59 protein-coding genes and 1 tRNA gene (1 of these 60 cut by a window edge) are annotated in these 53879 nt (G+C 71.2%); 28 read left to right on the forward strand and 32 right to left on the reverse strand.

What is annotated here, in order from left to right; all coding sequences use genetic code 11:
• A partial coding sequence (locus ACQ1X7_RS07925; protein ID WP_432477626.1) for an NAD-dependent epimerase/dehydratase family protein occupies positions 1 to 520 on the reverse strand: 520 nt, incomplete at its 3' end.
• Between the two features lie 399 nt (positions 521 to 919).
• Between ACQ1X7_RS07925 and ACQ1X7_RS07930 the strand changes: the two genes are divergently transcribed.
• A complete protein-coding gene (locus ACQ1X7_RS07930) occupies positions 920 to 1819 on the forward strand; it encodes a hypothetical protein (RefSeq protein WP_432477627.1) in 900 nt (299 codons plus the stop codon).
• A gap of 76 nt (positions 1820 to 1895) precedes the next feature.
• On the opposite strand, the gene rfbA is transcribed toward ACQ1X7_RS07930, so the two are convergent.
• A complete protein-coding gene (gene rfbA, locus ACQ1X7_RS07935) occupies positions 1896 to 2765 on the reverse strand; it encodes a glucose-1-phosphate thymidylyltransferase RfbA (RefSeq protein ID WP_432477628.1) in 870 nt (289 codons plus the stop codon).
• Positions 2766 to 3176: 411 nt separating this feature from the next.
• Here rfbA and rfbB point away from each other — a divergent pair, with 411 nt between their 5' ends.
• Positions 3177 to 4175, forward strand: coding sequence for a dTDP-glucose 4,6-dehydratase (rfbB, locus tag ACQ1X7_RS07940; RefSeq protein ID WP_432477629.1), 999 nt, complete (start codon positions 3177 to 3179; stop codon positions 4173 to 4175).
• A gap of 16 nt (positions 4176 to 4191) precedes the next feature.
• On the opposite strand, the gene ACQ1X7_RS07945 is transcribed toward rfbB, so the two are convergent.
• The 4 genes from ACQ1X7_RS07945 to ACQ1X7_RS07960 all read right to left on the reverse strand — a co-directional run bounded on the left by ACQ1X7_RS07945 (position 4192) and on the right by ACQ1X7_RS07960 (position 6747).
• Positions 4192 to 4482 (reverse strand): DUF2516 family protein, encoded by a 291-nt coding sequence (locus tag ACQ1X7_RS07945; protein ID WP_432477630.1) that lies wholly within the window; start codon positions 4480 to 4482, stop codon positions 4192 to 4194.
• A gap of 92 nt (positions 4483 to 4574) precedes the next feature.
• Positions 4575 to 5192 carry a hypothetical protein gene (locus ACQ1X7_RS07950; protein ID WP_432477631.1) on the reverse strand — a complete coding sequence of 206 codons (618 nt, stop codon included), beginning with the start codon at positions 5190 to 5192 and terminating at the stop codon, positions 4575 to 4577.
• An 8-nt stretch (positions 5193 to 5200) separates the two neighbouring features.
• Positions 5201 to 5581: a helix-turn-helix domain-containing protein gene (locus tag ACQ1X7_RS07955; RefSeq protein ID WP_432477632.1), complete on the reverse strand. Its 381-nt coding sequence runs from the start codon at positions 5579 to 5581 to the stop codon at positions 5201 to 5203.
• A gap of 170 nt (positions 5582 to 5751) precedes the next feature.
• Positions 5752 to 6747: an asparaginase gene (locus tag ACQ1X7_RS07960; RefSeq protein WP_432477633.1), complete on the reverse strand. Its 996-nt coding sequence runs from the start codon at positions 6745 to 6747 to the stop codon at positions 5752 to 5754.
• A gap of 51 nt (positions 6748 to 6798) precedes the next feature.
• On the opposite strand from ACQ1X7_RS07960, the gene cysC reads away from it, so the two are divergent.
• The 6 genes from cysC (at position 6799) to ACQ1X7_RS07990 (ending at position 13143) form a co-directional block, all read left to right on the forward strand.
• On the forward strand, positions 6799 to 8010 hold the full coding sequence (cysC, locus tag ACQ1X7_RS07965) for an adenylyl-sulfate kinase (protein WP_432477634.1): 1212 nt from the start codon (positions 6799 to 6801) through the stop codon (positions 8008 to 8010).
• Positions 8007 to 8555 (forward strand): hypothetical protein, encoded by a 549-nt coding sequence (locus ACQ1X7_RS07970; RefSeq protein ID WP_432477635.1) that lies wholly within the window; start codon positions 8007 to 8009, stop codon positions 8553 to 8555. The genes cysC and ACQ1X7_RS07970 overlap by 4 nt, the downstream gene beginning before the upstream one ends.
• Positions 8552 to 9565, forward strand: a complete 1014-nt coding sequence (locus ACQ1X7_RS07975) for a sulfite exporter TauE/SafE family protein (RefSeq protein ID WP_432477636.1) — start codon at positions 8552 to 8554, stop codon at positions 9563 to 9565. Before ACQ1X7_RS07970 ends, ACQ1X7_RS07975 begins: the two co-directional genes overlap by 4 nt.
• 521 nt (positions 9566 to 10086) lie before the next feature.
• Positions 10087 to 11007, forward strand: coding sequence for a sulfate adenylyltransferase subunit CysD (gene cysD, locus ACQ1X7_RS07980; protein WP_432477637.1), 921 nt, complete (start codon positions 10087 to 10089; stop codon positions 11005 to 11007).
• Positions 11007 to 12320, forward strand: a complete 1314-nt coding sequence (gene cysN, locus ACQ1X7_RS07985) for a sulfate adenylyltransferase subunit CysN (protein ID WP_432477638.1) — start codon at positions 11007 to 11009, stop codon at positions 12318 to 12320. Before cysD ends, cysN begins: the two co-directional genes overlap by 1 nt.
• 133 nt (positions 12321 to 12453) lie before the next feature.
• Positions 12454 to 13143, forward strand: coding sequence for an NADPH-dependent F420 reductase (locus ACQ1X7_RS07990; protein ID WP_432477639.1), 690 nt, complete (start codon positions 12454 to 12456; stop codon positions 13141 to 13143).
• Here ACQ1X7_RS07990 and ACQ1X7_RS07995 read toward each other — a convergent pair.
• From ACQ1X7_RS07995 to ACQ1X7_RS08005, 3 genes are all read right to left on the reverse strand, one after another.
• Positions 13128 to 13424, reverse strand: a complete 297-nt coding sequence (locus ACQ1X7_RS07995; protein ID WP_432477640.1) for a hypothetical protein — start codon at positions 13422 to 13424, stop codon at positions 13128 to 13130. The genes ACQ1X7_RS07990 and ACQ1X7_RS07995 overlap by 16 nt on opposite strands.
• Before the next feature lie 155 nt (positions 13425 to 13579).
• A complete protein-coding gene (locus tag ACQ1X7_RS08000) occupies positions 13580 to 13939 on the reverse strand; it encodes a phosphomannose isomerase type II C-terminal cupin domain (protein WP_432477641.1) in 360 nt (119 codons plus the stop codon).
• Positions 13940 to 14039: 100 nt separating this feature from the next.
• Positions 14040 to 14318: a PqqD family protein gene (locus ACQ1X7_RS08005; RefSeq protein ID WP_432477642.1), complete on the reverse strand. Its 279-nt coding sequence runs from the start codon at positions 14316 to 14318 to the stop codon at positions 14040 to 14042.
• 100 nt (positions 14319 to 14418) lie between these two features.
• Here ACQ1X7_RS08005 and ACQ1X7_RS08010 point away from each other — a divergent pair, with 100 nt between their 5' ends.
• The 4 genes from ACQ1X7_RS08010 to ACQ1X7_RS08025 are packed head-to-tail and all read left to right on the forward strand — an operon-like array spanning position 14419 to position 20880.
• Positions 14419 to 17550, forward strand: a complete 3132-nt coding sequence (locus tag ACQ1X7_RS08010) for a glycosyltransferase family 4 protein (protein WP_432477643.1) — start codon at positions 14419 to 14421, stop codon at positions 17548 to 17550.
• Positions 17547 to 18560: a hypothetical protein gene (locus ACQ1X7_RS08015; RefSeq protein ID WP_432477644.1), complete on the forward strand. Its 1014-nt coding sequence runs from the start codon at positions 17547 to 17549 to the stop codon at positions 18558 to 18560. Before ACQ1X7_RS08010 ends, ACQ1X7_RS08015 begins: the two co-directional genes overlap by 4 nt.
• 14 nt (positions 18561 to 18574) lie before the next feature.
• Positions 18575 to 19933 carry a methyltransferase gene (locus tag ACQ1X7_RS08020; RefSeq protein WP_432477645.1) on the forward strand — a complete coding sequence of 453 codons (1359 nt, stop codon included), beginning with the start codon at positions 18575 to 18577 and terminating at the stop codon, positions 19931 to 19933.
• Positions 19930 to 20880: an LCP family protein gene (locus ACQ1X7_RS08025; protein WP_432477646.1), complete on the forward strand. Its 951-nt coding sequence runs from the start codon at positions 19930 to 19932 to the stop codon at positions 20878 to 20880. Before ACQ1X7_RS08020 ends, ACQ1X7_RS08025 begins: the two co-directional genes overlap by 4 nt.
• 7 nt (positions 20881 to 20887) lie before the next feature.
• Here ACQ1X7_RS08025 and ACQ1X7_RS08030 read toward each other — a convergent pair whose 3' ends face one another.
• From ACQ1X7_RS08030 to ACQ1X7_RS08065, 8 genes are all read right to left on the reverse strand, one after another.
• The gene (locus tag ACQ1X7_RS08030) at positions 20888 to 21973 is read right to left on the reverse strand and encodes a hypothetical protein (protein WP_432477647.1); all 1086 of its coding nucleotides are present in this window, start codon (positions 21971 to 21973) and stop codon (positions 20888 to 20890) included.
• A gap of 176 nt (positions 21974 to 22149) precedes the next feature.
• The gene (locus ACQ1X7_RS08035) at positions 22150 to 22446 is read right to left on the reverse strand and encodes a DUF1416 domain-containing protein (RefSeq protein WP_432477648.1); all 297 of its coding nucleotides are present in this window, start codon (positions 22444 to 22446) and stop codon (positions 22150 to 22152) included.
• Positions 22446 to 23294 carry a sulfurtransferase gene (locus tag ACQ1X7_RS08040; RefSeq protein ID WP_432477649.1) on the reverse strand — a complete coding sequence of 283 codons (849 nt, stop codon included), beginning with the start codon at positions 23292 to 23294 and terminating at the stop codon, positions 22446 to 22448. Before ACQ1X7_RS08040 ends, ACQ1X7_RS08035 begins: the two co-directional genes overlap by 1 nt.
• A gap of 93 nt (positions 23295 to 23387) precedes the next feature.
• A complete protein-coding gene (locus tag ACQ1X7_RS08045; protein ID WP_432477650.1) occupies positions 23388 to 23861 on the reverse strand; it encodes a DUF4395 domain-containing protein in 474 nt (157 codons plus the stop codon).
• A gap of 263 nt (positions 23862 to 24124) precedes the next feature.
• Entirely contained in the window at positions 24125 to 25150 is a 1026-nt protein-coding gene (locus ACQ1X7_RS08050; protein WP_432477651.1) for a DivIVA domain-containing protein, read from the reverse strand.
• Positions 25150 to 26586 carry a hypothetical protein gene (locus ACQ1X7_RS08055; protein WP_432477652.1) on the reverse strand — a complete coding sequence of 479 codons (1437 nt, stop codon included), beginning with the start codon at positions 26584 to 26586 and terminating at the stop codon, positions 25150 to 25152. Before ACQ1X7_RS08055 ends, ACQ1X7_RS08050 begins: the two co-directional genes overlap by 1 nt.
• Before the next feature lie 83 nt (positions 26587 to 26669).
• Positions 26670 to 27125 carry a TlpA family protein disulfide reductase gene (locus ACQ1X7_RS08060; protein WP_432477653.1) on the reverse strand — a complete coding sequence of 152 codons (456 nt, stop codon included), beginning with the start codon at positions 27123 to 27125 and terminating at the stop codon, positions 26670 to 26672.
• 6 nt (positions 27126 to 27131) lie between these two features.
• Positions 27132 to 27410 (reverse strand): MerR family transcriptional regulator, encoded by a 279-nt coding sequence (locus ACQ1X7_RS08065; RefSeq protein WP_432477654.1) that lies wholly within the window; start codon positions 27408 to 27410, stop codon positions 27132 to 27134.
• Between the two features lie 102 nt (positions 27411 to 27512).
• Here ACQ1X7_RS08065 and ACQ1X7_RS08070 point away from each other — a divergent pair, with 102 nt between their 5' ends.
• Positions 27513 to 27932, forward strand: coding sequence for an Hsp20/alpha crystallin family protein (locus tag ACQ1X7_RS08070; RefSeq protein ID WP_432477655.1), 420 nt, complete (start codon positions 27513 to 27515; stop codon positions 27930 to 27932).
• A gap of 106 nt (positions 27933 to 28038) precedes the next feature.
• Here ACQ1X7_RS08070 and ACQ1X7_RS08075 read toward each other — a convergent pair whose 3' ends face one another.
• Positions 28039 to 28311, reverse strand: a complete 273-nt coding sequence (locus ACQ1X7_RS08075; RefSeq protein WP_432477656.1) for a MoaD/ThiS family protein — start codon at positions 28309 to 28311, stop codon at positions 28039 to 28041.
• A gap of 47 nt (positions 28312 to 28358) precedes the next feature.
• Between ACQ1X7_RS08075 and ACQ1X7_RS08080 the strand changes: the two genes are divergently transcribed.
• The 3 genes from ACQ1X7_RS08080 to ACQ1X7_RS08090 are packed head-to-tail and all read left to right on the forward strand — an operon-like array spanning position 28359 to position 31153.
• Positions 28359 to 29093, forward strand: a complete 735-nt coding sequence (locus ACQ1X7_RS08080) for a response regulator transcription factor (protein ID WP_432477657.1) — start codon at positions 28359 to 28361, stop codon at positions 29091 to 29093.
• Positions 29094 to 29142: 49 nt separating this feature from the next.
• A complete protein-coding gene (mshD, locus tag ACQ1X7_RS08085) occupies positions 29143 to 29976 on the forward strand; it encodes a mycothiol synthase (protein WP_432477658.1) in 834 nt (277 codons plus the stop codon).
• A 10-nt stretch (positions 29977 to 29986) separates the two neighbouring features.
• Positions 29987 to 31153: a nucleotide sugar dehydrogenase gene (locus ACQ1X7_RS08090; RefSeq protein WP_432477659.1), complete on the forward strand. Its 1167-nt coding sequence runs from the start codon at positions 29987 to 29989 to the stop codon at positions 31151 to 31153.
• A gap of 79 nt (positions 31154 to 31232) precedes the next feature.
• On the opposite strand, the gene ACQ1X7_RS08095 is transcribed toward ACQ1X7_RS08090, so the two are convergent.
• The 3 genes from ACQ1X7_RS08095 to ACQ1X7_RS08105 are packed head-to-tail and all read right to left on the reverse strand — an operon-like array spanning position 31233 to position 33140.
• A complete protein-coding gene (locus ACQ1X7_RS08095) occupies positions 31233 to 32174 on the reverse strand; it encodes a YgfZ/GcvT domain-containing protein (RefSeq protein WP_432477660.1) in 942 nt (313 codons plus the stop codon).
• Complete coding sequence (locus ACQ1X7_RS08100) at positions 32171 to 32632, reverse strand: Fur family transcriptional regulator (protein ID WP_432477661.1); 462 nt, start codon at positions 32630 to 32632, stop codon at positions 32171 to 32173. Before ACQ1X7_RS08100 ends, ACQ1X7_RS08095 begins: the two co-directional genes overlap by 4 nt.
• Position 32633: 1 nt before the next feature.
• Entirely contained in the window at positions 32634 to 33140 is a 507-nt protein-coding gene (locus tag ACQ1X7_RS08105) for an FABP family protein (protein ID WP_432477662.1), read from the reverse strand.
• 23 nt (positions 33141 to 33163) lie between these two features.
• Here ACQ1X7_RS08105 and ACQ1X7_RS08110 point away from each other — a divergent pair, with 23 nt between their 5' ends.
• Positions 33164 to 33526, forward strand: a complete 363-nt coding sequence (locus tag ACQ1X7_RS08110; RefSeq protein ID WP_432477663.1) for a DsrE family protein — start codon at positions 33164 to 33166, stop codon at positions 33524 to 33526.
• Positions 33527 to 33534: 8 nt separating this feature from the next.
• On the opposite strand, the gene ACQ1X7_RS08115 is transcribed toward ACQ1X7_RS08110, so the two are convergent.
• Both ACQ1X7_RS08115 and ACQ1X7_RS08120 read right to left on the reverse strand, forming a co-directional pair.
• Positions 33535 to 34374, reverse strand: a complete 840-nt coding sequence (locus ACQ1X7_RS08115; protein WP_432477664.1) for a 3-keto-5-aminohexanoate cleavage protein — start codon at positions 34372 to 34374, stop codon at positions 33535 to 33537.
• A complete protein-coding gene (locus ACQ1X7_RS08120; RefSeq protein WP_432477665.1) occupies positions 34371 to 34805 on the reverse strand; it encodes a VanZ family protein in 435 nt (144 codons plus the stop codon). Before ACQ1X7_RS08120 ends, ACQ1X7_RS08115 begins: the two co-directional genes overlap by 4 nt.
• An 18-nt stretch (positions 34806 to 34823) precedes the next feature.
• Here ACQ1X7_RS08120 and dtd point away from each other — a divergent pair, with 18 nt between their 5' ends.
• Entirely contained in the window at positions 34824 to 35252 is a 429-nt protein-coding gene (gene dtd / locus ACQ1X7_RS08125; protein ID WP_432477666.1) for a D-aminoacyl-tRNA deacylase, read from the forward strand.
• Between the two features lie 187 nt (positions 35253 to 35439).
• On the opposite strand, the gene ACQ1X7_RS08130 is transcribed toward dtd, so the two are convergent.
• Positions 35440 to 36462: an alpha/beta hydrolase fold domain-containing protein gene (locus ACQ1X7_RS08130; protein WP_432477667.1), complete on the reverse strand. Its 1023-nt coding sequence runs from the start codon at positions 36460 to 36462 to the stop codon at positions 35440 to 35442.
• 70 nt (positions 36463 to 36532) lie between these two features.
• Between ACQ1X7_RS08130 and ACQ1X7_RS08135 the strand changes: the two genes are divergently transcribed.
• The 3 genes from ACQ1X7_RS08135 to ACQ1X7_RS08145 all read left to right on the forward strand — a co-directional run bounded on the left by ACQ1X7_RS08135 (position 36533) and on the right by ACQ1X7_RS08145 (position 40386).
• The gene (locus ACQ1X7_RS08135; protein WP_432477668.1) at positions 36533 to 38668 is read left to right on the forward strand and encodes an RNA degradosome polyphosphate kinase; all 2136 of its coding nucleotides are present in this window, start codon (positions 36533 to 36535) and stop codon (positions 38666 to 38668) included.
• A 91-nt stretch (positions 38669 to 38759) separates the two neighbouring features.
• Positions 38760 to 39371, forward strand: a complete 612-nt coding sequence (locus ACQ1X7_RS08140) for a DUF47 domain-containing protein (RefSeq protein ID WP_432477669.1) — start codon at positions 38760 to 38762, stop codon at positions 39369 to 39371.
• Between the two features lie 10 nt (positions 39372 to 39381).
• On the forward strand, positions 39382 to 40386 hold the full coding sequence (locus ACQ1X7_RS08145; RefSeq protein ID WP_432477670.1) for an inorganic phosphate transporter: 1005 nt from the start codon (positions 39382 to 39384) through the stop codon (positions 40384 to 40386).
• Positions 40387 to 40424: 38 nt separating this feature from the next.
• Here the strand turns inward: ACQ1X7_RS08145 and ACQ1X7_RS08150 are convergent, their stop codons facing one another.
• The 6 genes from ACQ1X7_RS08150 to ACQ1X7_RS08175 form a co-directional block, all read right to left on the reverse strand.
• Positions 40425 to 41363, reverse strand: coding sequence for a hypothetical protein (locus tag ACQ1X7_RS08150; protein WP_432477671.1), 939 nt, complete (start codon positions 41361 to 41363; stop codon positions 40425 to 40427).
• 115 nt (positions 41364 to 41478) lie between these two features.
• A complete protein-coding gene (gene pstB, locus ACQ1X7_RS08155) occupies positions 41479 to 42249 on the reverse strand; it encodes a phosphate ABC transporter ATP-binding protein PstB (protein ID WP_432477754.1) in 771 nt (256 codons plus the stop codon).
• 149 nt (positions 42250 to 42398) lie between these two features.
• Positions 42399 to 43301, reverse strand: coding sequence for a phosphate ABC transporter permease PstA (gene pstA, locus ACQ1X7_RS08160; protein ID WP_432477672.1), 903 nt, complete (start codon positions 43299 to 43301; stop codon positions 42399 to 42401).
• A complete protein-coding gene (pstC, locus tag ACQ1X7_RS08165; RefSeq protein WP_432477673.1) occupies positions 43301 to 44233 on the reverse strand; it encodes a phosphate ABC transporter permease subunit PstC in 933 nt (310 codons plus the stop codon). The genes pstA and pstC overlap by 1 nt, the downstream gene beginning before the upstream one ends.
• Positions 44234 to 44247: 14 nt before the next feature.
• Complete coding sequence (locus ACQ1X7_RS08170; protein ID WP_432477755.1) at positions 44248 to 45204, reverse strand: PstS family phosphate ABC transporter substrate-binding protein; 957 nt, start codon at positions 45202 to 45204, stop codon at positions 44248 to 44250.
• A gap of 162 nt (positions 45205 to 45366) precedes the next feature.
• Positions 45367 to 46230 (reverse strand): NUDIX hydrolase, encoded by an 864-nt coding sequence (locus ACQ1X7_RS08175; protein WP_432477674.1) that lies wholly within the window; start codon positions 46228 to 46230, stop codon positions 45367 to 45369.
• A 59-nt stretch (positions 46231 to 46289) separates the two neighbouring features.
• Between ACQ1X7_RS08175 and ACQ1X7_RS08180 the strand changes: the two genes are divergently transcribed.
• Positions 46290 to 47339, forward strand: a complete 1050-nt coding sequence (locus ACQ1X7_RS08180; protein WP_432477675.1) for a hypothetical protein — start codon at positions 46290 to 46292, stop codon at positions 47337 to 47339.
• A 7-nt stretch (positions 47340 to 47346) separates the two neighbouring features.
• On the opposite strand, the gene ACQ1X7_RS08185 is transcribed toward ACQ1X7_RS08180, so the two are convergent.
• Both ACQ1X7_RS08185 and ACQ1X7_RS08190 read right to left on the reverse strand, forming a co-directional pair.
• The gene (locus ACQ1X7_RS08185) at positions 47347 to 47508 is read right to left on the reverse strand and encodes a hypothetical protein (RefSeq protein ID WP_432477676.1); all 162 of its coding nucleotides are present in this window, start codon (positions 47506 to 47508) and stop codon (positions 47347 to 47349) included.
• 185 nt (positions 47509 to 47693) lie between these two features.
• Positions 47694 to 47897, reverse strand: coding sequence for a cold-shock protein (locus ACQ1X7_RS08190; RefSeq protein ID WP_134720686.1), 204 nt, complete (start codon positions 47895 to 47897; stop codon positions 47694 to 47696).
• Between the two features lie 361 nt (positions 47898 to 48258).
• Here ACQ1X7_RS08190 and ACQ1X7_RS08195 point away from each other — a divergent pair, with 361 nt between their 5' ends.
• From ACQ1X7_RS08195 to nhaA, 6 genes are all read left to right on the forward strand, one after another.
• Positions 48259 to 49500, forward strand: coding sequence for a S8 family peptidase (locus ACQ1X7_RS08195; protein ID WP_432477677.1), 1242 nt, complete (start codon positions 48259 to 48261; stop codon positions 49498 to 49500).
• Positions 49501 to 49762: 262 nt separating this feature from the next.
• On the forward strand, positions 49763 to 50044 hold the full coding sequence (locus ACQ1X7_RS08200) for a pyrophosphorylase (protein WP_432477678.1): 282 nt from the start codon (positions 49763 to 49765) through the stop codon (positions 50042 to 50044).
• Between the two features lie 207 nt (positions 50045 to 50251).
• The gene (locus tag ACQ1X7_RS08205; protein WP_432477679.1) at positions 50252 to 50728 is read left to right on the forward strand and encodes a lecithin retinol acyltransferase family protein; all 477 of its coding nucleotides are present in this window, start codon (positions 50252 to 50254) and stop codon (positions 50726 to 50728) included.
• On the forward strand, positions 50715 to 51230 hold the full coding sequence (locus tag ACQ1X7_RS08210; protein ID WP_432477680.1) for a GtrA family protein: 516 nt from the start codon (positions 50715 to 50717) through the stop codon (positions 51228 to 51230). The genes ACQ1X7_RS08205 and ACQ1X7_RS08210 overlap by 14 nt, the downstream gene beginning before the upstream one ends.
• A 6-nt stretch (positions 51231 to 51236) precedes the next feature.
• Positions 51237 to 51309: transfer RNA gene (locus ACQ1X7_RS08215), tRNA-Lys, on the forward strand.
• Between the two features lie 360 nt (positions 51310 to 51669).
• Positions 51670 to 53879 carry the 5' portion of a Na+/H+ antiporter NhaA gene (gene nhaA / locus ACQ1X7_RS08220; protein WP_432477681.1) on the forward strand. The gene runs 391 nt beyond the window's last position, so only the first 2210 of its 2601 coding nucleotides appear in the window; the start codon lies at positions 51670 to 51672; its stop codon lies off the right edge, out of view.

Genomic DNA, 53879 nt, shown 5'->3' on the forward strand with positions numbered 1-53879 from the left:
GGATGCCGACCCGCCAGTCCGTCTCGGCTGCGGCGAGGTCGACCAGGATCCGCTCCAGCATCACCTTGGTGCGGCCGTAGGGGTTGGTGGCGTCGAGCGGCTCGAAGTCCTCGACGTACGGGACCGGGGCGCGGTCGCCGTAGACCGTCGCGGACGACGAGAACACGATCGTGCGGCATCCCGTCGCGCGCATCGCCCGGAGCAGGGTGAGCGTGCCCTCGATGTTGTTGCCGTAGTAGTCCATCGGGATCTCGACGCTCTCGCCGACGGCCTTGAGGCCCGCGAAGTGGATCACCGCATCGAAGCCGTGGGCCATCACCTTCTCGACGCCCTCGCGGTCGCGGAGGTCGATCTCGTGGAAGGGCACGGTGCCGTCGCCGAGACGCTCGACGCGGGTCAGCGACTCCGCGGAGGCGTTGCACAGGTTGTCGATGACGTGCACCTCGTCGCCGCGCTGCAGGAGGGCCAGGGTCGCGTGGGAACCGATGTAGCCGGCGCCGCCGGTGACGAGGACCTTCATGGCGCGCAGCGTATCGGCGGCCGTCGTCCGGCACGTCGTCCGGTGCTGGCCGGCGTGCGTCGCGCACATTTCAACAGCCGACCCACAAGGCGGTAACAGTGCGGCGGTTCGTCTGACGACCGGTGCTCGGTGCGATCAGGTAGAGCCTCCGGGGTCGGTCATGGGGACGGTCGGCCCACGACCGTTGCGTGGGGAAATGACGATCTCGATCTCGGCACCTGCCGTCGTGGCGCGGACGCCCGACCGCCACCTGCTGCGTGCCGCCACGCCACCGCCACCACGGACGGCGCTCCCGCCCGTCCAGGTCCCCGCCTGAGCGGTCCACACCCCGGTTCGAGTCCGGGGCAGGCACGAGTCTCGGTCCGTGGGGGATCGAGGCCACCCCCAACAGGAGGAAGAATGAAGAAGACCTACCTCGGGACGGCGATCGCGGTCGCCCTGCTGGCCCCGATTGCTCCGGCAGCTGCGGCCGACACGGTGACCGTCCGGGAGGGAGACCTGATCGAGGTCCTCTCGGGCACGCGCGCCAACGGGTCCGTCGAGTTCCTCGAGGACGGCCTGCGGGTCGTCACCACCGACACCTCGTCGGACGCCAAGGCGGCGGAGTACTGGGCGCCGACCAGCACGGAGCTGCCCGACGCGGTGTCGCTGGACTGGACCGGCACCGAGCCGCAGCCGGGCAGCCAGATCGTGTTCGACCTGGACGCCGACCGCGCGAACGACAACACCTACAACATCCTGGTCGGCGAGCCGGTGTACGGCGACGACTACTGGTACACCGGTGGCCAGGCGCGCGCCGCCCAGCGCGGCTTCACCTGCCCGCAGACCGGCGGCGGGTTCGGCTCGGACTGCCACGGCACGCTCGAGGAGTGGCAGGCCACCCTGCCCGACGCCGAGGTCTACGCCTACGGCTTCTCCCTCGGCTCCGGCATCAAGGGACAGGGCCTGATCCGCAGCCTCACCGCGGACGACACCACCTACACCTTCACCGGCAAGGCCGAGGCCCTGTCGGTCAGCCCGACCACCTACAGCGCCAAGAACAAGGTCAACCGCAAGGCCATCCTGCGGTTCGGGACCGAGGCCCGCGGCGACAACGAGGTGCTGGCTGGCAAGGTCCGGTGGCTCGTCAAGGTGGACGGCAAGCGCGCGTTCGCGGCGCGACACGGCTTCGACGCCAACTCCCGCTTCGTGGAGAAGTTCGCCAAGCACACCGGCAAGCACGTCGTGGAGCTCCTGGTCGCGCAGAACGGCGAGGAGCAGGAGCGCGCCGAGACCGTCGTGGTGCGCACCGGACGCTGAAGCACGGCAGCCTGAGCGGCACACACCCCGGTTCGAGTCCGGGGCAGGCGCACGATGCGGGACCTGACGGGTCGGGCTACCGCGGATGCTCGAGCAGGTCGAGCAGGTAGTCGCCGTACCCGCTCTTGGTCAGCTCGCCCGCGGTCTCGCGGAGCTGGTCGTCGTCGATGAACCCCATCCGCCAGGCCACCTCCTCCGGGCAGGCGATCTTCATCCCCTGACGGGACTCGACGGTCCGGACGAAGTCGCTCGCGTCGTTGAGGTCGTCGAAGGTCCCGGTGTCGAGCCAGGCCGCGCCGCGCGGCAGCACCTCGACCAACAGCCGTCCCTCGGCGAGGTAGAGCCGGTTGAGGTCGGTGATCTCGAGCTCGCCGCGCGCCGACGGCGCGAGGGTCCGGGCGCGCTCGACCACGTCGGTTCCGTAGAAGTACAGACCCGGGACGGCGTACTGGGAGCGGGGCTGCTCGGGCTTCTCCTCCAGGGAGATCGCCCGCATGTCGTCGTCGAACTCGACGACGCCGTACGCCGACGGGTCCGACACCCGATAGCCGAAGACCGCCGCGCCGTCGATGTGGTGGAAGCGGCGCAGGTGCTTGCCGAGGCCGGCGCCGTAGAAGATGTTGTCCCCCAGCACCAGGGCGACCCGCTCGCCCGCGATGTGGTCGGCGCCGATGAGGAACGCCTGCGCCAGGCCGTCGGGGCTGGGCTGGACGGCGTAGATGATCGAGAGCCCCAGGGCGGAGCCGTCGCCCAGCAGCCTCTGGAACTGCTCGGACTCGTGGGGCGTGGTGATCACGAGGATGTCGCGGATGCCGGCCAGCATCAGGGTCGAGAGCGGGTAGTAGACCATCGGCTTGTCGTAGACCGGGACCAGCTGCTTGCTGACCGCCCGGGTGATCGGGTGCAGCCGGGTTCCGGTGCCGCCCGCCAGGATGATGCCGCGCATGCGCCGACCCTAGCCGGGCTCGCCGGAGGCGTGCCCGGCGTGGGGAGGCGGGTTGAGCAAGCCCGCGACCGAGCTCGCGAGGTCGCGTCGGCGCGTCGAAACCAGACCCTGGCCGGGCTCGCCGGAGGCGTGCCCGGCGTGGGGAGGCGGGTCGAGCAAGCCCGCGACCGAGCTCGCGAGGTCGCGTCGGCGCGTCGAAACCAGACCCTGGCCGGGCTCGCCGGAGGCGTGCCCGGCGTGGGGAGGCGGGTCGAGCAAGCCCGCGACCGAGCTCGCGAGGTCGCGTCGGCGCGTCGAAACCAGACCCTGGCCGGGCTCGCCGGAGGCGTGCCCGGCGTGGGGAGGCGGGTCGAGCAAGCCCGCGACCGAGCTCGCGACGGCCCGTCGAAACCGGACCCTAGACTGCCGGGCGTGCGACGCATCCTCGTGACCGGCGGCGCCGGCTTCATCGGCGCCAACTTCGTCCACCACCTCCTCGACCACACCGACGCGGTGGTGACGGTGCTCGACAAGCTGACCTACGCCGCCAGCGAGGAGGCCCTGGCCGAGCTGCCGGACCAGCGGTGCGCGCTGGTGGTCGGTGACGTCGTCGACGCCGACCTGGTCGACCGGCTCGTCGGCGAGGCGGACGCGGTCGTCCACTTCGCCGCCGAGTCGCACAACGACAACTCCCTGACCGACCCCTCCCCCTTCGTCCAGACCAACCTGGTCGGCACCTTCACCCTGCTCGAGGCGGTCCGGCGGGCCGGCGTCCGGTTCCACCACGTGTCGACCGACGAGGTGTACGGGGACCTCGAGCTCGACGACCCGAAGCGGTTCACCGAGGACACGCCGTACCGACCGAGCAGCCCGTACTCCGCGTCCAAGGCGGGCTCGGACCACCTGGTGCGGGCGTGGGTGCGCAGCTTCGGGGTGCAGGCGACGATCTCCAACTGCTCGAACAACTACGGCCCGTGGCAGCACGTCGAGAAGTTCATCCCCCGCCAGGTCACCAACCTGCTGATGGGCGGTCGGGTCAAGCTCTACGGCACCGGCGCCAACGTCCGCGACTGGATCCACGTCGACGACCACAGCGCCGCCGTGCTGGCGATCCTGGAGCGCGGCCGGGTCGGCGAGACCTACCTGATCGGCGCCGACGGCGAGCGCAGCAACCTCGAGGTGGTGCGGACGATCCTCCGGCTGATGGGCCACGACGAGGATGACTTCGACCACGTCACCGACCGCGCCGGCCACGACCTGCGCTACGCCATCGAGTCGGGCAAGCTGCGCGCGGAGCTGGGCTGGGAGCCCCGGTTCCGCGACTTCGACGACGGGCTCTCGCGGACCATCGAGTGGTACCGCGACCACGAGGCGTGGTGGCGGCCCCACAAGGAGGCCACCGAGGCGGCGTACGCCGCCCAGGGGCAGTAGCCCTCGGCGGGAGGCGTCAGCGGCGCTGGCGGAGTCCGCTGAGCGCGGGGCGCACGTCGGCGAGGTAGACGAACACCGCGATGGTGAACGCGAGGTTGATCAGGCTGCGGACGTCGGGCATCAGGATCTGGGCGGCGACGCCGATGCCGAGGATGGCGACCCAGGCCGGCTTGGTCAGCTTGTCGGCCGCGCGGTAGTGGTCGGGGCTGAACATCAGCGCGGTCACCAGCGCGAAGATCTTCAGCGCCAGCAGGGCCAGGCTGACCACGAGGAGCAGCCCGCCCTCGATCTGGAACACGTTCGGCACCCCGCCAGCGTACCGCGGCGCGTGACCGCCCCTGGTCCGAGAAGCACGGACCCCCGGGAGCTCCTGCTCCCGGGGGTCCGTCCGTCGTCAGGTCAGTCGCCGACCTTCTCGGCGGCGTCGCCGGCGGCCTTCGCCGCGTCCGACGTGGTCTGCTTGGCCGCGGTGGCGGTCGCCTTGGCGCTGCTCTTGGCGGGCGCGCTCTTCTTGGTGGCCGTCTTCTTCGCGGTGGTGCCCGTCGACTTCGTGGCCTTGGTGGCCTGCGTCTTGGTCGTCTTGGCCTTCGCGGCGGTGGTCTTCGCCGACGCACCGGTCGCCTGGGTCGACTCCTGGCGACGGATCCGGGTCACCAGGCCCTCGCCGCGGGAGGCGAGCTCGTCGTAGTTGTCGTCGACCAGGGCCTGCACGCGGGCCGGGAACGCCAGCGCGTCGGCCTGCAGCTCGCTGAACCGCTTCTCGATGGCGGTACGACGCGCCTTGGCGTCCTTGGCCAGCGCGTCGACGCGGGTGACGGCCTGGTCGCGCAGCGCCTTCGGCTCGAGGTCGAGGCCGGTGACGGTCTTCTGGGCATCGGCGAAGCGCTTCTGGCCGCGCTTCTGCGCCTCGGCGACGAGGGTGCGAACCCGCTCGACGGCGAGGTCGGTGGCGCCGACGCCGGCGTACAGCGGCTTGGTGGCGCCCTTGAGGTCGGTCTTGAGGTTGAACGTGGCCATCAGCCAGGTCACTCCTTCTCGGTTGGGGTGTTCAGCGCCAGGAAGGACGCGTAGACGTCGAGCAGCGACTGCTTCTGGCGCTCGTTGAGGTGGGGGTCGTTCAGGATCGCCAGCTCCACGGATCGCACAGGCGCACCCGGGACGGTTTCCGGGCTGACGATGCCCGCACGGACGTAGAGCTGCTCGGCGCTGATCCGCAGCGCCTTGGCGATCTGCTGGAGCACCTCCGCGGAGGGCTTGCGCAGACCGCGCTCGATCTGGCTCAGGTAGGGATTGGACACGCCTGCCTGCTCGGCCAGCTGCCGCAGCGAGAGCCGCGACGCCAGCCGCTGCTCCCGGAGGTAGTCCCCGAGAGACCCGACGGTCTTCCCGACCTTTCCCTTGGCCATGCCTCCATCGTGCTAGCCACTGCTAGCAAAATGCAAACACAGCTAGCGTGAGTCTGTTCACACTCCGGCGCGCACACAGGTTCGTGCGCGAGTCTGGAGGTTGGTGACCGGTCCTTCGGTCACGAACCTCCGGTTTCCCCGGCCGGCCGGGGAAACCGGCAGCGCGCACGTCAGAAGCACGCGCGCAGCTCACCGACCGGCTGGCCGCCACCGAGCAGCGCCACGTGGCCGGTACGGCGTACCGCCTCGGCGTCCACACCGCTCTCGTCGAGGACGCCCGTGCGCTCCAGCGCGGCGGCCATCAGCACCGGACGCACCCGGGCCGCCCCGTCGTCGCACTTGAGCGCGACGGCACGCCCGTCGGGGAGCGCGACGGCGTAGCAGGACTCGGCGCCGGCCTTGCCGATCGCCCCGGGGATCGCGGTGAGCAGCTCCCGCTCGTCGCGTCCACTCCCCGAGACGTACGCCGGGTGCTGCCGGATCGCGTCGGCGACCCGGACCGCGAGCGGGTCGGGGCGGTCGTCGCCGTCGAGCCCGAGCGCCAGCCGCCGGAACGCCCGGGCCAGCCCGGTGAGCGACGCCGACAGCAGCGGCGCCCCGCAGCCGTCGACGGCGACCGTGGTGACCGGCTCGCCCGTCATGTCCGCGAAGGTGTCGGCGATGGCGACCTGCAGCGGATGGTCGGGCTGGCGATAGGTGGCGACGTCCCAGCCGTTGGCGACACAGGTGGCGAGCATCGCGGCGTGCTTGCCGGAGCAGTTCATCAGCACCGGCTCCCGGGACCCTCCGTCCCGGATCACCGCGTCGCGCGCGGTCTCGTCGAGCGGGTAGTCGGGCGGGGTCTGCAGCGCCGACTCGTCGAGACCGGCACCGGCGAGGACCTCCCGCACGCCGGCGACGTGGAAGTCCTCCCCGGAGTGGGACGCGCACGCCAGCGCGAGCAGCTGGGGAGGCAGGTCGAGCCCGGCGCGGAGCATGCCCAGGGCCTGGACCGGCTTGTTGCACGACCGCGGCAGGACCGGCACGTCCACCGCGCCCACCGACCAGTCGACGCCCCCCGCGGAGTCGACCACCACGATCGACCCGTAGTGGTGACCCTCCACGAAGCCCGAGCGGACGATCTCGGCGACGGTCACGGGCACGGCGAGGGTGGCGGGGACGGACACGGAAGCACCCTAACGAGCGTCCTCGGAGCCGCCCGGTGGCAGGATGCACCCGTGCCCGACCAGCCTGTCCCGCAGTTCTGTCCCACCGCTCGCGAGCTCGATGACCTCGAGCTCCTCACCACCGGCGCACTCCTCCCGATCACCCGGTTCAGCGAGCCCGGGAGCCCGGTCACGCTGACGCTGCCGGACGGGACGTCCGACGCCACCCTGGTGGAGCTGGTCGACCCCGAGGGCCTCCCGCTCGCCCGCGTCGACACCGCCACCGGCGAGGTCACCGCCCTCACCCACCACCAGCACGGACCGTTCCGGCGGCTCTACGTCGCCCCGGCCGAGGTCCGGCAGCGCCACGCGGGCGCCACCTTCGTCCCGGTCACCGACGCCCTGACCGAGGGCCAGCTCGCCGAGCTGGAGACCGTCGACGGGCCGGTGGCGCTGCTCGCCCTGGTCGGGACCGGCACTCCGGCGCTCTCCCCCGTCGCCACGCTGCGCGCGACGCTGCTCGCGGCCACCCGCCTCGGCGCGGACGTGGTGGCCGTCCCTCTCGCCTCCCACGGCGACCCCGAGACCGACCACCAGCTCGGCGTCCAGGTCGTCGCGACGTACGCCGGCGACGACCCGGTGCACGCGCTCACCGAGCCGGGCGACGACGACCCCTGGCCCGACGACGTGGCCGCCGTGGTCGCGGCGGACCAGCCGGCGCCGGAGGACCAGGGCCTGGTGCTGTTCTTCACCGGGCTCTCCGGCAGCGGCAAGTCCACGCTGGCCCGGGCACTGATGGACCTGGTGCTCGAGCGGGGCGAGCGCACCGTCACCACCCTCGACGGCGACGTCGTCCGCCGCCACCTGTCCGCCGGCCTGACGTTCTCCCGCGAGGACCGCGAGACCAACATCCGCCGGATCGGCTGGGTCGCCGCCGAGATCTCCCGCCACGGCGGCCTCGCCGTCTGCAGCCCGATCGCGCCCTTCGCCGAGACCCGGGCCCAGGTCCGGGAGATGGTGGAGGCCGCGGGAGGCGCCTTCTTCCTGGTCCACGTCGCCACGCCGCTGGAGGAGTGCGAGCGCCGCGACCGGAAGGGCCTGTACGCCCGCGCCCGGCGGGGCGAGATCCCCGACTTCACCGGCATCTCCTCCCCCTACGAGGAGCCGGACGACGCCGCGGTCCGGGTGGACACCACCGGCCGCACCATCGAGGACGCCCTCGACGACGTCCTCGTCGCCCTGCGCGAGTCCGGCCACCTCGACCTGACCGACGCACGACCATGAACGGTCCGCTGCGGGTGCTGTTCGTCTGCACGGCCAACATCTGCCGCTCCCCCTTCATGGAGATGCTGGCCGAGCACCTCGGCGACGACGGGCTCCAGACCTCCAGCGCGGGCACCCACGGTCTCGACGGCCGCCCGATGAACGCCGAGATGACCGGGCCGCTCCTCGCCCGCGGCGTACCCGCGGACCGGGTGGAGCGGTTCCGGAGCAGGCCCCTCGTCGCAGACCTGGTCAGCGACGCCGACGTGGTGCTGACGGCCGAGACGGCGCACCGCCGGCTCGTCCTCGAGCAGCAGCCGGCGGCGGCTCACAAGGTCTTCACGCTCGGCCAGTTCGCGACCGCCGTGCACGACGCCGACGGCGCCACGGGATCCGACCTGGTCCGCGCCGTCGGGGCCCGACGGCCGCCCGCCGATGCTGCGCTCGACGTCCCGGACCCCTACCGTCGGGGCAAGGAAGCAGCCGCGACGTGCGCGCGGCAGGTCGAATCTCTGCTGCGGGTCACTGTTCCTGCGCTCACCGGATCGGGGAGGATCAGCCCATGATCGAAGTCGTCACCGGCACCTTCGTGGCGATCCTCGTTGCCGGCTTCGTCGTCGGCATCGTGGTGGGCCTGACCGGCATGGGCGGCGGCGCGCTGATGACGCCGGCCCTGATCTTCCTCGGCGTCGGCGACGCCGCCACCGTCGTGACCGCCGACCTGACGGCCGCCGCCGTCTACAAGACCGGCGGGGCAGTGGTCCACCACCGGGAAGGTACGCCGAACCTGTCGCTCGCCAAGTGGCTGATCATCGGCTCGGTCCCGACGGCGCTGCTCGGTCCGTACCTGGTGAGCTGGGTCACCTCGGACGCCGAGGAGCTCGACCGGGTCCTCAAGCTCTGCATCGGCTTCGCGCTGCTGTTCGCGGCCCTGACGTATGCGCTGCGGCTCTGGATCAACCTGCGCCGGACCCGGTCCGGTCGGTACTCCGGGGCCAGCAGCGACCCCAAGGTCCGGCCGATCCCCACCCTGCTGGTGGGCGCGCTCGGCGGACTCCTCGTCGGCATCACCAGCGTCGGCTCGGGCTCGGTCATCATGATCGCGCTGCTGATGCTCTACCCCGGCCTGTCGGCGGCCAGGCTCGTCGGCACCGACCTGGTGCAGGCCGTGCCGCTGGTGCTCGCCGCCGCCATCTCCAACATCGCGCTGCACGGCCTCGACTGGGGGGTGCTGATCCCGCTGCTCATCGGCTCGGTGCCGGGCACCATCCTCGGCGCCCGGCTGGCCCCTCGCGTCCCGCAGTCGATCATCCGGCGCGGCATCGTCGTGGTGCTGACGATGTCCGGCGTCGCCCTGCTCGACAAGGCCGGGTGGGCACCGCTCGGAGCCGGCGAGGACGAGACGTCGCCCGTCCTGATCGCCGTGGTCGGCCTGGTGATGGTGGTGCTGGTGCCGCTGGTGTGGGGCGTCATCCGGCGTACCCAGGGACTCCCCATGTTCGGCCATCCGACCGTCGCCGAGCTCGAGGACCCGGACTACCGCCCCGGCATCGTCGGCATGAAACGGCAGAACTGACCCCGCTCCACCGGTGGTCGAGGAGGTCGCGCAGCGACCGTCTCGTCGCCCCCGGCGTACACAACGCACCCACCGGTGGTTGGGGAGGTCGCGCAGCGACCGTCTCGTCGCCCCCGGCGTACGCAACGCACCCACCGGTGGTTGGGAGGTCGCGCAGCGACCGTCTCGTCGCCCCCGGCGTACGCAACGCACCCACCGGTGGTTGAGGAGGTCGCGCAGCGACCGTCTCGAAACCACCACAGGCCGGACATCTGCTCCCGGTGGTTTCGAGACGGGCCTTGACGGCCCTCCTCAACCACCGACCCTGCGTCCGCCCGCTTGCACCACCCCGACGGCCCTCCTCGACCACCACCCGGCCCTCCTCGACCACCGCCCCTCCGGTCCCCCCGCCCGGCCCGCCTGTCTGACTAAAACCATCGACCAGATAGACTTTTGTCCCACCAGCCCTCCCGGATTTGAGCCCAGCCGGGTCGTCGCGGCTAGCATGTTCGGGCTGTCCCGAGGAGAGGTCCCACGATCCAATGAGTGCACCCCCGACCCATGCCGACTACCAGCTGAGCCAGCTGGAGCAGCTTGAGGCCGAGTCGATCCACATCTTCCGTGAGGTCGCCGCCGAGTTCGAGAAGCCCGTCCTGATGTTCTCGGGCGGCAAGGACTCCATCTGCATGCTCCGGCTGGCCGAGAAGGCGTTCTTCCCCGCGAAGGTGCCCTTCCCGCTGCTCCAGGTCGACACCGGCTACGACTTCCCCGAGGTGCTCGAGTGCCGCGACCGGTGGGTCGAGCGGCTCGGTACCCGGATGATCGTCGCGAGCGTGGAGGAGGCCATCAAGAACGGCATCGTCCACGAGGACGGCAAGACCACCCGCAACCGGCTCCAGATCGGCACCCTGCTCAACGCCATCGAGGAGAACAAGTTCACCGCCGCCTTCGGTGGCGGTCGGCGCGACGAGGAGAAGGCCCGCGCCAAGGAGCGCGTCTACTCCCACCGCGACGAGTTCGGCCAGTGGGACCCGAAGATGCAGCGTCCCGAGCTGTGGAGCCTCTACAACGGCCGGCTCCACGAGGGCGAGCACATGCGGATCTTCCCGCTGTCCAACTGGACCGAGCTCGACATCTGGCACTACATCGGCCGCGAGGAGATCGACATCCCGTCGATCTACTACGCCCACCAGCGCCGGGTCTTCAACCGAGGCGGCATGTGGATGTCGGAGTCGGAGTACAACCCGTGCAAGGAGGGCGAGGAGGTCGTCGAGAAGACCGTGCGCTTCCGCACCGTCGGCGACCTGACGCTCACCGGCGCTGTGGAGTCCGACGCCGACACCATCCCCAAGATCATCGACGAGATCGCGATCGCCCGCGTCACCGAGCGCGGCGCCACCCGCGGGGACGACAAGTTCTCCGAGGCCGCGATGGAGGACCGGAAGAAGGAGGGCTACTTCTGATGGCCACCGACACCACCCAGACCACGGCGAGCGCGACCGAGACCGCCGTCGTCAGCGACGACATGGACCTGCTGCGGTTCGCCACGGCCGGCTCGGTCGACGACGGCAAGTCGACCCTGATCGGCCGGCTGCTGCTGGACTCCAAGGCGATCTTCGAGGACCAGCTCGAGGCGGTCGAGTCGTCCTCGCAGGCCAAGGGCTACGACTACACCGACCTGGCGCTGCTGACCGACGGCCTACGCTCCGAGCGCGAGCAGGGCATCACCATCGACGTGGCCTACCGCTACTTCGCGACGCCCAACCGCAAGTTCATCATCGCCGACACCCCGGGCCACATCCAGTACACCCGCAACATGGTCACCGGCGCCTCGACCGCCGACCTCGGCCTGGTGCTGGTCGACGCCCGGCAGGGCCTCACCGAGCAGAGCCGACGGCACGCCGTCCTGCTCTCGCTGCTGCGGGTGCCCCACCTGGTGCTGGCGATCAACAAGATGGACCTGGTCGACTACTCACAGGAGACCTACGAGCGGATTCACCAGGAGTTCAAGCAGTTCGCGACCAAGCTCAACATCCCCGACCTCGAGGTCATCCCGATCTCGGCGCTCAAGGGCGACAACGTGGTCGAGCGCAGCGAGCAGATGTCCTGGTACTCCGGGCCGACGCTGCTCCACCACCTCGAGCACGTCCACGTCGCCTCCGACCGCGACCTGGTCGACACCCGGTTCCCGGTGCAGTTCGTGGTGCGGCCCAAGTCCGACGAGTACCACGACTACCGCGGGTACGCCGGGCAGGTCGCCGGGGGCGTCCTCAAGCCCGGAGACGAGGTCGTCGTGCTCCCGAGCGGCATGACCTCCACGATCGAGGGCATCGACCTGTTCGACCAGGAGCTCGACGAGGCCTTCCCGCCGATGAGCGTGACCGTCCGGCTCGCCGACGACGTCGACGTCTCCCGCGGCGACATGATCGCCCGGGTCAAGAACGCCCCGACGCCGGCTCAGGACATCGACGCGATGGTGTGCTGGATGACCAACAAGCCGCTTCAACCGCGGCAGAAGCTGGCCATCAAGCACACCACGCGGATGGGCCGGACGATGGTCAAGGACATCCAGTACCGCCTCGACGTCAACACCCTGCACCGCGACCAGGACACCAAGGAGCTCGGCCTCAACGAGATCGGCCGCGTCCAGCTGCGCACCACCGTGCCGCTGCTGTGCGACCCGTACTCGAAGAACCGGTCCACCGGCTCCTTCATCCTGATCGACGAGCAGACGGGCGTCACCGTCGGCGCAGGGATGATCAACTCCGGCAGCTGAGGACTCATCTCCTCCAGGAGCCCCGTGCGTTGGCTCGCACGGGGCTTCTGCATTCCCGGTGGTCGAGGAGGTTGAGGCAAGACCGTCTCCCATTCACCCGGAATGCCGACTCACCCCCATTGGTTTCCCCCTCATGACCACGCTCGGACTCATCGGCAGCGGCAGGATCGGCAGCACGATCGCCCGGCTGGCGATCGACGCGGGGCACGACGTGGTTCTCAGCAACCGTCGCGGGCCCGAGACCCTTGCGGACCTGGTCGCGAACCTGGGGCCTCACGCGCGGGCCGCGACGCCCGCGGAGGCGGCGAAGGCGGGCGACATCGTCGTGGTGACCCTGCCGCTCCACGCCTACCGCGACGTCCCCATCGAGCCGCTGGAGGAGAAGGTGGTCGTCGACACCGACAACTACTACCCCGAACGCGACGGGCACATCCAGGAGCTCGACGACGAGACGACCACCACCAGCGAGTTGCTCCAGACACACCTGCCCCGGTCGTCGGTCGTGAAGGCCTTCAACAACATCTACTTCGAGCACCTGGCCACCCAGGCCCGCCCGTCCGGCGACCCCGCGCGCCAGACGCTCCCGATCGCGGGTGACGACGCGGCGGCCAAGCGGACGGTCACCGACCTGCTCGACTCCCTGGGCTACGACGCCTACGACGTCGGGCCGCTGTCGGAGGGCTGGCGCTTCCAGCGGGACACCCCCGCCTACGTGCTGCCGTACGGCGTCCGGCGCAGCCCCCTGCCCAGCCCGGACGGCCCGGTCACCGTCGAGGTGCTCCGTACCCTGCTCGACGAGGCGCTGCGCTACGGCGACAGGTGAGGCGGGCTGTCGGGCGAGAACCCGGCACTCGCGATCAGGCGGGTCCGCCGCCCCTCGGCGTCCGCGGACAGCAGGTCCAGGTCGATCGCGCGACCTTCCGAGATCCGTTCAGCGACGTCCTCGCGCTGCTCCGTCGTGAGCGTGACCGCTGCTTCGGCGAGGCCACGGTCGAGCTCCTCGCGCACCGTGCCCTCGGTCGCGGTCTCCTGCCACGCGGTGACACGTTCGACCACGCGCTCCAGCGCCTCGCGCCGTGCGACGTGCTGGTCCATCTCGGCCATGGGTTCCTCCCGGGGTCGGCGTGGTCGTCCGGTGACCACGTGCCCAGCCGGAGACGCTCTCATGCGTTCGGTCGCGGCACGGCAGGGTCGTGATCGACGACGTCACGCCGCAGCCCCGGTGGCTCAGAGCGAGCAGGAGCCGGGACCCGGACCCGTCAGGACTCGACCTCGTGCCGCCCGTAGTCGTCCTCGTGGCGGACGATGTCGTCCTCGCCGGTGTAGGCCCCGCGCTGCACCTCGACGATGATGAGCTCCTCGAGCCCCTCGTTCGCCAGGCGGTGCTTGGCACCCTGCGGCACGTCCACCGAGTGCCCAGGACCGGCCGTGATGACCTCACCGTCGATCGTGCACGTCGCGATGCCGTAGACCACGACCCAGTGCTCCGAGCGGTGGTCGTGGGTCTGCAGGGACAGGCGACAGCCCGGACGCACGTGGATCCGCTTGATCTTGTAGCCGTGGTTGACGTCGATGACGTGCCACGAGCCCCACGGACGCTCCTCAGAGTCCAACGGCACGGAACTCACTCCCCCCGGGTAAGTCGAGATGACGGCCAAGCGTATGCCACCGCCGCGGACAGCGGAGCCGAATGGTACGACGAGGCGAAGCCCACCCGGGTCACTCGGTCGTCGCCAGCCCGGCGTCCGCCAGCTGCGCGAGGAAGGCAGGTACGTCCTGGCGTACCTGCTCGGCCTCCGCGTCGGCGTAGGTGTCCAGCAGCGCCGACACCACCGACTCCTCGCTGCGCGGCTCCTCGAGCAGCCGCCAGATCACCGCGGCCACCCCCTCCAGCACCTGCGGCCGCGGGTCCGAGGACGACAGGTCGAGCACCACCACCTGGTCGCCCGAGTCGACGGACGTGGCGTCGGGCGACCGACGCCACCGCGTCTCACTCATGGGCGCCATCCTCGCACCCGGGCAGGGGGCCGGTGGCCAGGACGGGTGCACTAGTGCGAAGGTTCTCTCGGCAGATTCTCGGGCGCCGCGAAGGGACACCATGCAGCGGGACGACTTCCAGGTCAGGGCGTACCCGTCGCTCGACTCGGTCGGCGTGAGCTCCGCCGGCGGCCCCCTCCGCGTCGCGATCGCGACCGAGGAGATCATCGGCCCGGTCCGCAACGGCGGGATCGCGTCGACCTACTACCACCTGGCCAAGGGACTGGCCAACCAGGGCCACGACGTCGAGGTTCTCTTCCTCAAGGGGCCGGTGGTGCAGGACGAGACACCCGAGCACTGGGTCGACCACTACGCCTCGTTCGGTGTCCGGCTGCACTACCTGGACATGCCGACCGTACCCATCTGGGGCGCCGCGGCGACATGGCAGCGCCGGTACGCCGCGGCGTACGAGTGGCTCCGCGACAGCGAGCCCTTCGACGTCGTGCACACCTCGGAGTGGCGCGGCGGGCTGGTCTACGCCCTGATGGCCAAGCGTCTCGGGCTGGCCTTCCGCGACACCCTGTTCCTCGTGAAGACCTCGTCTCCCTACATCTGGAACCGGCACTACCAGATGCAACCGATCACCCACCCCGACCTGGTGGCAGCCGCGCACGCGGAGCAGAAGTGCGTCGAGCTCGCCGACGTCGTGATCGGCGGATCCGCCCACCTGATCTCGTTCATGGACCAGATCGGTTACCGGCTTCCCGACACCAACGTGTACGTGCAGCCCAACATCGTGGACTTCTCGAACGTGACGGTGGAGGACCGTCGTCCCGGTGCCCGTCGCGAGCCCGGGGACCTCGTGAGCACCCGAGACCTCGTCTTCTTCGGTCGCCTGGAGGCACGCAAGGGGATCCAGCTCTTCTGCAACGCCGTCGACGTGCTGCACGAGCGCGGCGAGATCCCCAGCTCGATCACGTTCCTCGGAAAGTGGGGGGCCGGCCTCGCCACGCACGGGGGCATGTCACCACAGGACTACGTCGCCGAGAAGGCCCACACCTGGGCCTGCCCGGTCGAGGTGGTGACGGACCGCAACCAGGCCGAGGCCCTGTCGTTCCTGTGCCAGCGCGACGTCATCGCCGTGATGCCCTCCCTCATCGAGAACTCCACGATGGCGGTCTACGAAGCCCTCGAGCAGCGCATCCCGTTCATCGCCACGTCCGTCGGCGGCACCTCGGAGCTCATCGACGAGGCCGACCACGAGGCCTGCCTCGTGGAGCCCACGGCTCATGCGCTGTCCGACCGGATCGGCAGGGTGCTGCGAGAGGGCCAGCGGGTGGCTCGGCCCAGCTTCTCCAACGACGACAACCTGCGGGTCTGGTACGGCTTCCACGCCCACGTCGGCGACCTGATCCGCGAGCGCGGAGTCGCCAGCATCTCCGACCGGATCGACGCTCCGGGGTCCCTCGTCGAGACGATGAGCTTCGTCGCCCTCGTCCGCAGCGGTGAGGTCACCGACGACCTGGTCAAGGCACTCCACGAGGAGCCACCCGACGAGGTGGTGCTCGGCTACAACGACTCCGGCGTGCGCAGCGCCCTCGAGCTGGTCCGGGACGCCCTGGCCGAGAGCCCCGCCCGGATCACGCTCGTCAACTGCATCGGCCGCGGAGCCGGCGAAGCCCTGAGCATGCTGGCCGAGGTCCAGGCGTGCGACGCGATGACCCTGGCCAACGGGGTCGCCGCGCTCCCGAAGGTCGGCTTCTTCGACGCGGCGCGCCGCGGACTGACCACCCGCCCGGCGGCGCTCTTCACGACGTTCTTCGCCACCACCGACGACACCCAGGGAATGCCGCTCGGCGGCGACGTCGCCTCGCAGGCGCTCACCTCGCGTGCCTACGGCCCGGAGATGATCTCGCTGCGCCGCGAGGCGTACGCCGAGATCGGCGACCTCGAGCCCTACGACACTCGTCACGGGATCCTGCACGAGTACGTCACCCGCGCTGCGTCGGCCGGCCACGACCTGCTGGTGTACCCCGAACAGCTGACTTCGTGGAAGACGGCGCTGGCCGACACCCGGGCGTACCAGGACGACCCCACCTACGCCTACCTCAAGGCCAAGTCGCTCATCGACGACTCGCAGCTCGGACAGCGCAAGGTGCTGCTCGCGGCGCTGCAGCGGGCCGGGGCGTCCGGGGTCGACGAGCGATTCCTCCGCGGGGCCACCGACGACCCGTCGGAGACGCACTGGCTGATGCCGGCCACGTGGAACGCCGAGGACGTCGCGGCTGCTCGCAACCGACGCCTCGTGGTCGGCCTCGACGCCGACCGCAACGAGCTGTGGCTCTACGCCCAGGGGCCGGGCGACCGCCGGTTCCTGGTGCGCGGCGAGGCGCAGGCGGTGCAGCCCATCTCCAGTCGTGGCGAGGAGGACACCGACGAGCACGTCACGCTCTCGACGTTCCGCGTCCCCGAGACCTGGGAGTCCGGCACCTCCTACCCGATCGTGTGGGGCCTCTACGACGGCGAGGAGAAGATCCGCAGCCTGTTCCTGCGGATCAACAAGATCTCGCCCGCCACGCTGGTGTGTGCCGCCCGCAACCCGGTGCTGTCCGCACGGGCGCTGCAGGAGCTGGCCGACCGCCGCCCCGTCCCCTGGCCCAAGGCGTCGGACCGCGTGGACCCCCCGCAGGCCGAGCGTGAGGTGACCGAGGACTACGTGATGCAGGCGGTCGCCGCGGCGCGGCAGTTCGTGCGGCAGGAGAGAGCGACCGACCCCGAGCAGGTGCTCCGCACGAGCCGGGCCCTCCTGTTCAACCCTCCTGTGGCGGACCTGCACCCGATCTCCCCCGGCTCCGGGCTCAAGGCCCCTCACTGGGCCAATGGCTGGGCCATCGGTGACTGGCTCGAAGGCTGGGCCTGGGACCGCGAGCACCGAGAGCGCACGCTTCACGTGGTGGTGGCTCGCAACGACGAGCCGTTGCTCATGGTCGCCGCCGACGGAAAGGACGCCGGGCTCAGCCACGACGTCCCCGGCCGGGGCGAGCACGCGTGGCGGATACCGGTCCTGCCGGAACTTCTCGAGGGCGACGTGGTGCAGCTCCAGATCTGGGAAGGGCGCACGCCCGTCCATCGTGGCGCCCTCTACGTGGATCACGAAGGAGAGCCGTTGCTCCGCCGGGTGCGGAGCCACGGGGACGACGAGCCGGACCTCGCCGGCGCACCGAGGAAGACACGAGGCTGGTGGCGCAGATGAGCGACTTCGAACCCATGGGACGGGGCATCGTCGGGGGTCCCTTCCTCCAGGCCCTCGAGCTCCCGGTGACGGCTCGCCGGCTCCGTGAGGGGGTCAGCGCACCGGGCATGCTCTCGTACTCCGAACGTGCCCTGCTCCACGAGGTCGTCCGCACGACGTGGCGCGGGGAGGGGGTCGTGATCGACGGCGGCAGCTTCTTCGGCTCGTCCCTGGCTGCCTCGGCCGAGGGCATGCTCGCGGGCGAGGCACTCGACGACGTCGAGGCGAGCACGTTCCCGGACGGCAAGCCGATCCACGGCTTCGAGCTCGGTCACCTGCCCGCGCCGGCCAACCCGGCGGTCGACCGACGGCGCGTGTTCGGTGACGTCGAGTACTACCTGGGGGACAGCTTCGTCCCGATCCTCGAGAAGACCGTCGCGCCCTACCGCGACCTGGTTTCTCTCCACGTCGGTGACCTCCTGGAGCAGTCGTGGGACGGGTCGCCGATCGAGGTCGCGTTCATCGACGTGTGCAAGACGATCCGGCTCAACGCGCACGTCTCACGGGAGTTCTACCCGTGCCTGGTCGCCGGCGCCTCGACCCTGATCCACCAGGACTTCTTCTTCGACCGGCTGCCGTGGATCCGGGTGACGATGGGTTACCTGAGGGACTTCTTCCGGTGGGAGGGGCAGGTGTTCAGCAGCTCCGTCTATCGGAGCGTCGCCGCCGTTCCTCACGATGTCGCCGCGATCGACCCCTTCCTCGAGGGCACCTTCGAGGAGTGCCTCGAGCTGCACGACGCCTGCGACTACCCCGAGCTGGACCGCCGCTACCACTTCCTCCTGTCCCTGTCCCGCGCGTACCTCGCGGCGCTCAAGGAGCGCAAGGACGACGCGCTGGACCTGCTGCGCTCCACGGAGTCGACGTACGCGGACCTGCTCGCCGACACCGACAACCCCCGCGGCAACCGCTTCCGCTTCGACCGCGCAGTCCGGCAGATCTCCAACGGCAACATCTTCAAGGTCTCCTGAGGCGAGAGGAAGGCATGACGCAGGACACCACCCGGCGCGCGATGGACGCCGCCAAGGACGCCTTGGCGGCCCAGGACTGGAGTGGGGCCCGACGGTTGCTCGCACCACTCGTCGCCGAGAACCCCCACGGGGTCGGAGCCTTCATGCTCGCCCGCGCCGAGCTCGGAGCCGACCGCCCGGAGGTCGCCGCCCCCCTGGTGGCCGCCTTCCGTGCCTGGCGGCCACGCCACGTGGGCGCCCGGGTGCTGTCCGCCCGCATCCACCTCGCCTGCGGTGAGCTCGACCGCGCCGAGGCCGACGCGCGGGCCGCACAGGAGCTCGAGCCCGAACGCCCCGGGGTGGTGGCACTGCTCGAGACCATCAGCGCCGCCCGGGACTCCTCGGAGGTCGACCGGCACCTCGCCGTCATCGACCGCGGCCTGACCGCGACCCGCGCGTCGGGCGCGTCCGCGGAGGTCCTCCATGCTGCCGCCGCACTTCAGCGCCAGGCTCCGGGTCCGGGGTGGACGAAGGACCCGCGTCAGGCCAAGATCGCCTACTTCCACCACGCGGGAGATCTCACGGCGGCGGTGCGCAACTACGACCCGCACCTGATCGAGACCTCGTGCGAGTTCGACTACATCACCTGGCCGAAGCGGATCCAGGAGTACGTCCGGGGCCGCTCGGTGCTCGACGTGGGGTGCGGGTTCGGCGGGTACGGCATGGGTTTCCTCGTGGCGGGCGCGGCGGCGTACACCGGCCTCGACCCGGCGATGGAGCTCGACAGCAGCCGCGCCAAGAACAAGCGGATCCGCAAGTGGGCTGACATGGGAGTCACGCCCCGCGACATCACCGAAGCGCTGCCGGCCATCCGACTGGTCCAGGCGTCCTCGGAGGACTGCACCTTCGAGGAGTACTTCGACACCATCGCGCTGCACAACGTCACCGAGCACCTGATCAGGCTCGAGGAGGTGATGGCCGGACTCGCCCGACTGTGCCGGCCGGGGAGCGACGTGGTGTTCCACCACCACAACTTCTACTGCTGGAACGGCCACCACCTGCCGCCCAACCAGCCGGCACAGCTCGACGACCAAGACCCACGGCACCAGCTCGTCTACGACTGGCGCCACGTCAACGCCGTCGACGACGTCGCCGACGACCACTACATCAAGACCAACCTCAACCGGGTGCGGCTGGACGAGCTGCGGGAGATCACCGAGCGTTACTTCGACATCGTGCGCTGGGACGAGATCCCCTCCTCCGACGCGACTCTGAGCCGTCTGACGCCGCAGGTGCTGGCACGCGTCCGGGACTCCGTGCCCGACATCACGGAGCGAGAGCTGTCGGTCAACGCCGTGCTCGGAGTCGCACGCCTGAGAGGCGGCGGGACATGAGCCACAGCAGTGAGCCGACCGAGGGCCGTCCGCGACGCCGTCGCCGGATCATGCTCGGCGTGGTCGGGCTCGCCCTGCTCCTGGCCGTCGGCGGCGGCGTCTGGGCGTGGTCGATGTGGTCGCAGCTCGACAACATCACCCGCTTCCAGCTGGGCGAGGCGCCGGGTGCGAACAGCCTGTCGCGCCCGCAGCCCGCGCCGGACGCGGAAGCCGTGACGGTGCTGCTGGCCGGCGTCGACCACGGGCAGCGAGGCGACCTGGAGGAGATGCTCGCCTCCGGGCAGTGGGAGGAGGGCACCTTCCGCAGCGACACGATCATGGTGGTCCACCTGCCCGCCGACCGGAGCCGGGCGACGCTCGTCTCGATCCCCCGGGACTCCTGGGTGCGGGTCCCCGGCGAGGGCGAGGAGAAGATCAACGCGGCCTTCTCCAGCGGCGGCCCGTCCCTGCTGCACACGACCGTCGAGCAGCTGATCGACCTGCGCATCGACCACGTCATGGTCATCGACTGGGACGGGTTCCGCGGGATCACCGAAGCGGTCGGCAGCGTCCGGCTGGGCGGTGAGGACCGTGGGCCCGACGAGGCGCTGCGGTACGTCCGGGAGCGCAAGAGCCTGCCCGACGGCGACCTCGACCGGGTCGAGCGGCAGCAGGCCTACCTGGTCAGCCTGCTCAGCGCCCTCCGGCAGCAGGGCACGTGGAACAGCCCGGTCTCGCTCACCCGCACGGTCCAGAGCCTCGACGACTTCCTGTCCGTCGACAGCGGCCTGACCAACCGGGCGCTCGTGTCCCTGGGCTGGTCGTCACGCGGAGTGACGCCGGACCGGCTCGACGCCGTGACGGCACCGGTCACCGGGTTCGACACCGTCGAGGGGCAGAGCATCGTCCGCCTCGACACCCGGGCGACGCGCACGCTCTTCGACCGGATCGTCAGAGGGTCCCGCTGACCGGCCGTCAGGGCCCGAAGCGGACGGCGAGCCGCCGTCCCAGCTCCGCGACCAGCACGTCGAGGTCACCGGCGGGTCGGGCGATGCCGGGCATGCAGCTCGCCCACACCGTCTCGGCAGCGCGGCGCAGCTCGTCGGGGTCCGGGACCGGGACCGACGCCGGCAGCCCCGTCTGCCCCGTCACGGGCAGCTCGTCGGCGTCGCCGACCAGGCGGGCGCCGTGCTCGGCGACTGCGTCCAGGACGGCCCGGTTGAGGTCGGACGCCAGGAGGTCCCCGGACCCGTCGAGCACCGGGCGCTGCTCCTCCGCACGCAGCGGGAGCAACGCCTGGATGGGAGCGCGCCGGCCCCGTTCGTACTGGATGAGCGAGAGGTCGGCCAGCAACGGGTTGAGCCGCCGCAGGAGCTCGCACGACGCGTAGCCCAGCGACTCGTTCTGCCGGCTGACGGTCTCAGGCGCATCGGACGCCGGCAGACCCGCTGCGTCGCAGAAGCGCTGCCACAGCAGCTGCGGAGGTGACCCGGGGAGTGGGACCAGCACCACGCTGACGGAGGAGACGCCGGGGTGGGCGGCCCAGCGCGCGACCATGCCCGGGACGCCCTGGGAGCGACGGAACCCGCGGACGGCGCGGGCCCGGCGGTCCTTCCGGCGCGTCTTCCCGGCGTGGACCCGCTCGAGGCGCTGCAGGTAGGTCTCCCAGGGGTCGGTCCCGCGGTTGCGGACGTAGCTCTGCCACTGCGCGGGGATCGCCGTGCGCTGGTCACGGACGGTGAGGACGACGTCGACGGGCGTCCCCCCGAAGGCGTCCACGACCCAGCCCACCCGCTCCTGCGACACGAACGACAGGAACTCGTGGGAGTAGACCGCGACGCCGTCCCGTCGCTGCGTCCGGTCCGCGAGCGACGTCCACGGCTTCGGCGCCTGGCGCAGCTGCTTGCGGAAGAGGCTGTCCACCGCCCTCGCCTGGGTGCGGAAGGACCCACCGGCGAAGAAGCCGCCGACGCTCTCGACGACGCCGGTGTCCAGGACCCGCTGGAGGTACGTCGTCCCCGACTTCATGGTCCCGATGTGCAGGACCACCCGCTCGACCACGCTCGACCCGTACCTCTCCAGGGGCCCTGACCGACCCCGCACCGGTTCGCTGACTGCACGTTGGGCCCAAGGATGGCAGACCGCGCGGGCGGCCGACCGCGCGGACGGCGGTGTCGCGGTCACGCGTAAGGCCCCGGTCGTGCGTAACGACCGGGGCCCTGGGGGGTACGCGTGGCTCAGAGGGGGATGGTCAGCTCCGCCACCGAGCCAGTGGCCGCCACGACCGTGCGATCGACCGGCTCGGACCGGGGCGCGAGGGTGCGCAGCGTCCACTCACCGTCGCCGGCGAAGAACCGGAAGTGGCCGGACTCGCTGGTCGGCACCTCGGCCGTGAACTCGCCGGTCCGGTCGAGCAGCCGCACGTAGGCGCCGTGGACCGGCTCGCCCTCGCGGAGCACCTGGCCCTGGATCACCGCCTCCTTGGCGACGTCGACGCCGTCGAGCGACAGGCCGCCCTCGACCGCGCCGCACATCAGGCCTCACCCTTCTCGTCGCCCGTCACGACCGGCACGCCGACGAGGGAGCCGTACTCGGTCCACGAGCCGTCGTAGTTCTTGACGTTCTGCTGCCCCAGCAGCTCCTTGAGCACGAACCAGGTGTGGCTGGACCGCTCGCCGATCCGGCAGTACGCGATGGTGTCCTTGTCCCAGTCGACGCCCGCCTCGGTGTAGAGCTCCCGCAGGTCGTCGTCGGACTTGAAGGTCCCGTCGTCGTTGGCCGCCTTGCTCCACGGCACGTTCGCCGCCGTCGGGATGTGGCCCGCGCGCTGGGCCTGCTCCTGCGGCAGGTGGGCCGGGGCGAGCAGCCGGCCGGCGTACTCGTCGGGGCTGCGGACGTCGACCAGGTTCTGGGTGCCGATGGAGGCCACGACCTCGTCGCGGAAGGCGCGGATGGAGTGGTCCTGCTCGCCCGCGGAGTACGACGTCCGGTCCCTCGACGGCTGCTCGTCGGTCAGCTCGCGGGAGTCCAGCTCCCACTTCTTGCGCCCGCCGTCGAGCAGCTTGACGTCGTCGTGGCCGTACAGCTTGAAGTACCAGTAGGCGTAGGCGGCGAACCAGTTGTTGTTGCCGCCGTACAGCACGACCGTGTCGTCGTTGGACACCCCGCGCTCCGACAGCAGGGCGGAGAACTGCTCGCGGTCGACGAAGTCGCGGCGGACCTGGTCCTGCAGGTCGGTGGTCCAGTCGAGCTTGATGGCACCCCGGATGTGGCCCTTGTCGTAGGCGCTGGTGTCCTCGTCGACCTCCACGAGCACGACGCCGTCGTCGTCGAGGTGGTCCTCCACCCACTGGGCGGAGACGAGGGTGGTGTCGCGGCTCATCTGTTCTCTCTCTTTCGGTTGCGGTCGTGGGGCAGGTTTCGGGTTCTCGAGGTCGGCGGTCGAGGTGCGCTCGGAGCGCGCCTCGGGACCACCTCAACCTCCGGTGGGTCGTGCGGTGGTGCGCTTGATCAGCAGGTACATCTCGCAGCCCAGGCAGAAGCGGAACAGGGCGTTGAGCAGAGCAGCCACGAGCGCCAGGCCGGTCGCCACCAACGCCAGCGGGAGCAGCCCGGTGGCGTAGCCGGTGAACGCGACCAGCGCGAAGACCAGTCCCACGCCCTGAGCGAAGCGCGGCGGCCCCGGGTCCTCGAACTCGGCCACGCCCCTGAGGTGGGGCCGGACGAACCGGCGGAACACCCAGGCCGTCGGCGTGCGCTGCACGCCCGCGAACGCACCCACCGCGAAGAGCAGCGCCTGGACGCCGATCAGCACCGTGGCGAGCGGCGTCGGCAGCGAGAGCACGGCGACGAGCACGATCGCGGTGACCGCGGCCGTGAACTGAGGGCCACGCGCATCGATGCGCGCGGTGGCGGCGGCGTGCCGCTGTTCGGTGGTCTGGGTGGACATGGCTGCTCCTGAGGGAAGGGGATCCGGCCGGGACGGCGGCCGGGGCGTCGTCGCGAGTTTAGTAAACAAACTCAATCGACTAAAGGAACTAAGTGACGCGTCCCGTCAGGGCATTCGACACAGCGCCGAGCGCACGCGGCAGTGATCCACCGCGCGGCGCTTGGTCAACCAGGTCGACGACATGCTGGAGACTCTACGGGCGGCTCCGACCCGCTCACGAACGCGCTCTCAGTGAGTGAGACACGCATCCACGATGTGGACGATCAGGAACGGGCCTCCTGCTCGTCACCGACCTCGTCACCGGCCACCTCATCACCGGACTCGCCGTCCGCCTCCGCCTCCGGGGCGACCGCCACGTCCTCGGGGGACTCGTCCTCGGCCTCCGGCTCGTCGCCGGCGGCCGCGACCTCGTCGGGCAGCAGCGCAGCCGGGGCGCTGCCGGTGAGCGTCGCCAGCATCTGCCGCACGTTGGCGAGCTGGGCGTTGATCGAGTCGCGTCGCTGGCTCGCCGCCGCCAGCTCGCGCTCGGAGTCGGCGCGCACGCGGCTCGCGGTCAGCTTGGCCTCGCTGACCAGCGTCGAAGCCTGCTCCTGGGCCTCCTGGGTGAGCCGCTGCACCTCGCGGACGGCCTGGGTGCGCTCGGCGTCGGCCTCGGCCCGGGTGCGCTCGATCTGGCGCTCCAGCTCCTCCAGCCGGCTGCGGGAGTCCTCCATCTGGACCTCGAACTCCTCTTCCGCCAGCTTGCGGCGGTGGGCCAGCGTGGTCTCGAAGTCGGCCGCGGCCTTGGCCGCCTTGGCGCGCTGGTCCTCGTAGACCGCCTCCGCCTCCTGGAGCCGGGCCGCGGCGTCGCGGTCGGCCGCGTCGATCCGGTCGTCGGCGGTGCGCTTGGCGTCCTCGAGGATCCGCGCCGACTCGGTGTCGGCGTCGCTCCGCCGCTGGGCGGCGTAGTGGTCGGCGTCGTCGCGCAGCGCCTGGGCTCCCGCCGCGGCCTCGTCGCGCATCGCCGCGATCTCGACGCGGGCCCGCTCGAGCAGGTCGGAGGCCTCCTCCTCGGCGAGCGACATGATCTGGCCGACCCGCTCGCCGAGGTGCGCGAACGAGAGCGGGTCGACGGCCGACGCCTCCACGCCCCGCTGTGCCTCCTCGAGCTCGCGCACCCGCCCCTCGAGCGCCTGCGCGCGCTGCAGCGCGGCCTCGGCACGCGCCGCCATCTCGCCCACGACACGGTCGACCTGCTCGGGGTCGTAGCCGCGGCGGGTCACGTGGAACTGGGGGTGGGTCTCGCTCATCAGTGGTCCTCTTCGGGGTTGGGCTGGGTCTCGTGGCCGGGCGGGGCTTGGTCCCCACCCTGTGGTTCGTCGGTCCCGCCGTCGGCTGCGGGCACGGCGAGGGCCTGGATCACGCCGGAGAGGCTCGAGAGCTCCTCGGCGATCTCGTCGCGCTGCTTGCCGAGCACCGCGACCTCGGTGCGGGCGTCCTCGAGCAGGGACCGGGCGCGGGCCCGGATGTCGTCGGCCTCGGCCCTCGCCGACGCGACGGTCGTCGCGGCTTCCTCGCGGGCCGCCCGGAGCTCGTCCTGGCCGGTGCGCTGCAGCCGGACCACCTCCTGGGCGGTCCGCTCCCGCAGCATCGTCGAGTTCTGCTCGGCCTCCTCGAGCCGGCGGCTGGTCCGCTCCTCGACGGCGGCGGCATGGTCGTCGGCGCTCGACCGGGTGCGGGTCGCATCGGCCTCGGCGGAGGCGAGCAGCCGGGCCGCCCGGTCGGCGGCGGCGGCCTCCTCGGCACGCACCGCCTCGGCGATCTCGTCGGCACGCCGCTGGGCCTCGGCCACCACGTCGCCGAGCCGCTCGCGCAGCCGGGCCACGACGGCCTGGACGTCGCGGCGTACGCCCCGGAGGTGGCCGGCCGCGGCCTCGTGGCTGTCGGCCCGGGTGCGCTGCGCCTCCAGCTCAGCGGTCGCCAGCACCTGGGCCATGGTCTCCTGGGTCCACGCGGTCTGCTCGGCAGCCGAGGCGAGGCTCTGCTCGGCCTCCTTGCGGGCGTCGCGGACCATCCGCTCGGCCTCGGCCTGCGCGTGCTCCTCGACGGCGCGCGCCTCGTCGCGCAGCCGCTCCGCCTCCTGGGCTGCCGCGTCGCGGGTCGCGGTCGCAGCCGCATCAGCCTCCTCGCGCAGGTTCGCGGCGTGCTCCTCGGCCTCCCGGACCAAGCGGGCGGCGGTCACGTCGGCGGCCGCCTGCTGCTCGGCCAGCCGGGTCTCGTGGGCGGTGGTCTGCTCCTCGACGGCCGCCGCGGCCTCGTCGCGGAGCGCCTGCGCCTCGGCCCGGGCGGTGGCGAGGACCGACTCACCCTCCTGGCGCGCCTCCTCGCCCAGCTGCTCGGCCCGCTTGCGGTGCTCGTCCTCGGCGACCCGGAGCTCGGCGAGCGTCTCGGCCCGCTGCTGCTCGGCCGCCTCCATCAGCGCGCTGGCCTGGTCGGCCGCGTCGCCGAGCCGCTGGCGGGCCTCGTCGGAGGCGGCGGCGACCTCGGCGCGGGCCGTCTCGAGCGCCCGGTCGGTCTGCTCCTTGTCGGCCACCGCCTCGTCGTGCAGCCGCTGCGCCTCGTCGAGCAGCTCGCGGGCGCGGGCCTGTGCCGACTCCAGCTCGCGCCGCGCCTCGTCGTGGAGCTCGTCGGCCACCTGCTGCGCATGCTGCAGCAGCGAGGCGGCGGAAGCGTCCTGGGCTGTCATGCGGGGAATCGACCATTCGGGGAAAGGAACCTGACGACTCCCCAAGGTAGCGGCACCCCGCGCGCGGGTCACGCGCGAGTCCCTCAGCCGAGGGCCCGGGCCACCGCTGCGAGCACCTGCTCCCTGCGCGGCGCGCCCGCCGCACGGGCCACCTCGACGCCGCGGGCGTCGAGCACCAACGTCGTCGGCGTGCGCAGCACCCCGACCCGGCGCACGAGGTCGAGGTGGTGCTCGGCGTCGATCTCGACGTGGGCGACCCCCGGCACGGTGTCGGCGACGTCGGCCAGCACCCGGCGGGCGGCCCGGCAGGGGGCGCAGAACGCGCTGGAGAACTGCAGCAGCGTGACCCGCTCACCCAGCTCGTCGGCCGGGACCAGGCGCGCCTCCTGGGGCTCCCGGTCGGCGGGACCGGCGGGGTCGTCCCCGGCGCCACGCACCGGGTGGGTACCGCGGAACCGGCCGTCGGCGTACGCGCGCCACCCGCCGATGGCGAGGGCCACCAGCCCACTCGCCACGATCACGGCCACGCCCACGGTCATGGCCGCTCAACGACCGCGCAGTCGGGCGCATTCCGCCCGCAGCCGCGCCACCTCCGCCTCGAGGGCGAGCACCCGGGCGACCCCGGCCAGGTTGAGCCCCTCCGCCAGCAGCTCGCGGATCCGGTGCAGCCGGTCGACGTCGGCCCGGCTGTAGCGCCGCGTGCCACCGGCGGTGCGGTCGGGCTCGAGCAGGCCGTGCCGCTCGTAGACCCGGAGGTTCTGGGCGGGCATCGCCACCATCTCGGCCACCACCGAGATGGCGAAGATGCCCGGTTCGCGCGGCATGAGCCTCTCCTCTTGAAATCTGGGTTGCAGGGAATCTATAACAGTCAGTACAGGTTACACCCGTCGAGCACCACACAGAGAGAACCCTGAGGAGGAGTTGTGATGTTGCTGCGCACCACCGATCCGTTCCGTGACTTCGATCGCCTGACCCAGCAGATCTTCGGCACCACCAACCGTCCCGCGGTGATGCCGATGGACGCCTGGCGCGAGGGTGACCGCTTCGTGATCGAGTTCGACCTGCCCGGCGTCAGCCGCGACAGCATCGACCTCGACGTCGAGCGCAACGTGCTGACCGTCCGCGCCGAGCGGGTCGCCCGCAACGGCGACTGGGAGCAGCTCGCCTCCGAGCGGCCGCGCGGCGTCTTCAGCCGCCAGCTGGTCCTGGGCGACAACCTGGACCTCGACGGCATCGAGGCCGGCTACGACGACGGCGTGCTGCGCCTGACCGTGCCGGTGGCCGAGAAGGCCAAGCCGCGCAAGATCCAGGTCAGCGGCAGCGACCGCACCGCGATCGAGGCCTGAGACCCGCGCACTCCCGCACCTCTCGTCGTACCCGACATCTGCGTCGTTGATCTGCCTCGACAGCATCGATGTCGGGTACGGCGAGTCCGGCCGACCGCGGACAGCATCAGCCGCCCGCGAAGGGTGGGAGGAACTCGACGGTCTGGCCGGGCTCGACCGTGACCGTGTCCGGGTCCTCGGTGCCCACGGGGCGGTCGCCGACCAGGACCGAGCAGATCTCGAGGACCCCGGCGAGCCGGGTGTCGGGATGGGCTGCCACCGCACGGCGTACGACGTCGGTGAGGGTGAGCGGCCCGTCGGCCGCGATCTCGTCGTGGCCGACGCCGGCGGCGGTGCGGGCGGCGGCCCAATAACGGACAACGATCGGTGAGGCGCTCATCGCCGACTATCCTGACGCATCGGACCCAGCGCTCGGGAGGAGACGCGATGAGCCAGGTGCTCCTGCTGACGAGCGCGCTGCAGCCCTCCGCCGAGGTGATGCCCGCGCTGGCGCTCCTCCCCCACCACGTCCGGATCCTGCCCCGCGAGATCAGCGCGCTGCTCGACGCACCCGACCCCGACGTCATCGTCGTCGACGGCCGGCGCGAGCTGGCCCAGGCGCGCGACCTGTGCCGGCTGATCCGCACCACCGGCGTCGACGTACCCGTGATCCTGGCCCTCACCGAGGGCGGCCTGGCCGTGGTCAACCACGACTGGGGCATGGACGACGTCGTCCTCGACACCGTCGGCCCGGCGGAGCTCGAGGCGCGGCTGCGGGTGGTCGGCGGGCGGCTGCGGGCCGACCGTGACGCCGCCGACCCCGAGGCCCACGTCATCCGGTCCGGCGAGGTGGTCGTCGACGAGGCGACCTACACCGCCAAGCTGGGCTCGCGGGTGCTCGACCTGACGTTCAAGGAGTTCGAGCTGCTCAAGTACCTCGCCCAGCACCCCGGCCGGGTCTTCAGCCGCGACCAGCTGCTGCAGGAGGTGTGGGGCTACGACTACTTCGGCGGCACCCGCACCGTCGACGTCCACGTCCGGCGGCTGCGGGCGAAGCTCGGCCCCGAGCACGAGACGCTGATCGGGACGGTGCGCAACGTCGGCTACCGGTTCGTGCTGCCGGCCAAGGAGAAGTCGGCCGCCGACGACCGGGCCCCGACGGAGGAGTCCTCCCGGCCCTGACCCCTTTCGGGTGGACCCCGGGTGCGGAGTGGTCGCCTAGGGTCGAGACGTGCATGCCGACGCCGTCAGGCAGATCGCCGACATCACCACCGAGGCCGAGGGAGTGGACGGGACCTCTCCGCTCGACGAGGCGATGTGGCTGGCGCTGCGCCACCGCGCCGACGAGGTCTCGGCGTGGGTCGAGGCCGACGGCTTCGCGCTCGTGGTCGAGGACGAGCTGGCGCTCGCCGTACGCCCGTCCGCGCGCGGGCACGGGACCGGCGCCCGTCTGCTCGACCAGGCCCTGGCCGAGCTGCCCGGCGACCTCGGCCCGCTCCGCGCGTGGTCGCACGCCGACCATCCCGCCGCCGCCCGGCTGGCCAAGGGCCGGGGCTTCGAGAAGGTGCGCGAGCTGTGGGTGATGCGGCGGGCCTCCTCGCTGCCCGTGGGCGAGGTCGCGGTGGCCGACGACGTGGTGGTGCGCCGGTTCCGGCCGGGTGACGAGGCCGAGCTGCTGCGCGTCAACGGCGCCGCGTTCGCGGGCCATCCCGAGCAGGGGAAGATGACCGCCGACGACCTCGCCGAGCGGATGGCCGAGCCGTGGTTCGACCCGGAGGGCATGATCGTCGCGGGCCGCGGCCGCGAGCTGCTGGGCTTCCACTGGACCAAGCGGCACTCCCCCGAGCTCGGCGAGGTGTACGTCGTCGGGGTCGACCCCGCGGCCCAGGGCACCGGCCTCGGGCGCGCCCTCACCCGTGCCGGCCTCAAGCACCTCGCCGACCGGGGCACCCACGAGGTGCTCCTCTACGTCGACGCCGACAACGAGCGCGCGGTGCAGCTCTACGCCCGCGACGGCTTCACCCACTCCGCGCAGGACACCCACGTGATGTACCGGCGGACCTAGACTCCGGGCTGTGAGCACCGTTGTCGTCGCCGGGCTGGGGTACGTCGGGCTGTCCATGGCCGTGCTGCTCGGCCAGCACCAGCGAGTGGTGGGGGTCGACCTCGACGAGGGCCGCGTCGAGCTGCTCCGGTCGGGCCGGTCGCCGGTCAGCGACCCCGAGCTCGAGGAGTACCTGACCGAGCGGGAGCTCGACCTGACTTTCACGACCGACACGGCGGCGTACGCCGAGGCCGACTTCGTGGTGATCGCGACCCCCACCGACTACGACCCGGAGTCGGACTCGTTCGACACCAGCTCGGTCGAGGCGGTGATCCGCGAGGTCGCCGCCGCCAACCCCGCCGCCACGATGGTCATCAAGTCGACGGTGCCGGTCGGGTTCGTCGAGGACGTCCGCAAGCGGCTCGGCACCGACCAGGTAATCTTCTCCCCCGAGTTCCTGCGCGAGGGCCGCGCACTCCACGACAACCTGCACCCGTCACGGGTCGTGGTCGGGGAGAAGTCGGAGCGGGCGCGGCGGTTCGCCGACATGCTGGTCGAGGGGTCGCTCGAGCCCGACGTACCGGTCCTGCTCACCGAGCCCACCGACGCCGAGGCGATCAAGCTGTTCGCCAACACCTACCTCGCGATGCGGATCGCCTTCTTCAACGAGCTCGACTCCTTCTCGATCTCGCGCGGGCTGTCGTCGCGCGAGGTGATCGAGGGCGTGGGGCTCGACCCCCGGATCGGCCACCACTACAACAACCCGTCGTTCGGGTACGGCGGCTACTGCCTGCCGAAGGACACCCGCCAGCTGCTGGCGAACTACTGGTCGGTCCCGCAGAACCTGATCCGGGCGATCGTGGACGCCAACACCACGCGCAAGGACTTCATCGCGATGGACGTCATCAACCGCCAGCCCGGCGTGGTCGGCGTCCACCGGCTGATCATGAAGTCGGGCTCCGACAACTTCCGCTTCTCGGCCGTGCAGGGGGTGATGAAGCGGATCAAGGGCAAGGGCATCGAGGTGATCGTCTACGAGCCCGAGCTGGAGGACGACGTGTTCTTCGGCTCGAAGGTCTACCGCGACCTCGACGAGTTCAAGCAGACCGCCGACCTGATCCTCGCCAACCGCCGCGTCCCCGAGCTCGACGACGTGGCCGACAAGATCTACACCCGCGACCTGTTCGGCGGGGACTGACTCATTTGCGATAGCTGGACGCGAAAATCATCGTTCCACGCCCGGAAACGATGACTTTGGCGTCCAACTACCCGAGATGTCAGCTGAGCCGGGGGCGGACGTGGAGGCCGACGTCGGGGTCGACGATGACCTCCTGGGCGGCGACGAGGCCGTCGGCCGACAACGTGGCGTCGACCGGGACGTTGCGCTTGACCAGGGCCAGCGCGATCGGGCCGAGCTCGTGGTGGCGGGCGCTGGAGCCCACGAAGCCCACCGCCCTGCCGCCGTCGGCCGGCGTCAGGTCGGCGCCACGCTCCGGGAGCCGGTTCTCCGACCCGTCGAGGTGGAGCAGCGTGAGCCGCCGTGGCGGCCGACCGAGGGTGTGCACCCGCGCGACCGTCTCCTGGCCGCGGTAGCAGCCCTTGTCGAGGTGGACGGCGCTCGGGATCCAGCCCGCCTCGTTGGGGATCGTGCGCTGGTCGGTGTCGAGGCCGAACCGCGGCTCGCCGCGGGCGATCCGGAGCGCCTCGTGGGCCCACAGGCCGCACGCGGGCCCCGCCGCGTCGGCGTACGCCGCCAACCGGTCGCGCGGCACCAGGTCGAAGCCCTTCGGTCGCCACGTGACGGCCAGCCGGTCGGTCACGTCGTGGATCTCGACGCGGGTCATGAAGACCATCCGCTGGAGGAAGTCGAGCAGCGGGCCGCCGGCGCCGGGCTCGGTGTGGAGGGTGAGCGCCTCGCCGTCGTCGACGCCGTCGAAGGCGTGCTCGACGTGCCCGTTCGGGCTGAGCACGAGCCCCTGGGTCCAGGCGCCGGGTCGCAGGTCGGTGAGGTGCTGGGTGGTGAGCGAGTGCAGCCAGGTCAGCCGCTCGGGCCCGCTGACCCGGAGCACGTCGCGGTGGGACAGGTCGACGAAGCCGTCGCCCGCCTCGAGGGCGCGCTGCTCCTTGTTGAAGGAGCCGTAGTGGGCGGCCACCCCGGCGTCGATCCCCTCGGCGGCGACGGCGTCCGGCAGGTCGAGCAGCGGACTGGTGGCGGTCATCGGCAGTCCTCGCAGGTCCCGAACACGGTCAGGTGGCCGACGTCCACCGTGAACCGGTGGTCGGCCTCGAGCTGGCGCAGCAGGGGAGTCAACACGTCCGGGTCAACCGAGATCACCTTCCGGCAATTCCGGCAGACCAGGTGGAAGTGCTCGTGGCCGGAGACCGAGTGGTACGTCGGCGCCCGGTCGGACAGGTGGGCGTGACGCACCAGCCCGAGCTCCTCGAGCACCTCGAGCGTGCGGTAGACGGTCGAGGCGTTGACCGCCTCGGAGTGCTGCCGCACCTCGGTGAGCACCTCGTCCGGCGTCGCGTGGCCGAGCCGCTCGACCGCGGCGAGGATCAGCTCACGCTGCGGGGTGAGCCGGTAGCCACCCTCGCGCAGCCTGCGGCGCCAGTCGGCGTCCGCCTCGCCCCCCTGCCCGCCGACGCGGGGTCTCGAGGCTCGCTCCGCCGGCACCTCAACCTCCGACGCGCACCAGCTGGGCGTGGGTGTGTGGCTGCAGCGGGTGTCCCATCGCGGCCATGTCGAAGGCATAGAGCAGGTTGCCGTCGACGTACCCGTAGAGGCGCTTGCCGCCGACGTACTCCTTGGCGGAGCCGGTCCGGGCCACCGCATCGGTCGTGATCTCGAACCGCGGCTGCTCGGGGTGGATCTCGCCGACCCAGACCTCGACGAAGCCGAGGTTGTGGGTCATCACGACCTCGAGCGAGCCGTCTTCCTGCGGCCGCAGGAAGCCCGTCTCCTGGGCGGCGGGGCGGATCTCGTTGCCCTCGGCGTCGGTGATCCAGGCGCGGCTGAAGTAGTGGATGAACGGCCGGCCGTCCTGCTGGAAGATGACCTCCTGGCCGAACTGGAAGGACTCGATCCCGGGGTACTCGCCGTGCCCGTTGCCCGCCCAGGTGCCGATCAGCCACGCGAGCCGGGCACAGCTCGGGTGGATGTTCTGCGGGATCTCGAACGGCATGCGGCTGAGTCTAGGCTGGGGACATGGCGCGAACGCTGGTGGTCAAGGTGACCTGCGGGGACGACGACGCCGAGCGGTGCAACCAGGCATTCACGGTGGCGGCCTCGGCGGTGGCGGCGGGGGCGGACGTGTCGCTGTGGCTGACCGGCGAGGCCGCGTGGTTCGCGCTCCCCGGCCGGGCCGAGGACTTCTCCCTCCCCCTCGCCACACCGCTCGCCGACCTGCTCGAGGCCCTCGTCGCCGGTGGCTCGGTCACGGTCTGCTCGCAGTGCGCCGGTCGCCGGTCGATCAGCGCCGACGACCTGCGACCGGGAGTGACGATCGCCGGCGCCGCGGTGTTCGCCGAGCAGGTCCTCGCCGACGGCGCCCAGGCGCTCGTCTACTGACCCCGGCGTCAGCGGATGCCGAGGAAGGTGCGGGCCTCGTCGGGCGTCATCGGGGTGCGCTGGGCGATCCGGCCGAGCTCAGCGACCCGCTCGACGAGCTGCCGGTTGCTCTCGACCGGGACCCCCTTGGCGATCGTCAGCACGTCCTCCATCCCGACCCGCAGGTGGCCGCCCTTCGACAGCGACGCGAGAGCCACCGCGAGGGTGGACCGGCCGATGCCGGTGGCCGACCACGAGGTGACGGCCTCCGGCAGGTCGCGTACGGCGGCGACCAGCGCGTCGGCCGTGCCGTTCATGCCGCCGGGGACGCCCATCACGAGGTCGCAGTGGACACGGCCGCCGTAGGGCAGGCCGTACTTCGCGAGCAGCCGGTGCAGGGCGTGCACCTGGCCGAGGTCGAACAGCTCGAACTCCGGCACCACCTGGCGCTCCTGGCTGAGCTGGTAGAGCTCGCACACGAACGGCCACGGGTTCGAGAACACGTCGTCGCCGAAGTTGGTCGTGCCCATCGTCAGCGAGCAGGAGTCGGGCTCGGCGTCGAGCACCTTCAGCCGGTCCTCGAGCGGGTCGTGCACCGACCCTCCGGTCGACAGCTGCACCACCAGCGACGACACGTCGCGCACGGCCGCCACCCACTCGCGCAGCAGCCCGAGGTCGAGGGTGGGCCGGTGGTCGGCGTCGCGGACGTGGATGTGGATCATCGCCGCTCCGGCGGCCTCGCACTCGGCCGCGGTGCGGGCGATCTCCTCCGGCGTCGTCGGCAGCTGCGGGCAGTCCTCCTTCGCCGTCTCGGCACCCGTGGGAGCGACGGTGATCAGGAGCCGGTCGGCGGGCAGGTCGGTCGTCACGGCGCCATCCTGTCAGCCGTGCTGCGCCGTGGCACCCCCGACAGCACCCGGCGTACGGCGTCGGCGAGGAGGACCCCCAGCAACGCCCCCGAGGTGTTGGCCACGAGGTCGCTCACGGTCGCGCTGCGGCCGGACAGGAACAGCCACTGCATGGCCTCGATGGCCAGGGTCAGCGCCAGGCCGGCGAGCACCCACCCGACCACCCGCCACCGGTCGAGGACGAAGGCGCCGAGCAGGCTGAAGGGGACGAACAGCACCACGTTGAGGGCCACCTCGACGACCCGGACCGGGTCGCCGAGCCCGAGCGGCTCCAGCAGGTCGGCGAGCAGCACCACCACGCCGCCCGGCGTCGACGCGTCGGGCTCCCAGACCAGGTAGAGCAGCGTCGCCAGGTAGACGCAGTACGCCGTCCGCAGCACCACCGTCACCACGGCTGCGAGAGTAGCCACATGCGAGCCGTCCTCCAGCGCGTGCTGTCGGCGTCGGTCAGCGTCGGCGGCGAGGTCGTCGGCGCGATCGACGAGCCCGGGCTCCTGGTCTACCTCGGCGTCACCCACGACGACGGCGACCGCGAGATCGCCTGGACCGCCGGCAAGATCCGCGACCTCCGGCTGCTGCGCGAGGAGCAGTCCGTGGCCGACGCGGGTGCGCCGGTGCTGCTGATCAGCCAGTTCACGCTGTACGGCAACCCGCGCAAGGGCCGTCGCCCCACCTGGAACGCGGCCGCTCCCCAGCCGGTGAGCGAGCCGGCGTACGACGCGGTCTGCGCGGCGCTCGAGCGCGACGGCATCCGCGTCGAGCGCGGCGTCTTCGGTGCCGACATGCAGGTCGCGAGTGTCGGCGACGGACCGCTGACCCTCATCGTCGAGTCGTCGTAGCCTGCCGGCCGGCCAGGCTCGTCCGGCAGGCTCGATCCTGTTACGGCTCGCCGCGGACCGGTCTTCCCGCGGTGGTTTCGAGACGGGCCTTGACGGCCCTCCTCAACCACCGGAGGTCGGTGGTTGAGGAGGTTGCGCAGCAACCGTCTCGAAACCACCCCGACCTCACCAGCCGGACGCCGTACGGTCAGCGCAGCGCGGCACCCAGCCGGTCGGCGACCTCGGCGACCGCGAGCCGCGGTGTCCGGCCGGAGCCGACCATCTGCAGGAAGCCGTGCACCTGGTCCCGGAACCGCCGGAGCTCCACCTCGGCCCCCGCGTCCGCCAGCCGGCGGGCGTAGGCCTCGCCCTCGTCGCGGAGCGGGTCGAACCCGGCCGTGGCGACGTAGGCCGGTGCCAGGCCCGTGGGGACGTCGGCCAGCAGCGGGGAGGCCCGCGGGTCGAGGACGTCGTCGGGGCGGGGGAGATAGCACTGCGCCGCCAGGTCCATGAACCGGCGGTCGAGGACCAGCCCCTCGCCGTACGCCTCGCGGCTCTCGGTCCCGCCGCGCATGTCGCAGCCCGGGTAGACCAACAGCTGGAACACCAGCGGGAGTCCCTCGCGAGCCGCCGCGATCGCCACGGTCGCCGCGAGGGTGCCACCCGCCGAGTCACCGCCGACCGCGAGCCGGGCGGGATCGGCGCCGACCCCGGCTGCGTGCTCGACCACCCAGCGGTAGGCGGCCAGGCAGTCGTCGTAGGCCGCCGGGAAGGGGTGCTCCGGCGCCAGCCGGTAGTCGAGGGCCAGCACCCGCACCCGCGCCCGCTCGGCGAGGTAGCGGCACACCGGGTCGTGGGTCTCGAGGTCGCCGAGGACCCAGCCGCCGCCATGCAGGAAGACCAGCAGCGGGCCGCGGTCCGGTGCGGCCGTCGGGACGTACAGGCGGCCGGGTCGGCCGGCCACCTCCAGGTCACGCACCGCGCCGACCGGCTGCGACCCGCCGACGAGCGCCGCCTGGCGCCGGTAGAGGCGACGTCCTTCCGGGATCGGCAGGTCGCCCAGCCCCGGCTCGCGCGCGACCCTCGCCAGCCGCAGCATCAGCTGCATGTCGGCAGCGAGCGTCTGGCCGTTGTGGACGACCCGTCGCCCCGCGAGCACCCGCTGGACCCGCTCGGGCAGGCCGAGCATCCCCCGGTACGTGAGCGTCTCCACGTGCCGCCTCAGCTCCATGGATCCGCAACCTAGCGAGGCCGCCGTCCGCTGACACCCGCTGTTCACCTGGTGGTGCCAGACTGAGTCCATGACCACGACCGAGGCGCCCACCGGTGGGACCGCCGTCGGCGACGAGGTCGAGGCCTCCGCCGACCAGGCGTGGACCGAGGGACTGGCCGAGGTCGCGAAGTACGACGAGCGCTTCCTCGACCGCGAGATCTCGTGGCTCCGGTTCAACCAGCGGGTCCTCGAGCTCGCGGAGGACCCCCAGGTGCCGCTCCTGGAGCGCACCCGCTTCCTCGCGATCTTCGCCAGCAACCTCGACGAGTTCTTCATGGTCAGGGTGGCCGGTCTCAAGCGGCGGATCGCGGCCGGGATGGCGGTCCGCGCAGTCTCCGGGCTGCTGCCGCGCGAGGAGCTGGAGGCGATCCTCGAGGAGACCCGGGAGCTCACCCAGCGCCATGCCGACCTGTTCCGGGCCGAGATCGTGCCGGCGCTCGCCGAGCACGACATCGAGCTGGTCCGCTGGGGCGACCTCGACCGGGAGGAGCAGAAGCAGTGCAAACGGCTGTTCCGCGACCGGGTGTTCCCGGTCCTGACGCCGCTCGCCGTCGACCCCGCCCACCCGTTCCCCTACATCTCGGGGCTATCGCTCAACCTCGCGGTCCTGGTCCGCAACCCCAAGACCGGCAAGGAGCACTTCGCGCGGGTGAAGGTGCCACCCAGCTTCAGCCGGTTCGTGCCGCTCGGCAACCAGCGCTTCGTCCCGCTCGAGGACGTGATGGGCGAGCACCTCAAGCGCCTGTTCCCCGGCATGGAGGTGCTGGAGTACCACACCTTCCGGGTCACCCGGAACGAAGACCTCGAGGTCGAGGAGGACGACGCCGAGAACCTGCTGGCCGCGCTCGAGAAGGAGCTGCTCCGGCGACGGTTCGGCCCTCCGGTCCGGCTGGAGGTCGAGGACTCGATCACGCCCGCGGTGCTCGAGCTGCTCGTCTCCGAGCTCGGCGTCACCCAGGAGGAGGTGTTCCGGCTGCAGGGGCCGCTCGACCTCACCGGCCTCCACGACATCGCCGACCTCTCGCGCGAGGAGCTGAAGTACCCCGCGTTCGTCCCGAGCGCCCACTCCCGGCTCACCGAGGTCGAGTCGGCGGCGCCCGTCGACGTCTTCAAGGCCGCCCAGCGCCACGACGTCCTGCTCCACCACCCCTATGACTCGTTCGCCACCAGCGTGCAGCGTTTCATCGAGCAGGCGGCGGCCGACCCGCACGTGCTCGCGATCAAGCAGACCCTCTACCGCACCTCCGGTGACAGCCCGATCATCGACGCCCTGGTCGACGCCGCCGAGACCGGCAAGCAGGTGCTGGTGATCGTCGAGATCAAGGCGCGGTTCGACGAACAGGCCAACATCCGCTGGGCCCGCAAGCTCGAGCAGGCCGGCTGCCACGTGGTCTACGGCATCGTCGGCCTCAAGACCCACTGCAAGCTGTCGATGGTGGTGCGCGACGAGCCCGAGGGCATCCGCCGCTACGTCCACATCGGCACCGGCAACTACAACTCCAAGACCGCCCGCCTCTACGAGGACCTCGGCCTGATCACCACCGACGAGGTCATCGGCGAGGACGTCGCCCACCTGTTCAACAACCTCAGCGGCTACAGCCGCAACCCGACGTACGAGGAGCTGCTGGTCGCGCCCGACTCCTTGCGCACCGGGCTGCTCGCGCGGATCCGCCGGGAGGTCAACCACGCCCGCGCCGGAAGCCCGGCGCGGATCCGGATCAAGGCCAACTCGATCGTCGACGAGGTCGTGATCGACGCGCTGTACGCCGCCTCGCGCGAGGGCGTGGTCGTCGAGGCGCTGATCCGCGGCATCTGCGCACTGCGCCCCGGCGTACCCGGCCTGTCGGAGAACGTCCGCGTCCGGTCGGTGCTCGGGCGGTTCCTCGAGCACAGCCGGCTCTACTGGTTCGACAACAACGGCGAGCCCGAGGCGTGGATCGGCTCCGCCGACCTGATGCACCGCAACCTCGACCGGCGCGTCGAGGTGCTGGTCCGGGTGCCCGGTCAGGAGGAGGTCGAGAGCCTCGGCGGCCTGCTCGACCTGGCCTTCGACTCCGACACCGACGCCTGGGACCTCGGGCCCGACGGCGCGTGGACCCACCGGCACGGCGAGATCCACCTCCAGGAGGAGCTCATCGAGCGGCAACGTGGCGGCCGTCACTGACCGCGAGGCCCCGCCCATTTGGTGACGTCTGGTGACCACCCCCTAGTGTGGTCGCGGTTCATCACCCGCTCACCAGGAGTTCTCTATGGGTATGAAGTTCCGTCCCGTCGCGGGGGACTTCTACGAACTGTTCACCGACCAGGCCCGGCACCTCGTGCGGGGGTCGGAGCTGCTCGCCGAGATGATGGCCGAGGGCAGCGACCGGGACGGCGTCGCCAAGCGGATGCGTGAGGCCGAGCACGAGGCCGACGAGACCACCCACGACATCGTGAGGCGGGTCAACAGCACCTTCGTCACCCCCTTCGACCGCGAGGACATCTACTCCCTCGCCTCCGGTCTCGACGACGTGATGGACATGATCGACGAGGTCGTCGACCTGGTGCTGCTCTACGAGGTCGCGACCCTCCCCTCCGAGCTGTCCACGCTCGTCGAGGTCATCCAGCGCTGCGCCGACGTCACCTTCGAGGCCATGCCGAAGCTGAAGTCGATGACCGACCTCGAGGAGTACTGGATCGAGGTCAACCGGCTCGAGAACGCCGGCGACAAGTCGTACCGGCGTACCCTCGCCCGGCTCTTCAGCGGGGACTACGAGGCGCTCGAGGTGCTGAAGCTGAAGGACATCGTGACCTCCCTGGAGGGCGCGATCGACGCCTTCGAGAAGGTCGCGAACACAGTGGAGCAGATCGCGGTCAAGGAAAGCTGAGCCGCCCCCCATGGAAATCGCGATCATCGTCGCGGTGGTCGTCGTCGCCCTGGTGTTCGACTACACCAACGGCTTCCACGACGCCGCCAACGCGATCGCCACGTCGGTCTCCACCCGCGCGCTGACGCCGCGGGTCGCGCTGGCGATGGCGGCGGTGATGAACTTCGTGGGTGCCTTCCTCGGCCAGGAGGTCGCCACCACCGTCTCCGACACCATCGACCCCGGGACCGGTTCCCACGCCCTGGTCATCGTGATGTCCGGGCTGCTCGGCGCCATCACCTGGAACCTGATCACCTGGTACTACGGCCTGCCCTCGTCGTCCTCCCACGCCCTCATCGGCGGGCTGGTCGGCGCGGCTGTTGCGGCCGGCGCGACCGCCAACTGGTCGGTCGTGATCGAGAAGGTCGTCATCCCGATGTTCCTCTCGCCGGTCGTGGCGTTCGGCCTGGGCTTCGGACTGATGCTGCTGATCATGTGGCTGTTCCGCCGCGCCAACCCCGGCAAGGCCAACCGTGGCTTCCGGATGGCCCAGACCGTCTCGGCGGCTGCGATGGCGCTCGGCCACGGCCTGCAGGACGCGCAGAAGACGATGGGCGTGATCTTCCTGGCCCTGCTGTCCGGCGGGTACGTCGCCAAGGGCGACCCGCTCCCGCTGTGGGTCATCGCCTGCGCTGCGGGCGCGATCTCGCTCGGCACCTACTCCGGCGGCTGGAGGATCATGCGCACGCTCGGCCGCCGGATCATCCACCTCGACCCGGCCCGCGGGTTCGCCGCCGAGTCGGTCGCCTCCTCGGTGCTCTACACGACGGCGTACGTCTTCGAGGCGCCGATCTCGACCACCCACACCATCACCTCCGCGGTGATGGGTGTCGGCGCCACCAAGCGGGTCTCCGCCGTCCGGTGGGGCGTCGCCCGGTCGATCCTCACCGCCTGGGTGCTGACCTTCCCCGCCGCCGGCCTCGCCGCCGCCCTCTGCTACTGGATCAGCCACCTGCTGCTCGAGGTCATCCTCTAGCTCCCTGTCCCGGCGTCGGACGTCATACGACCTGGTCGTCAGGACGCTCGACCCGTATGACGTCCGGACCAGCCCGCCTCGGCGAGGGCCCGCTCGACCTGGTCGAAGAAGGCGTCGGCCGCGACTCGAAGGCCGAGGAGCGGCAGCCGCAGCACGGTCGCGCCCTGGAGCACGACGTCGTTCTGCCGCAGTGCGTCGCCGACGACGTTCTGTGCCCAGGCGTGGTGGATCCCGTCGACCTCGACCACGACGCCCCAGTCGTCCCAGACCACGTCGAGGTAGTAGGTGCCGTTCCGCCCACGGCGCACCACCTGCCTGGACGGCTCCGGGAGTCCGTGGCGCCGACACTCCCGGGCGAGGTCGAGCTCTCCGAGGGACCGCACGCCGCCGAGCAGGTCCAGGACCAGCACCTGGAGGAACACCCGGCGCTTGTCCCGGCGTATCCGCAGCAGCTCCGTGGCGAGCCGGTCGGCAGTGACCAACCCCTGCTGGACCGACATCGTGACCAGCAGGGCCGCCTGCCGGTCCGACCGGGACCACAGGGCACCCCGGACCGCCGCCACCTCATTGCGGCTTCGCGGAACGCCGGTGCCGGGCGCCAGGTCGTCGAGCGCCCACCGGCGGGTCTGCCGGATGTCGAGCCCCCGACCGCGCCGGACCCGTGCCCCACGGGGCACGGACACCCGGATCGCGTCCACCTCGTACTTCCTGAGCCCGCCCGCGACCAGCGACGAGGCTCCGTCGAGGAACGCCCGCGGGCCTGCCTCGAACACCGCGGACCACTCGCGGGCTGCCGGCGGCAGCGCTCCGGTGAAGAGAGCGATCGACTGGGTGCCCACCCGCTGCCACCGACGCGCCCGTACGTGCGCACGAACCTCCGACCGGGTCACTTCGCAGGCGTAGGCCTGAAGGCGCGACACGACGCCCGCCTGCTGCCGTGCGAGCGCCTCGAGCGCGAGGTGACGTCGGTCCGGCACGCCACGCAGGATGCCGACCCACGGAGTGGGTCGCCACCGCCTCACCCGTGGCCTGTGGACGGCGCGGCCGGGACGTCATACGAGCTGGTCGCCCAGACGACCACGACGTATGACGTCAGCCGAAGCGGCCGGAGATGTAGTCCTCGGTGCGCTTGTCGTGCGGGTTGCTGAAGATGTTCCGGGTCTGGTCGAACTCCACCAGGAGCCCGGTGCGGTTTCCGGTGACCTCGTCGGGCTTGGCGGTGAAGAAGGCGGTCCGGTCGGAGACCCGAGCGGCCTGCTGCATGTTGTGCGTGACGATGATGATCGTGAAGTTCTGCCGCAGCTCGACCATCAGGTCCTCGATCCGCGACGTGGCGATCGGGTCCAGAGCCGAGCACGGTTCGTCCATCAGGATCACGTCAGGGCGGGTGGCGATGGTGCGCGCGATGCAGAGCCGCTGCTGCTGACCACCGGAGAGCCCGTACGCCGACTGCTTGAGCTTGTCCTTGACCTCGTCCCAGAGTGCGGCACCGCGGAGCGCCTCCTCGACCGTGTCGTCCATGTTGCCGACCTTCATGCCGATGACCCGCGGGCCGTAGGCGATGTTGTCGTAGATCGACTTGGGGAACGGGTTCGGCTTCTGGAAGACCATGCCGATGTGCGTACGGACCGCGATGGGGTCGACGTTCCGCATGTAGATGTCCTGGCCGTGGTAGGTGACCTTGCCCTCGACACGTGCGGTCGGCACCAAGTCGTTCATCCGGTTCAGGCAGCGCAGCACCGTGGACTTGCCGCAGCCGGAGGGGCCGATCAGAGCCGTGATCTCGTTCGTCCCGAACGAGAGGTTCACGTCGTGCACGGCGTGGAAGTCCCCGTAGTAGACGTTGAGGCCCAGAGCCTCCATCACCGGGTCCGGAGGCGAGTCCGGGAGCTCGCGCTCCTCGTGCTCGTGGGCTTCCGCGAGGCTCGTGATGCTCGCCTCGGTCGACTCGTCCTGTGTGCGCACGTGGGTCCCTTCGCGGGTCGAGAAGGTGGCGGGGCGCGTGGTCAATGTCACCAGCTCCTCTGGAACTTGTTGCGGATGTAGATGGCGAGCCCGTTGAGCCCCAGGATCATGATCAGCAGCACGATGATCCCAGCAGAAGCGGCCCGCTGGAACTCCTCCTGCGACTGCGAGCTCATGCGGTAGATCTGGATGGGCAGGGCCGTGACCTGGCTCAGGAAGCCGTTGGGGTCGAAGCGGATGGCCCCGATGCCCAGCAGCAGCAGCGGTGCGGCCTCCCCGATCGCCCGGGAGAGGCCCAGAATGGTTCCCGTGGCGATCCCCGGTACGGCCGAGGGGAGCGTCTGGCGCCACGTGGTCTGCCACGGAGTCGCCCCGAGGGCCAGAGAGGCGTGCCGGATGTCCACCGGCACCGCTCGCACTGCTTCACGCGTCGTGATGATCACCACCGGCAGGATCAGCAGCGCCAGCGCGATCGCTCCGCCGAGGACGATGTTCTTCAGCTGGAACCCGATCAGGGCCATCACGGCCACGGCCAGGAGACCGTAGATCACCGACGGCACCGCCGCGAGGTTCTGGAGGTTGACCTCGATCAGGCGGTTGTACCACTTCTTGCTGTCGGAGAACTCCTCCAGATACACGCCCGCACCGACCCCGAGGGGAACGGCGAAGAGCGCAGTGCCGAGCATCAACCAGGCCGTGCCGATGATACCGGCGCGGAATCCCGTCGTCTCGGGCGTGATCGTGGACTCGTAGCCCAGCAAGAGATCAGAGTCGAAGCGCGGGGAGCCCTTGACCGCGGTGTCCGCGATCAGCACGACGAGGACGACGACGCCGAAGAACAAGGAGAACCACAGCAGCCCCACGAAGATCAGGGAGGCCGTGCTGCGCTCCCTGCTGCGGCCGGTGGTGATGCGGACGGTCTCGGCAGCCGTGGCCGTGATGGTGCTCATCAGTACACCTGCCTGTAGCGGCGGACGATGGAGATGCTGATCAGGTTGATCACCAGCGTGATCAGGAACAGGACGAGCCCCACCGCGAACAGCATGTTGTAGTCGACCGAGCCGACCGGGTTCTCGCCACCGGCGGTCTGAGCGATGAAGCCGGTCATGGTCTGGGCTCCCTCACGCACGTCGAGCGTGAGGTTCTTCTGCGCGCCGGCGGCCAAGGCCACGATCATCGTCTCGCCGATGGCTCGGGACATGCCGAGCACCACTGCGGCCATGACGCCGGACAGGGCGGCTGGCAGCACGACCCGGAGCGTCGTCTGCATCCGGTTGGCCCCCATGGCGAGGGATCCCTCCCTCAGTGACCGTGGAACCGCGGACAGCGAGTCCTCGGCGAGGGAGGCCACCGTCGGCACCACCATCACCCCGAGGATGAGTCCGGCGGCGAGCAGGTTGGTGAAGTTCACCTGCAGCCCGAGCAGGTCCTGGAGCAGGGTCGGGGTCACGAAGAACAGGGCGAAGAACCCGTAGACCACCGACGGAACGCCGGCGAGAAGCTCCACCGTCGGCTTGAGGATCTTGCGCGCACGCCGCGAGGCGTACTCCGAGAGGTACATGGCGGCGCCCAGGCCGATCGGAACCGCGACCAGGAGTGCGATCGCGGTGACGGTGAGCGTGGCGGTGATCAGCGGAACGACCGCATAGCGACCCTCTGTGGCGAAGAACTCGCCCAGTGGAACCTGCCCGAAGAAGTGAAGCACGGGCTCGATCAGGGCCACCAGGATGCCGACCGTGATCAGCACCGACAGCAACGCGCAGCCCACCAGGGAGAGGACAATGGCCCGCTCGCCCGGCCGGGACTTTCGCCGGAGATTGACGACACTGGGCAGGCCCGCCCCTGAGGGCGAGCCTGCACCGGTGGTGGTCGTGTCGGACATGCGACGCAGTCTGGTCAGCCGAGACCCTCGACGGCGGACTGCGTCTCCTCGTACGTCGCGTCGTCGAGCGGGATGAACTGGGCGGCCTCAGCGATCTGGGGCAGGTTCTCGATGTAGAAGTCGACGTACTCCGCCACCGCTGCGTTGTCGGCATACGCCGAGTTCTTCACGTAGATAAACAGCGGTCGTGAGAGCGGGGTGTACTCGCCAGCGCGCGCAGTCTCGGCCGAGGGCTCGACGCAGCCGTTGCCGTCGTCGATGGACAGGGCCTTGAGCGTGTCCGCGTTCTCCTCGTAGTAGGAGTAGCCGAAGTACCCGGTGGCGCCCTCGGTGCCGGCGACGCCCTGGACGAGCACGTTGTCGTTCTCGGACGCCTCGTAGTCGTCGCGGGTGGTCTCCGACTCCTCACCGATGACGTCGGCGGCCATGTAGTCGTAGGTGCCGGAGTCGGTGCCCGGACCGAACAGCGAGATCTCCTGGTCGGGGAAGCTCGGGTCGAGGTCCTTCCAGTTGGAGACCTTGGAGCCGGGCTCCCACAGCTTGATCAGCTGGTCGGTCGTGAGGCAGTCGACCGCCAGGTCCGGGTGGACGACGACGGTCAGCGCGTCGGTCGCGACCTGGAGCTCGGTGTACTCGATCCCCTCGTCCTCGCAGATCTTGGCCTCGTCGTCCTCGATCGGGCGCGAGGCGTCGGAGATGTCGGTCTCACCGGCGCAGAACTTCTCGAACCCGCCGCCGGTGCCGGATTCGCCCACGCTGACCTGGACGTTCGGGTTTTCCTCGCTCAACAGCTCGGCGGCAGCGTTGCTCATGGGGAAGACGGTGGAAGAACCGTCAACGGCCACCGAACCCGAGGCCCCGCCACCGTCGCCCTCGCCGCCGCTGGCGGTCTGACCGCCACCACACGCCGAGAGAACCAGGGCCAGACCAGCGACACCGGGCACCAGCGCCCGACGCATGGAAGTGATCATCACTTCGTTCTCCTGAAGTCAGTCTTGTCGGTTGTGACATTCGGGAACCTAAGGAGCGCAGGTGTCCGGACGGATCGGCGTCGGTGAACGGGCGGTGAACGGGGTGAGGCGACTGCGCCACGCCCTGCCGAGCGTGAGACGACCGTCACATGAACCGGCCGCTCAGGGGGCCGGCCAGAGCTCCGCGACCGACGCCTCGCCCCTGCGGTGGTGGACCACCACGAAACCGCCGGGCTCGAGCTGGGCAGGCTGGACGCCGGCGGCCCCGAACACCGTCGGCAGCACCGGGCGGTGGGTGCACAGCACCGCCCCCTCGCGCCGCTCGAGCAGGTCGGCGACCACCTCGGCCACGGAGGCGTCGGTGGCGTCCTCCTCGGAGAGCGCGTCGGTCGCCCGGACCTTGCGCCCGGCCGCATCGGCGTACGGCGCCACGGTCTGCGCGCAGCGCGCGCTGGACGACGTGACGACCCGCGTCACGTCCCAGGTCCCGAGCAGCGGCACCAGCCGCTGCGCCTGCTCGTGGCCGCGCTCGTCGAGAGGCCGCTCCCGGTCGTCGCCCTCCCACGACTTGCGCCCCAGCGCCTTGGCGTGACGCAGCACCACCAGGGCGCGGGTCCCCCGCTTGCGCAGCGGCACCGCCGTGGCCAGGGTCTCCCGGTCGCGGCGGTAGGTGAGCCGCGCGAGGGCCTCGTCGTGCGGGACCCACTCGACGGCGTCGATCTCGGCGTTGGGCCGGTAGTCGGACACGTCGTCGTCGTCGACCGCCCAGCCCACCCAGTAGTGGACGACCTTGCGGCCCGCACCCACCTGGTAGGTCTGGTCCGGCAGCGGTGGCCCGAGCCGGACCCGGACCCCGGTCTCCTCCCACACCTCGCGGACCGCGGCCGCGGGTGCGGACTCACCGGCGTCCAGCTTGCCCTTGGGGAAGGACCAGTCGTCGTAGCGCGGACGGTGGACCAGGAGCACCTCCCGCTTCGGCCGCCACACGACCACACCGGCGGCCACGACGTCCGGGGGCTCGGCCATGCCGACTAGTGTCACACCACCTGTGGCCCGAAGGGCAGTCCCCCGACCGAGGAGTGAGTGTGCGGAACCGGTGGGTGGTCGTGGGCGCGGTCGTGCTCGTGGTCGCCGTCGCAGCGGCCACGGTGGTCTGGTGGCGTGCGGCCCAGACCCCCGACCTTCGGCGGGCCGTCGACCTGGCTCCGGCGGCGTCCGAGCGGATGACCTGGACCGACTGGGCCGGGATCCGCGACCGGCTCGGCTCCGATGTGGGTCCGTCCTCCGACCGGGACGCGGTCGCCGCATTCCTCGACGAGGCCTACGAGGCCGACCTGTCACCGATGTCGTCGCTGCTGGCGTCGACCGAGGCGATGCAGGAGTCCTACGGCTTCTCCCCCGCGTCGCTGGAGTGGGAGCTGCTCACCCAGTCCGGGGAGGGAGCCGCCGTGTTGATGCAGCTCCCCGAGGACACCGACCTGGACGCGCTGTCCGACCGGCTCGAGGGCTTGGGTTACCGGCGTCCCGACGAGGACACCGGCGTGTGGCAGGGCGGCCGCAACCTGCTGCCGACCATCGGCACCCTCACCCCGGAGCTGCAGTACCTGGCGCTCGACCCCGACCGTCAGCTGGTGGTGGCCTCCGACACCGAGGCGTACGCCGAGGTGACCATCGACGCCGTGACCGGCGAGGGGGACCGATTCGACGGGCTGGACGAGGTGGTGGACGCGGTGGGCGAGCCACTCGCCGCCGCGGTCTACAGCGGGGACGTCGTGTGCGGTTCCCTCGCGATGGGCCACGCCGCCCCCGCCGACCAGGACCAGGCGCGCGAGCTGCTCGCCGCGGCCGGAGAGGTCGACCCGCTGACCGGGTTCGCGATGGCGCGCGGTCGCGACGGCCTGGTGCGGGTGGCGATGTCGTTCGAGGAGGACGACCAGGCGCGGACCAACGCGGACACCCGCGCGCGCCTGGCGTCCGGTCCCGCGCCGGGGCAGGGCGGCGACTTCGCGGACCGGTTCCGGCTGGGCGAGGTCACCGCCGAGGGATCGGTGGTGACGATGGAGCTCGACCCGGTGGAGGGGAGCTACGTGCTCTCGGACCTGAGCAGCGGTCCGGTCCTGTTCGCCACCTGCTGAGGGGGCGTCAGCCGTCCTCGGCGACGCCGAGGATCCGGTCGATCTCGTCGGGGCTCAGGTGCACGTCGGACTCGCTGGCGGCGATGATCAGGTTGGTGGTCAGCTCCACCTCGCCCAGCAGGTCACCGTCCTCCAGCGACACGTCGAACTGGTCGTGCACAGTCCCCACCCCTCGATGATGTGTTGCCCCCGACCTCCCATTGTGCCTGCTCCGCCATGCCCACGGGGGCGAGTTGAGGTGAAATCTCCGAGCCCGGCCGACGCCACGCCGTGGCGTCGAGGGGACCCGGACCCAAAGGACGAGGCCCCGTCCCGGTCGGGACGGGGCCTCGTCGAAGCCTGATCGGGGTGCGATCAGAGGGGGCGGACGTTCTCGGCCTGGGGACCCTTGGGGCCCTGGGTGACGTCGAACTCCACCTTCTGGTTCTCGTCCAGGGACTTGTAGCCCTGGGTCTGGATCGCCGAGTAGTGCACGAAGACGTCGTCGCCGCCGTCCTCCTGCGCAATGAAGCCGAAGCCCTTCTCGGCGTTGAACCACTTCACGGTGCCCTGAGCCATTGTGCTCGTTACTCCTTCATCGGGGCGAGAGTCGCCACTTCGGCGACCCACATCAGATGCGGTGACACGTCGCTCCGACTTGCGTGACTGGCAGACACACCCGAAGAAACGCCGTTGGATCACAAACTCCGCCGGCGTCAGACCTGCGCGAACCTTGCACCCTCTGCGTGGTCGACCCTACCAACCACGAGGCCGATCCCGAGAAGTCACGCCACCACGCCGAGACGCGACGTCCCGGCGGGGTGCAGAAACCTGCGTTGCACGGACCTGCGCCACCCCCGTGCGTGACGGCGTACGCCGTCCCTCGTTGGTCGGTGGTCAGGCCGCTCACCGGGCGGCGATCCGGACAGCGAGGATCCTCATGCGCAGAACCCTCATCGCCGCGGCAGCCGCCGCCGCCTCCGTGCTCGCGCTCGGCGCGACCGTTCTCCCGACCGGCGCCAGCGCCGCTCCGGAGAGCCCCGCGCCCGCGGGCTACATCGTCGTGCTCGACGACTCCGCCGCCGCCCGGAGCGTCGCCCAGGTGCACACCGACCGGTTCGGCCTCGACGTCGACCACGTCTACTCGGAGGCCCTCCAGGGCTACTCGGCCACCATGACGCCGGCGACCGCGGCGCTCGTCGAGGAGCTGCCCGGCGTCGACTCGGTGCAGCGCGACACCCCGGTCGCCGCGACGGCCCAGTCGACGCCCACCGGCATCGACCGGGCGGAGGCCGACGCGAGCCCGACCGCCGCGATCGACGGCGCGGACCAGCGCGTGGACGTCGACGTGGCGGTGATCGACACCGGCGTCGACCTCGACCACCCCGACCTGAACGTCAACACCTCGGGCGCCAAGAACTGCACCCTGTTCGGGATCGGCAGCGCCGACGACGACCACGGCCACGGGTCCCACGTCGCCGGCACCATCGGTGCGCTCGACGACACCACCGGCGTGGTGGGCATGGCGCCGGGTGCCCGGATCTGGCCGGTCAAGGTCCTCAACGCGGCCGGCAGCGGCACCACGGCCGACGTGATCTGCGGCATCGACTACGTCACCGCGCACGCCGACGAGATCGAGGTCGCCAACATGAGCCTCGGCGGCGGCGGCGAGGACGACGGCAACTGCGGCGCCACCAACGACGACGCCCAGCACGCCGCCATCTGTGCGGCCGTCGACGCCGGAGTGACCTTCGTGGTCGCCGCGGGCAACGACTCCGCCGACGCGGCCGAGTCGACTCCTGCGGCGTACGACGAGGTGATCACCGTCAGCGCGCTCGCCGACTTCGACGGCCGGCCGGGCGGCGGCGCCGCGTCGACCTGCCGCAGCGACCAGGACGACAGCTTCGCGGACTTCTCGAACTACGGCGCGGACGTCGACGTCATCGCGCCGGGTGTCTGCATCGACAGCACCTCGATGCGGGGTGGCTACGCCACGCTGTCCGGGACGTCGATGGCGGCACCGCACGTGGCCGGCGGCGCGGCGCTCTACCTCGCGACGCACCCCGGTGCCACGCCGGCCCAGGTGCAGGACGCCCTGCAGGCCGCGGGCTCGGCCGACTGGAACGACGCCGACGACCCGGACACCACCCGGGAACCGCTGCTGGACGTGTCGACGTACTGACCCGTCCCCTCCCGCACCGCCCGGCCCACCCTCCCTCGGGGCCGGGCGGTGCCGCGTCCGGAGGCGTCCACCGCGTTCCGGTCCAGTCCGATTTGGCCAGTTGTTACCCGCACGTGGATCTCCTGTGGAAGCATGGCGGCGACGACGGGGGTTGTCCTGCTCCGCTGACCAGGTCGGCGTGGCTCGGGGGGATTCCTCGCGTTTGTCCGGGAACAGCGACGAGGCCGACCAGCAGGTCCGGCCCGAGAGTGGGGAAACACAGATGTCTCGAGTTCTTTCGACCGAGCAGGCCAAGACCGCGATCACCCAGATGCAGGCGATCATCAACGGCGGCTTCACCGACCAGATCAGCCAGCTCGACTCCCAGGGCAAGACGCTCTCGGACCCCAACGTGTGGGACGGGCCGCTGGCCGAGAAGTTCCGCGGTGCGACGTGGCCGGAGACCCGGGCCGCGCTCGACAAGGCCAAGACCGAGCTGGAGGAGCTCCGCACCCAGCTCAACCAGATCTCGCAGAACATCATGACCGCCGGCGGAGGCGCCTGAGGAAGGCGCCCTGCGCCTGTCTCGAAGGGAGGCGCCTGAGCCCCGCACGATCTCGCCGATCCCCCGCCGCGCACCCACCCCCCAGTCCCGCGCGGCGGGGGATCGGTGTGTGCACGGGCGGTCCCGCCAGCCACGTGCTGTCCGGCGGTCCCTCGATTGCGCGCTCGTCGTACGCTGGGACGACGCACGAGAGGGGGCGGGGCCGGTATGGCGCGTGGGGACCACGTCTACGTCCGCCGCGGACGCCGGTACAGCCACCACGGCATCGACTGCGGTGACGGCACCGTCATCCACTACGTCGGCGCGCGGGGCACCGTCCGGCACGTCGCCCGGACCCCCGTCGAGGAGTTCGCCGTCGGCTCGCAGGTGCGGGTCCGCACCTACGACCAGCGGCTCGGCGCCGAGGAGGCCGTCGGCAACGCCGAGTCGCGGCTGGGCACGTCCGGCTACCACCTGGTCCGCAACAACTGCGAGCACTTCGCTGCCTGGTGCTGCACGGGACAGGCCGCGAGCAGCCAGGTGCGCCGCTGGGTGCTGGCCACCCACGGCACCGTCGCCTCACTGGTGGCCGTCCAGTCCCTCGGCGCGCACTTCGCGCTCCTCGGCACGCTCGGCGCCGGCTTCTACGCGCTCGTCGGCCCGTTGCGCCGTTCGCGCCGACGGGCGGCGGATGCCTCCGGCTAGCCACCACCGCGCCCGGGTCGTGCTGGGCGAGCTCCTCCGCTTCCTCACGGTGGGTGGGGTGGCCACGGTCGTCTCCGTCCTCGGGTTCAACGCGCTCGCCCACGGGACGCTGGTCGGCTGGGCGCCGCTGGCACACTGGCCGATCACCGCGTTCGTGCTCGCCAACGTTGTCGCCGGTCTGATCGCGTACGCCGGCATGCGGCTGTGGGCCTTCAGCGACCGGCGGGTGGAGGAGACGGTCCAGAGCCTGGTGCGGTTCTTCGTCCTCGGCGCCCTGACCATGGCGATCCCCGTCGTCTGCCTCGCCTTCAGCCGTTACGTCCTCGGCCGGTCCGACCCGCTCACCGACAACCTCTCGGCCAACGTCATCGGCCTCGGGCTCGGGACCGCCGCCCGGTTCTGGGTGTTCCGGCGCTTCGTCTTCCTGGAGCCCGGCCCGCCCCCGGAGACCGTGGCGACACCGCCCAGGTCCCCCGCTCCCGAGCCCCGACTAGAGTCCTGACCTCCCGGGCCCTTAGCTCAATTGGCAGAGCTCCGGACTTTTAATCCGTTGGTTGTGGGTTCGAGTCCCACAGGGCCTACCGACCGTCGCGGGACCCGCGCCCTCCTCGAGGGGCTGGCTCCGGGTCCGTCCGGCCGGCCTCGTGGGCCGGGGCGTCTTGCCGTCCGCCGTCTCCTGATAGCGACCGCCTGACATCGCTACCCTCACCCTCGGAGACACCACCCATGACCCACCCTGTTGGCACCGTCCCCGTCCTCGGAGGCACCGGCGGCACCGGTCGCCTCGTCGTCGAGCGCCCGCAGCGCTCCGAGGTCACGCCACGGGTCCTCAGGCCATCCCCTGAACGGGCACGTCCGCTTCGGCACCTCGGAGCCGACGCCGCCCGAGACGACGTCGCGGACGACGACCTCAGCGCCCCGTGCAGGCGTGGCGCCGACCGATGAGCGCGGACCAGAGTCAGTCCACCTCAGGCGTTCCCGGGCTCCTCTCACGGGTGGCGCCGCTGGGACAGCGCCTGCGCACGGACGCGGGCGGCGCGATCCTCTTGCTGGCCGCGACGATTCTCGCGCTGCTCTGGGCGAACTCGCCGTTCAAGGAGACCTACGAGCAGTTCTGGCACACGGAGATGGCCTTCCGCGTCGCCGGGGCGGAGCTCGCGCTCGACCTGCAGCACTGGGTCAACGACGGCCTGATGGCCTTCTTCTTCTTCGTCATCGGGCTGGAGGTCAAGCGAGAGCTGGTGCTCGGAGAGCTCGCAGACCGGAGACGGATGGCGATCCCCTCGATCGCGGCCCTGGCCGGACTCGTCGTGCCTGCCCTCGTCTATGTGCTCTTCAACCTCGGGGAGGAGAGCGCAGCCGCGTGGGGGGTCGTCATCTCGACGGACACGGCGTTCCTCATCGGTGTCCTGGCGCTGCTCGGCGCAGCGTGTCCTCCTCCGCTGCGTGTGTTCCTTCTGGCCCTCGCCATTGCCGACGACGTCGGTGCGCTCACCGTCATCGCGCTCTTCTACACCGAGGACCTGGCCCTCGTTCCCCTGACCATCGCCGTTCTCGTCGTGCTGCTGATGGTCAGCCTCCGGTGGCTCCGGGTGTGGCGCGGCCCGGCCTACCTGGTGCTCGCCGTCGTGGCCTGGGTGGCCCTGTACGAGTCGGGGGTGCACCCGACCCTTTTGGGCGTGGCCATCGCACTCGTCACGCCGGCCTACGAGGCGCGTCGCGACGAGGTCGACGACGCTGCCCGGCGTACCCGGGCCTACCTGCAGTCCCCCAACCCGGAGTTCGCGCACACCGCGCAGCTGGCCCTCCAACGGTCGGTGCCGCCCGGGGAGCGCCAGCGACGCCAGTGGGAACCCTGGACCACAGCGGTGTTCGTGCCCTTGTTCGCCCTCGCCAACGCCGGCGTGGAGCTGACGTCCGACACGTTGCGTGCCGCCGCGTTCTCCTCCATCACCCTCGGCGTCATCGCCGGCCTGGTGCTCGGCAAGTTCCTCGGCATCTCGTTGGGCGCCGGCATCGCCGTCCGCCTCCACCTGGGCAACCTCGCACCGGGTCTCACCGCCCCGGGCATCGCCGGCGGGGCGCTGCTCTCGGGCATCGGCTTCACGATCTCGCTCTTCATCGTCGACCTCGCCTTCGACGACTCCGCGTCGGCCGACCAGGCACGTGTCGGAGTGCTGGCGGCATCGGTGATCGCGGCGGGGCTCGGGTCGGCGTTCCTGCGCTGGTCGGCTCGCCGTCACCCGCTGGCGGACCGACCGGCACTGCTCGATCCTCCTGTCGACCCCTCGCGCGACCATGTGCGCGGGCCCCAGGAGGCGCCCCTGACGCTGGTGGAGTACGCCGACTTCGAGTGCCCGTTCTGCGGGCGGGCGACCGGCTCCGTGGAGGACCTGAGGGCACGCTTCGGCGACCAGCTCCGGTACGTCTACCGGCACGCACCCCTCGTGGACCTCCATCCGCACGCCCAGCTCGCCGCCGAGGCGACCGAGGCCGCCGGTGCCCAGGGCCGCTTCTGGGAGATGCACGATCGGCTCTTCGCCGCCCAGGACCGGCTGTCCGGCGCGGATCTCCTCGACCATGCTGCCGCGCTGGGCCTGGACGTCTCACGCTTCACCAGGGATCTCGGGTCGGGTCGCTACCGGCGCCACGTGGAGCACGACGTGCAGTCCGCCGAGGCAAGCGGGGTCGCGGGGACCCCGACGTTCTTCGTCAACGGGAGTCGGCACCGGGGCCCCACCGATGCCGACACCCTGGCGCGGGCGCTCGTGGCGAGCGCCGGCGCGGACTCGTTCGTGAGCCTCACGTCCGACGGGAACGAGGTGGGGGCGGCGGTCCCCCAGCTGGCCGCGGTCACAGCGGCGGACATGCCGGACATCCCGGAGTCGGAGCCGGAGACACCGTCGCGCGGTGGGGACCACCCGCGCCTGGACGACGACCAGCTCACGCTCCTGGGGCGGTTCGGGACGCGCCGGAGCGTCGGTCGCGGGGACACCCTCTACCAGGCCGGAGACGCGCACTACGACTTCCACGTCGTCCTCTCCGGAGCCGTCGCGGTGGTCGGCCGCTTTCCCGGGAGGCCAGAGCCGCTCTTCCGGGTGCACGGCCCACGGCGGTTCCTGGGCGAGCTCGACCTCTTCGATCACCAGGA

The sequence above is a fragment of the Nocardioides sp. GXQ0305 genome (assembly GCF_050880345.1).
Lineage (GTDB): Bacteria > Actinomycetota > Actinomycetes > Propionibacteriales > Nocardioidaceae > Nocardioides.

What these genes read in the sequence shown, in the direction of transcription:
- ACQ1X7_RS08045 (WP_432477650.1), bottom strand. Translation starts at nt 23,861, where the DNA reads ATGTCCACCCAGACCACCGAACAGCGGCACGCCGCCGCCACCGCGCGC.
- ACQ1X7_RS08205 (WP_432477679.1), top strand. Translation starts at nt 50,252, where the DNA reads ATGGCGCGTGGGGACCACGTCTACGTCCGCCGCGGACGCCGGTACAGC.
- ACQ1X7_RS08175 (WP_432477674.1), bottom strand. Translation starts at nt 46,230, where the DNA reads ATGGCCGAGCCCCCGGACGTCGTGGCCGCCGGTGTGGTCGTGTGGCGG.
- ACQ1X7_RS07930 (WP_432477627.1), top strand. Translation starts at nt 920, where the DNA reads ATGAAGAAGACCTACCTCGGGACGGCGATCGCGGTCGCCCTGCTGGCC.
- ACQ1X7_RS08070 (WP_432477655.1), top strand. Translation starts at nt 27,513, where the DNA reads ATGTTGCTGCGCACCACCGATCCGTTCCGTGACTTCGATCGCCTGACC.
- ACQ1X7_RS08015 (WP_432477644.1), top strand. Translation starts at nt 17,547, where the DNA reads ATGAGCGACTTCGAACCCATGGGACGGGGCATCGTCGGGGGTCCCTTC.
- ACQ1X7_RS07990 (WP_432477639.1), top strand. Translation starts at nt 12,454, where the DNA reads ATGACCACGCTCGGACTCATCGGCAGCGGCAGGATCGGCAGCACGATC.
- rfbA (WP_432477628.1), bottom strand. Translation starts at nt 2,765, where the DNA reads ATGCGCGGCATCATCCTGGCGGGCGGCACCGGAACCCGGCTGCACCCG.
- ACQ1X7_RS08010 (WP_432477643.1), top strand. Translation starts at nt 14,419, where the DNA reads ATGCAGCGGGACGACTTCCAGGTCAGGGCGTACCCGTCGCTCGACTCG.
- pstB (WP_432477754.1), bottom strand. Translation starts at nt 42,249, where the DNA reads ATGGAGGCTCTGGGCCTCAACGTCTACTACGGGGACTTCCACGCCGTG.
- ACQ1X7_RS07970 (WP_432477635.1), top strand. Translation starts at nt 8,007, where the DNA reads ATGAACGGTCCGCTGCGGGTGCTGTTCGTCTGCACGGCCAACATCTGC.
- ACQ1X7_RS08200 (WP_432477678.1), top strand. Translation starts at nt 49,763, where the DNA reads ATGTCTCGAGTTCTTTCGACCGAGCAGGCCAAGACCGCGATCACCCAG.
- ACQ1X7_RS08145 (WP_432477670.1), top strand. Translation starts at nt 39,382, where the DNA reads ATGGAAATCGCGATCATCGTCGCGGTGGTCGTCGTCGCCCTGGTGTTC.
- ACQ1X7_RS08210 (WP_432477680.1), top strand. Translation starts at nt 50,715, where the DNA reads ATGCCTCCGGCTAGCCACCACCGCGCCCGGGTCGTGCTGGGCGAGCTC.
- ACQ1X7_RS08060 (WP_432477653.1), bottom strand. Translation starts at nt 27,125, where the DNA reads ATGACCGTGGGCGTGGCCGTGATCGTGGCGAGTGGGCTGGTGGCCCTC.
- ACQ1X7_RS08190 (WP_134720686.1), bottom strand. Translation starts at nt 47,897, where the DNA reads ATGGCTCAGGGCACCGTGAAGTGGTTCAACGCCGAGAAGGGCTTCGGC.
- ACQ1X7_RS07995 (WP_432477640.1), bottom strand. Translation starts at nt 13,424, where the DNA reads ATGGCCGAGATGGACCAGCACGTCGCACGGCGCGAGGCGCTGGAGCGC.
- ACQ1X7_RS08080 (WP_432477657.1), top strand. Translation starts at nt 28,359, where the DNA reads ATGAGCCAGGTGCTCCTGCTGACGAGCGCGCTGCAGCCCTCCGCCGAG.
- ACQ1X7_RS08020 (WP_432477645.1), top strand. Translation starts at nt 18,575, where the DNA reads ATGACGCAGGACACCACCCGGCGCGCGATGGACGCCGCCAAGGACGCC.
- ACQ1X7_RS08095 (WP_432477660.1), bottom strand. Translation starts at nt 32,174, where the DNA reads ATGACCGCCACCAGTCCGCTGCTCGACCTGCCGGACGCCGTCGCCGCC.
- ACQ1X7_RS08065 (WP_432477654.1), bottom strand. Translation starts at nt 27,410, where the DNA reads ATGCCGCGCGAACCGGGCATCTTCGCCATCTCGGTGGTGGCCGAGATG.
- ACQ1X7_RS08140 (WP_432477669.1), top strand. Translation starts at nt 38,760, where the DNA reads ATGAAGTTCCGTCCCGTCGCGGGGGACTTCTACGAACTGTTCACCGAC.
- ACQ1X7_RS08110 (WP_432477663.1), top strand. Translation starts at nt 33,164, where the DNA reads ATGGCGCGAACGCTGGTGGTCAAGGTGACCTGCGGGGACGACGACGCC.
- ACQ1X7_RS08025 (WP_432477646.1), top strand. Translation starts at nt 19,930, where the DNA reads ATGAGCCACAGCAGTGAGCCGACCGAGGGCCGTCCGCGACGCCGTCGC.
- ACQ1X7_RS08195 (WP_432477677.1), top strand. Translation starts at nt 48,259, where the DNA reads ATGCGCAGAACCCTCATCGCCGCGGCAGCCGCCGCCGCCTCCGTGCTC.
- ACQ1X7_RS07975 (WP_432477636.1), top strand. Translation starts at nt 8,552, where the DNA reads ATGATCGAAGTCGTCACCGGCACCTTCGTGGCGATCCTCGTTGCCGGC.
- ACQ1X7_RS08035 (WP_432477648.1), bottom strand. Translation starts at nt 22,446, where the DNA reads ATGTGCGGCGCGGTCGAGGGCGGCCTGTCGCTCGACGGCGTCGACGTC.
- ACQ1X7_RS08135 (WP_432477668.1), top strand. Translation starts at nt 36,533, where the DNA reads ATGACCACGACCGAGGCGCCCACCGGTGGGACCGCCGTCGGCGACGAG.
- ACQ1X7_RS07955 (WP_432477632.1), bottom strand. Translation starts at nt 5,581, where the DNA reads ATGGCCAAGGGAAAGGTCGGGAAGACCGTCGGGTCTCTCGGGGACTAC.
- ACQ1X7_RS08075 (WP_432477656.1), bottom strand. Translation starts at nt 28,311, where the DNA reads ATGAGCGCCTCACCGATCGTTGTCCGTTATTGGGCCGCCGCCCGCACC.
- ACQ1X7_RS08040 (WP_432477649.1), bottom strand. Translation starts at nt 23,294, where the DNA reads ATGAGCCGCGACACCACCCTCGTCTCCGCCCAGTGGGTGGAGGACCAC.
- ACQ1X7_RS08170 (WP_432477755.1), bottom strand. Translation starts at nt 45,204, where the DNA reads ATGATCACTTCCATGCGTCGGGCGCTGGTGCCCGGTGTCGCTGGTCTG.
- pstA (WP_432477672.1), bottom strand. Translation starts at nt 43,301, where the DNA reads ATGAGCACCATCACGGCCACGGCTGCCGAGACCGTCCGCATCACCACC.
- ACQ1X7_RS08105 (WP_432477662.1), bottom strand. Translation starts at nt 33,140, where the DNA reads ATGCCGTTCGAGATCCCGCAGAACATCCACCCGAGCTGTGCCCGGCTC.
- cysD (WP_432477637.1), top strand. Translation starts at nt 10,087, where the DNA reads ATGAGTGCACCCCCGACCCATGCCGACTACCAGCTGAGCCAGCTGGAG.
- ACQ1X7_RS08130 (WP_432477667.1), bottom strand. Translation starts at nt 36,462, where the DNA reads ATGGAGCTGAGGCGGCACGTGGAGACGCTCACGTACCGGGGGATGCTC.
- ACQ1X7_RS07950 (WP_432477631.1), bottom strand. Translation starts at nt 5,192, where the DNA reads ATGGCCACGTTCAACCTCAAGACCGACCTCAAGGGCGCCACCAAGCCG.
- ACQ1X7_RS08005 (WP_432477642.1), bottom strand. Translation starts at nt 14,318, where the DNA reads ATGAGTGAGACGCGGTGGCGTCGGTCGCCCGACGCCACGTCCGTCGAC.
- dtd (WP_432477666.1), top strand. Translation starts at nt 34,824, where the DNA reads ATGCGAGCCGTCCTCCAGCGCGTGCTGTCGGCGTCGGTCAGCGTCGGC.
- ACQ1X7_RS08055 (WP_432477652.1), bottom strand. Translation starts at nt 26,586, where the DNA reads ATGACAGCCCAGGACGCTTCCGCCGCCTCGCTGCTGCAGCATGCGCAG.
- pstC (WP_432477673.1), bottom strand. Translation starts at nt 44,233, where the DNA reads ATGTCCGACACGACCACCACCGGTGCAGGCTCGCCCTCAGGGGCGGGC.
- ACQ1X7_RS08050 (WP_432477651.1), bottom strand. Translation starts at nt 25,150, where the DNA reads ATGAGCGAGACCCACCCCCAGTTCCACGTGACCCGCCGCGGCTACGAC.
- cysN (WP_432477638.1), top strand. Translation starts at nt 11,007, where the DNA reads ATGGCCACCGACACCACCCAGACCACGGCGAGCGCGACCGAGACCGCC.